This window comes from Bradyrhizobium sp. LB8.2, assembly GCF_040548035.1.
Lineage (GTDB): Bacteria > Pseudomonadota > Alphaproteobacteria > Rhizobiales > Xanthobacteraceae > Bradyrhizobium.
The window spans coordinates 166,556-221,358 of the sequence record NZ_JBEPQV010000009.1; the positions used below are offsets into that span (position 1 = coordinate 166,556).

Genomic DNA, 54,803 nt, shown 5'->3' on the forward strand with positions numbered 1-54,803 from the left:
GCACATCCCTTTCCGAGCGGTTAAGCTCCACAGAAATCCACAAACCACACCGCCTTCATACAAAGAGCTTTTGTGCCGACCTCGAACAATTATTTCCATCTGCACCTCGTCTCCGACTCCACCGGTGAGACGCTGATCACGGTCGCACGCGCCGTTGCCGCCCAGTACGCCAACGTTACCCCGGTCGAGCATGTCTATCCGCTGGTGCGCAGCCAGAAACAGCTCGATCGTGTGCTCGACGAGATCGAGGAAGCGCCGGGAATCGTGCTGTTCACGCTGCTTGAGAAGGACCTGGTTTCCAGGCTCGAGGACAAGTGCAAGGGGATCAATGTTCCGAGCCTGTCGATCATCGGCCCGGTGATGCAATTGTTCGAGGCGTATCTCGGAGCTGCCACGACCGGCCGGGTCGGCGCCCAGCACGTGCTCAATGCCGAATACTTCAAGCGCATCGACGCGCTGAACTACACCATGATCCATGATGACGGTCAGCATGTCGAAGGGCTCGACGACGCGGACGTGGTGCTTGTCGGTGTCTCCCGCACCTCCAAGACTCCGACGTCGATCTACCTTGCCAATCGCGGCATCCGCACTGCCAACGTGCCGCTGGTTCCGGGCATTCCGGTTCCCTTGCAATTGGAAACGTTAACGCGACCGCTGGTCGTGAGCTTGCATGCGACGCCGGAACGCTTGATTCAAGTGCGCCAGAACCGCCTGCTCTCGATGGGCGCCGATTCCAGCAGTGACACCTATATCGACAGGCAGTCAGTCGCGGAGGAGGTCGCATTCGCCCGCAAGCTGAGCGCCAAGCACGATTGGCCGCTCCTCGACGTCACGCGGCGCTCGATCGAGGAAACCGCCGCGGCGATCATGAAGCTCTATAGCGACCGCCAGCGTAACCGGCCTTCTGAATAGTCTTGGGAATAATTTTGCGATGGGTCTGTGGCTCGGCAAATCTTCGTTGATCCTGGCCTCGCAGAGCAGCGCGCGAAAGATGCTGCTGGCCAATGCCGGGCTCGAGTTCAAGGCGATCACGGCTGATATCGACGAGCGCGGTATCCAGGCTGCCTCGGGGCTTTCGAGTCCGGGCGAGATCGCCCTGCTGCTGGCGCGCGAAAAGGCCACGGCAGTCTCGGCCAATCATGCAGGAAGCACCGTCATCGGTGCGGATCAAACGCTGGCCCTTGGCGATCGCCTGTTCAACAAGCCTGCGGGCCGCTCCCAGGCGCTGGCGCAATTGCGCGATCTCTCCGGCAAGTGCCATGAGTTGAATTCCGCCGTGGCGATAGCACGCGATGGCGAGATCATCTTCGAGGACGTCTCGGTCGCCCGCCTGTCCATGCGGCAAATGACCGAGGCTGAGCTTTCGGCCTATCTCGACGTCGCCGGCGATGCAGTCGCCACCAGCGTCGGCGGCTACCAGCTCGAAAGCCTGGGTATCCATTTGTTCGAGCGTATCGAGGGCGACCACTTCACCATTCTCGGCCTGCCGCTGCTGCCGCTGCTTGCGTTCCTGCGGCGCGAGCGGCTAGTTGCGGTGTGAATGGCAGATATGGCTGGGCACTGATGCGAATCCTGGGACTGACCGGCTCGATCGGGATGGGCAAATCCACCACCGCGAAATTATTCGAGGAGGCCGGCGTCCCTGTCTACGATGCCGATGCGGCCGTGCATCAGCTCTATGAGGGCGAAGCTGCGCCCGCGATCGAGGCCGCCTTCCCCGGCACCACCGCGAACGGCAAGGTCGATCGGCCGAAACTGTCGGCGCGTGTGGTGCACGATCCCGCCGCCATCAAGCAGCTCGAGAAGATCGTCCATCCGATGCTCGGCGCTTCCCGAAACAAATTCTTCGCCGACGCCGCTGACGCGCCGGTCGTGGTGCTGGACATTCCGCTGCTGTTCGAGACGGGCGGCGAGACGCGGGTCGATGCCGTGGTCGTCGTGACGACGTCTCCGGAACTCCAGCGCGAGCGGGTACTGGCGCGCGGCACGATGGACGAGGCCAAGCTCGACGCCATTATCGCCAAGCAGACGCCCGACGCGGAAAAGCGCAAGCGTGCCGATTTCGTGGTGGATACCTCACACGGACTCGAACCGGTGCGCGCCCAAATCGCGCACATCCTCGCCGAGGTCGTTAAGATGCCGCAGCGGCGAGCCTGATTCGCCGCCTTACACGGCTTGCTGAATCATGCGCGAAATCGTTCTCGACACCGAAACCACCGGCCTCGATCCGCTGCGTGGAGATCGCCTGGTCGAAATCGGCTGCGTCGAGATGTTCAATCGCATGCCGACGGGGCAGAGTTTCCACGTCTACATCAATCCCGAAAGGGACATGCCGGCGGAAGCCTTTGCCGTGCACGGGCTGTCGGCCGAGTTTCTGGCGACGAAGCAGCTGTTTCACGAGGTCGTCGACGAGTTTCTGGAGTTCATCGGCGACGCGCCGCTGGTGATCCACAACGCCTCGTTCGACATCAGTTTCATCAACGCCGAGTTGGACCGGATCAAGCGCGCGGCGATCCCGCGTGAGCGGCTGGTCGATACGCTGCTGCTGGCGCGGCGCAAGCATCCCGGCGTGTCGAACCGGCTCGACGATCTCTGCTCGCGCTATGCGATCGACAATTCACGCCGAACCAAGCACGGCGCGTTGCTCGACGCCGAGTTGCTTGCGGAAGTTTATGTCGATCTGGTCGGGGCGCGGCAATCGCAGCTGCTTCTGGCTTCGGAAGCCGAGGAGATGCGCGTCAATGGTGCTGCCGATGCGCCGCGGCGGCAGCGGCCGGTGCCGCTCACGCCGCGGATTTCAGACGCCGAGCGCGAGGCCCACCGGGCCTTCATCGCGACCCTCGGCGACAAGGCGATCTGGAACGAGTTCTTGCCCGCTCCAGCCGCCGCTTCGGCCGGTTAGGCCTGACCGGCCGGCGGAGCGGCCATTTGCCGCTCCATGTTCTGACGATAGAGACCGACGAAGTCGACCGGATCCAGCATCAGGGGCGGGAACCCGCCGTCGCGCACGGCGGTCGCGATGATCTCACGGGCGAACGGGAACAGCAGGCGCGGGCATTCGATCATGACCAGCGGATGCAGATTGTCCTTCGGCACATTGGAGATCCGGAACACGCCGGCATAGGCGAGCTCGAACGAAAACATGATCTTGCCGGCGGTCTCGGCCTTGCCCTCGACCGACAGGGTCACCTCGAACTCCTGTTCGCTGAGGTTGTTGGCGCTGACATTGATCTGGATGTTGATCTGGGGCGGCTGGCTCTGCTGCTGGAGAGAGCTGGGCGCGTTCGGATTTTCGAACGAGAGATCCTTGGTATATTGCGCCAGCACGTTGAGCTGGGGAGCCTGGGCCGCCTCGGGAGGGGTGCCGTTACCGTTGGTCATAAGAGTGTCTCCTTACCCGATTGGGCTGAATTTCGCGGCGGTTGGCTAACATAGGGCTACCTCGTTCCACAAGGACGAACGGTCCCGGATGGGGAATTCAGGCCGCGCCCACAGCGGTGTCGTTCACCCCCGCCGATCCAGCCAAGTCGCGCCTTAAACGATTGAAGATGCGCGATTTCCGGGCAGGATCGGGTTTCCCCTTAAGCATAAAACGCGCTACACTCGGTGCTGTGCCAAAAGGCGCCATTGGCCGGGCCAGGTTTCGTGCCTACATCCCACGGACCTGACGCGCGGACCTAAAATGGTGACGTAGACTTGCCGTTTCCGTGTGGAACGGTCTACTGGCCGGATCGATTTTCCCGGCAACGACCCCTTCGGGACGGCTCCTTATCTACAGAAGACTAGAAAGCGAATACGACGTGGACATCTACACCATCATCTTCCTGGCGCTGGCGGTCTTCATCTTTCTGAGGCTGCGCAGTGTGCTGGGGCAGCGCACCGGCAACGAACGGCCGCCGTTCGACCGTAACGCGCTCCAGGGTGCCCAGGACAAGAACGTCGTGACCATGCCGGGCAAGGTCATCGACCAGGCCCCGTTGGCGCCGACGGCCGAGCCGGCCCCGCCTTCCGACCGCTGGAAGGGCCTGACCGAGCCCGGCACCGTGCTGGCGCAGGGCCTGGACGGCATCGTCGAAAAGGATTCCACCTTCGATCCACGCCATTTCATCTCCGGCGCCCGCGGCGCCTATGAGATGATCGTGCTGGCCTTTGCCAATGGCGACCGCCGCGCGCTACGCGACCTGTTGTCGTCGGAGGTCTATGACAGCTTCGATGCCGCCATCAAGGAGCGCGAGAAGAACGAGCAGAAGACCGAGACGCGCTTCGTCTCGATCGACAAGGCCGAGCTCGTCGGCGCCGAGCTGCGCGACCGTACCGCCCAGCTCACGATCCGCTTCGTCTCGCAGATGATCTCGGCGACCCGGGACAAGGCCGGCAACATCGTCGACGGCAGCGCCGATACCGTCGCCGACATCACCGACATCTGGACTTTCGCCCGCGACATCACCTCTCGCGATCCGAACTGGAAGCTGGTTGGCACCGGAAGCGCGAATTAAGGCTTTCCTGAAGACCAGCGCGACGGCGCTTTGCGCAGCTGTCGTCGCGCTATCGTCGTTTTCGCTCGGCGCCGAGGCGGCGCGGCGCCACTATCGCAGCCATCACCATCATCTCCCGGAATTGCCCGCCGCGCCGCCGCGGGCCTTGCCGTATCCGCAGCTTCCCCTGCCATTCGAAATCCCTGGCGCCCAATATCTGCCGCTGGCCTGGGCCGACGTAAAAGGCTGGAGCGACGACGCTCATCTCGCCGCCTATAAGACGTTTCGCGCGAGCTGCCGCCCGATCAGCGCGCAGACCGGCGCTCCCGAGCCGAAGGCTTTGGGGGCTTCGCTGAGCGAACCCTGCCGGGCAGCGAAATCTCTTGAGCTTGCTGACGACGCGAAAGCCAAAACCTTCTTCGAGGAGAATTTCGCGCCGCTGCGCATCTCCCGCCTCGGGGAGCCCGATGGTTTCGTCACCGGCTATTACGAGCCGGTGCTGGAGGGATCGCGCACGCAGACCGATGTCTACAACATCCCGGTCTATCGCCGACCCTCGAACCTGTTCGTGCGCGGCTACAAGCAGGATTCGGTCAGCCTGCCCAACAAGGGCCCGGTGTATCGCAAGATCGGCCGCCGCAAGCTCGTGCCCTATTATGACCGCAGCGAGATCGAGGACGGCAAGATCGCCGGCCGCGGACTCGAGATTGCCTGGCTGAAGGACCCGACCGATCTGCTGTTCGCCCAGATCCAGGGCTCGGCGCGGATCAAGTTCGACGACGGCGGCACGGTCCGGCTCAACTACGACGCCTATAACGGCTATCCCTATACGGCGGTCGGTCGCATCCTGATCGAGCGCGGCATCATTCCGAAGGAAGAGATGTCGATGCAGAAGATCAGGGAGTGGATGGCGCAGACCCCTGACGGCGCCAGGGAACTGCGGCGCCAGAACCGTTCCTACATCTTCTTCCGCGAGGTCAATCTGTCCGACAAGGACGAGGCGGTCGGCGCGCAAGGTATTCCGCTGACGGCCGGCCGCTCGATCGCGGTCGACAAATCGCTGCACGTCTACGGTACCCCGTTCTTCATCGAGGGTGAGCTGCCGATCGATTCCGAACGCGCGAAGACGCCGTTCCATCGCTTGATGATCGCGCAGGACACCGGCTCGGCCATCATCGGACCCGCGCGGGCCGATCTCTATTTCGGCGCAGGCCAGGAGGCCGGCCGGGTCTCCGGGCGGCTGCGCCATGCCATGCATTTCGTGATGCTGGTGCCGAAGAGCCTCAATCCCACAGTGCGCGGCGCGCGGCTGCCGGTGCCGGACCCACGGCCCTCGGAGAAGATCGCAAAGCTGTTTCCGCAAACCGAGCCTGCGAAGGATTCCGCTAAGGATCCGAGCAAGGATCCGACCAAGGATCCGACCAAGACGGCGGCTCCGGCCGCAGCCGTGACACAAGGCAAAGGTGAGACGGTCGCCGTCGCCAACCCGGTCCCGCTGCCGGCACCGCGCCCGCTGATAGAGCCTGTTCGCGAGCCGCGGCGGCCGGTGAAAAATCATCCCCATCGGCAGCAATGAAGCGATCGTCCCGTCCGCCCGTGCCGGAGCCTCGTCCCTCGCCGCGCCGTCGCGCGCTGAGCGAGGAAGAACGCGCGCTGTGGGATACGATCGCAAACCAGGTCAAGCCGCTGAGGAAGCATCGCGCGGCGAAGGCGCAAGCTGCGCCGCGCACGGAGCCTTCACCCGCCGCGCCTGCCGCGCGGCCTGCGCCATCGCCGCGTCCGATCGCTGCCGTCCCGGCGCTGCGCGTCGCAAAACCGGCCATTCCGCCGCTGGCGCCGCTTGGGAAGCGTGAGCGAACGAAACTCTCGCGCGGGCGCAGCGAGATCGAGGCCCGCCTCGATCTGCACGGCATGACCCAGCTGCGCGCCCATCGCGCGCTGACCGGATTCCTGCACCGCGCCCACCATGACGGCCTGACCTTCGTGCTCGTCATCACCGGCAAGGGGCGAAGCGGCGGCGAAAGCGGCGTGCTGCGCCGCCAGGTGCCGGAATGGCTGAGCCTGCCGGAATTCCGGGCTTTTGTGGTCGGCTTTGAGGAAGCCGGTATCGGCCATGGCGGCGAGGGCGCGCTCTACGTGCGGATTCGCCGGGCGAGATTTTAGAATGGCCGCACGATCCCGACGCGGGGGATCAGCGTGATGATCAGGCCGAAAATATTGGTCTTTTGATCTTCTGACGGAATCGGCGGCGTCTCGCGTGCGGCGGGCAGCATCTTCACCGCGTGCAGGATCAGGAACATGCAGACCCCCCAGTTCGAGATCCAGCGCGAATAGTCGAACACCATCGCGAACATCACGAGATAGGCGAGGCTGACGCCGGCGAGCGCAGCGACCACGAGACGGCGGTGCGTATCGTTTGCGAGCGCGCCGATCAGGTTCGCAAAATAGCGCCACAGCGGCGTATGCAGCCAGATCAGCAGCGCGAATACGGGCACGCCCAGGATGTTGTGGGGCAGGCGGCCCCAGGTGTCGGAAATCTCCTGCGCCAGCGGCTGGTACCAGATGTAGGCGAATCGCAGCAGCTCGGTCCGCGACTGATCGGCCATCCGGGTTTTCAGATACGCCACGAAATCCGCTTCCGGGATCGGCATCGTTCCCAAAAACTGGGCGGCCAAGAACAGCGTGGAGACGATAAGCAACGCAATCATGCCGAACGCGACGTTGGTGCGATCGCAGCCGTGCGTCAGATAGTGCCTGATCACCACGATGGCGATGATGGTCGGCACATACATCAGGAGATGGATGTGGTGGACCAGCACCAGGATGATCGAGAACAGCGCGGCCAAAGCCACGAACAGCAGTGAGCCCGCCGGCACCAGCAGCAGGATGATCGCCAGCGCGCAGCCATAGATGTCGAAGTGGCCAAGCGTGTGCATGAAGTTCTTGAGGAAGAACGGCGAGCCCGCGATGAAGACGAACAGCGGCAGCGTCTTTGCGGTGAAGCCGAACGTCTTCTGGAACAGTCTTGCATAAAGGGCGAGCGTCACCAGCCACGTCACGCCGCCGAGCGCGAACACCAGCCATACCGGCACCTTGTCCGTGAACAGCGCGACGACCGCCCCGATCAGCGCGCGCTTGACGAAGCCGAAATGGTAATCGACCAGAAGGTGGATGTAGGGGACGTAAGGCGGCAGCTGGATCTTGTGAACGGAGACGCCGACGATGACCGCAGCGTTGATCGCGAGCAGAAGGCGCCAGGGGTTTTGCATGATGCGTGCGGTCACGCGGTAACTGATAGCGCGACCGCCCGAAATTACAAAATGAACCGGCTCAGATCCGCGTTCTTGGCGAGGTCGCCGACGTGCGTCTGTACGAAATCCGCGTCGATCTTGACGGTCTCGCCGCTGCGGTCGGGAGCGGTGAAGGAGATCTCGTCCAGCACCCGCTCCATCACGGTCTGGAGCCGCCGCGCGCCGATGTTTTCGACGGTGGAATTCACCGCCACCGCGACGTCCGCGAGCGCGTCGATGGCGTCGTCGGTGATGTCGAGCGTGACGCCCTCGGTCTGCATCAGCGCGACATATTGCTTGATCAGCGAAGCCTCGGGCTCGGTCAGGATGCGGCGCATGTCGTCGCGGGTCAGTGCCTGCAGCTCGACGCGGATCGGCAGGCGGCCCTGCAGTTCCGGCAGGAGGTCGGACGGTTTTGCGACGTGGAAGGCGCCGGAGGCGATGAACAGGATGTGGTCGGTCTTCACCGCGCCGTGCTTGGTCGAAACGGTCGTGCCCTCGATCAAAGGCAACAGATCGCGCTGCACGCCCTCGCGCGACACGTCGCCGCCGGCGCGACCTTCGCGTGCGCAGATCTTGTCGATCTCGTCGAGAAACACGATGCCGTTGTTCTCGACCGCGCTGATCGCCTCCTGCGTCAACTGATCGCTGTCGAGCAGCTTGTCGGACTCCTCGTTGACGAGGATCTCGTGCGAGCTCCCCACCGTCAGCCGTCGCGTCTTGCTGCGTCCCCCGAGCTTGCCGAAAATGTCGCCGATCGAAACCGCGCCCATTTGGGCGCCGGGCATGCCCGGGATCTCGAACATCGGAAAGCCGCTGCCGCCGCCTTGCGTCTCGATCTCGATTTCCTTGTCGTTGAGCTCGCCCGCCCGCAGCTTTTTGCGGAAAGAGTCCCGCGTTGCCGCGCTGGCATTGGCGCCGACCAGCGCGTCCAGCACGCGCTCCTCGGCGGCAAGTTGCGCGCGTGCCTGCACGTCTTTGCGCTTGCGCTCGCGGACCTGGGCAATCGCGACCTCGACGAGGTCGCGCACGATCTGCTCGACGTCGCGGCCGACATAGCCGACCTCGGTGAATTTCGTCGCCTCGACCTTCAGGAATGGTGCGTTCGCCAGCTTGGCGAGCCGCCGCGCGATCTCGGTCTTGCCGACGCCGGTCGGGCCGATCATCAAGATATTTTTCGGCAGTACCTCTTCGCGCAAGGAGCCTTCCAGTTGCTGCCGCCGCCAGCGGTTACGCAGCGCGATCGAGACGGCTCGCTTGGCATCGGCCTGGCCGACGATGAAACGGTCGAGTTCAGAAACGATTTCACGGGGAGAAAAGTCTGTCATGGGACCTTAGCTAGGGTCAGATGCGGGGCGGGACAAGCCGCTTTTTTGTCGTCAGATGATCGGCGGACCCGATTGCCATTGTTTCACGGCCTCGATCGGATGGATCAGCATCAGGATATTGAGCGTCAGATTGTCGCGAATATGCAGCGCGAGCATGATTTCGAAGGCGAGCCCCAGCAGGACGGTCACTGGGACAGGCAGCAGGCGCGCGGCGAGGAAGCCCAGCATCATGGACAGCGTGTCCGAGATCGAATTGACAATGCTGTCGCCGAAATAGTCCAGCGAGATCGTGCCGGCGCGGTAGCGCTCGATGATGAACGGCGAATTCTCGACGATTTCCCAGGTACCTTCGATCAGCATCGCGATGATCAGCCGGGCGGGCCATGAGAGTTGCGGCGACGGCAGGCGCACGAACAGCAGCCAGGTCAATCCGTAGAACAGGAAGCCGTGCAGGACATGCGAGAAGGCGTACCAGTCGGCGATGTGCTGCGAATTCTCCGAGCTGTTCACCACGCCATGCCATAGCTTGACATAGCCGCAGGTGCAGATCGGCACCCGCCCCATCGCAAACAGGATCGAGGCCTGCAGCGCCAGCAATAGCAGCGCGATGCCGACCCAGTAGGTCGGCGGGATCGCCGTCTTGGCTTTCTCGGAAATCGCGAGCGTCATGAATTGCGCATCATCAGCAACGGAGGATCATCGGAAGTAAGGCATTGCTTCGCTTCGCCGCTTCGCTCGCAATGACGCGGAGCTCAGTTTTGACGTCGAAACCTGGACCCTAGCCGGCCGACAGGGCTTCGATGGTGACGTTGCGGTTGGTGTAGACGCAGATGTCGGCGGCGATGTCGAGGGAACGGCGGACGATGGTCTCGGCGTCCTTGTCGGTGTCGAGCAGGGCTCGGGCCGCCGCCAGCGCGTAATTGCCGCCGGAGCCGATCGCCATCACGCCGGCCTCGGGCTCCAGCACATCGCCGGTGCCGGTCAGGACCAAAGAGACGTCCTTGTCGGCCACGATCATCATGGCCTCCAGCCGCCGCAAATAACGATCGGTACGCCAGTCCTTGGCGAGCTCGACGGCGGCCCGGGTCAATTGCCCCGGATATTGCTCGAGTTTGGCTTCCAGGCGCTCAAAGAGCGTGAAGGCGTCGGCGGTGGCACCGGCAAAGCCGCCGATGACGTCGCCCTTGCCGAGCTTTCGGACCTTTTTGGCATTGGACTTGATCACGGTCTGGCCGATCGAGACCTGGCCGTCGCCACCGACCACCACCGTGCCGCCCTTGCGGACGGTCAAAATCGTGGTGCCGTGCCAGCCCGGCGAGCTGTTTGGGGAGTCCTGCATGAATGAACCTCGTTGTCCGGGCTGATTTAGGCGGTCAGGAGCCGCGGCACAACGGGCCGCTCCGGGCCCGATTTCGCTCACCATAGGCAGAAGTAGCAGCCCGGCCAGCCGTTCCCGCAGTAGCGAAGGTGTCATTTGGCTGTTAAAAGACCGGCGTTTTCGGCTCAAAACCAGAATGGAAACCGATTTTCCATGCGCACCGCGACGATCAAGCGCAAGACCAAGGAAACCGACATCGAGGTATCAGTGAACCTCGATGGCACCGGCGTATCCAATATCGCGACCGGCATCGGCTTTTTCGACCATATGCTCGATCTCCTCGCCCGCCATTCCCGCATCGACCTCACGGTCAAGGCGGTGGGCGATCTGCACATTGATTATCACCATACCACCGAAGACACCGGCATCGCGCTCGGCCAGGCCATCAAGCAGGCGCTCGGCAACATGGCGGGCATCACCCGCTATGCCGGCGTGCATATGCCCATGGACGAGACGCTGTCGCGCGTGGTCATCGACATCTCGGGCCGCCCGGTCCTGGTGTTCAAGGTCGACTTTCCCCGCCACAAGATCGGCGAGTTCGACACCGAGCTGGTGCGCGAGTGGTTCCAGGCCTTCGCCATGAACGCCGGCGTGACTCTCCACGTCGAGACCCTATATGGCGATAACAGCCACCATATCGCCGAATCCTGCTTCAAGGGTCTGGCGCGGGCGCTGCGGACGGCGGTTGCGATCGACCCGAAGACGGTGGGCGAAATCCCGTCCACCAAGGGCTCGCTCGGCGGCTGACATCTCGGGCCGGCGGCACGCGCCGCTTGCGGTATCACTGAAATTAGAGAACGGGGCATCACCATGCCTGTCTACACAGTTCATGCTCCCTCTCCTGCCGGAGCCGATCTGCGCGCGACCGAGAAGTTCGTCTTCGTACGCGACGGCTTCCATTTCTGGGCGATGATTTTCGGCCCGCTCTGGCTGCTGTGGAATCGGCTGTGGCTGGCGCTGATCGGCTGGGTGATCTTCGTCGCCGCGTTCAACGCCGGGCTGTCCAGCCTCGGAATCGGACGCAGCTCGATCTTCTTCGCCGACATCATCGTCGCGCTGCTGATGGGTTTCGAGGCCTCCAGCCTGCGCCGCTGGACGCTGTCGCGCGGTAAATGGCGGCAGCTCGACGTGGTGATTTCCGACGACGAGGACACCGCCGAGCGCCGCTTCTTCGAGCGCTGGAGCCAGAAGCAGCGCGGCATCGTCAACGATCAATGGGCCGTCGATCGCGGTGGCCCGCCGCCGACCCGCAACGTGCCGGGGCAGCAATTCTCAAGCCCGCCGCCGATGCCGGCGGGCGGCATCATTGGTTTGTTTCCGGAACCGGGAGGGTCAAGATGAGTGTCGCCATCATCGATTACGGTTCCGGCAATTTGCATTCCGCCGCCAAGGCGTTCGAGCGCGCTGCGCGCAGCATGGAGAACCCGCAAAAGGTCTTCGTCACAAGCGATCCGGACCAGGCCTACAGCGCCGATCGTCTGGTGCTGCCGGGCGTCGGCGCCTTCGCCGATTGCCGGCGCGGGCTCGATGCGGTCAACGGCATGGTCGAGGCGATCACCGAGGCAGTGCGTGTCAAGGCGCGGCCGATGCTCGGCATCTGCGTCGGCATGCAGCTGTTCGCCACCCGCGGCAAGGAACATGTCATCACGCCAGGGCTGAACTGGGTCGGCGGCGACGTCGAGAAGATCACGCCGCGCGACGAAAGCCTGAAGATCCCGCACATGGGCTGGAACACGCTCGATGTGCTGCGCGAGCATCCGGTGCTGAACAAGCTGCCGCTCGGGCCCAAAGGCCAGCACGCCTATTTCGTGCACTCCTATCACCTCAATGCCGCCAACGAGGCGGACGTGCTCGCGCGCGCCGATTACGGCGGGCCTGTCACCGCGATCGTCGCAAAGGATACGGCCATCGGCACCCAGTTTCACCCCGAGAAGAGCCAGCGCTTTGGTCTGGCCCTGATCTCGAACTTCTTGCGATGGAAACCGTGATTCTCTTCCCCGCGATCGACCTCAAGAACGGCCAATGCGTGCGCCTCGAGCAAGGCGACATGGCGCGTGCGACCATATTCAACCTCAATCCCGCCGCGCAGGCCGAGAGCTTTGTTGCGCAAGGCTTTGAGTATCTCCACGTTGTCGATCTCGACGGTGCGTTTGCCGGCAGGCCGGTGAATGCCGAGGCGGTCGAGGCGATGCTGAAGACGATCAGGATTCCGGTGCAGCTCGGTGGCGGCATTCGCGATCTCGCGACTGTCGAAGCCTGGCTCGAAAAGGGCATCACCCGGGTCATCATCGGCACCGCCGCGGTGCGCGATCCTGAATTGGTGAAGGCTGCCGCAAAAAAATTCCCCGGCCGCGTCGCGGTCGGCCTCGATGCACGTGACGGCAAGGTCGCGGTCGAAGGCTGGGCCGAGACCTCGCAGGTGACGGTTCTCGAGATCGCGCAGCGTTTCGAGGATGCCGGCGTCGCCGCCATCATCTTCACCGACATCGCCCGCGACGGCCTGCTCAAGGGCCTGAATCTCGATGCCACCATTGCGCTCGCGGATGCGATCTCTATCCCCGTGATCGCCTCCGGCGGCCTCGCCTCGATCGAGGACGTCAAGGCGATGCTGACGCCGCGCGCGAAAAAGCTCGCCGGTGCGATTGCCGGCCGCGCGCTTTACGATGGCCGCCTCGAACCGGCAGCCGCCCTCACATTGATCCGCGACGCGCGCGCCGCCTAGGAGCTGACACATGTTCAAGGTGCGCGTGATCCCCTGCCTCGACGTCAAGGACGGCCGCGTCGTCAAGGGCGTCAACTTCGTTGACCTGCGCGATGCCGGCGACCCCGTCGAAGCGGCGATCGCCTATGACGCCGCGGGCGCCGACGAGCTCACTTTTCTCGACATCACCGCGACCCATGAGAACCGCGGCATCATGCTGGACGTGGTCCGGCGCACCGCCGAAGCCTGCTTCATGCCCGTGACCGTCGGCGGCGGCGTGCGTGAGGTCAACGATATCAAGACGCTTCTGCGTGCCGGCGCCGACAAGGTCTCGATCAACAGCGCCGCGGTGTCGCGGCGTGAGTTCGTCAAGGAAGCCGCCGAGAAATTCGGCGGGCAGTGCGTGGTGGTCGCGATCGACGCCAAGCGGGTCAAGCGCGCCGGTGGCGGAGAGCGCTGGGAGATCTTCACCCATGGCGGCCGCAACTCGACCGGCATCGACGCCATCGAATATGCCCAGGAGGTGGTCTCGCTCGGCGCTGGTGAAATCCTGCTCACCTCGATGGACCGCGACGGCACAAGGCAGGGTTTCGACATCCCGCTGACCCGCGCGATTGCCGACAGCATTCCCGTTCCCGTGATCGCCTCGGGCGGTGTCGGCAATCTCGACCACCTCGTCGACGGTATTCGCAACGGCCACGCCACCGCCGTGCTGGCTGCCTCGATCTTCCACTTCGGGGAATTCACCATCCGCGAAGCCAAGGAGCACATGGCCCGGGGCGGGCTGGCCATGCGCCTCGATGCCTGACGACTCCCGTCCATAAAAATGCTACACGATTGGCGGGACCGGCTTGTCCCGTCAGATAACCGGCCAGGGCAATCGGCCAAGGCGCGTTTTCCGGGTATTTTGTATGCCGCGTTTCACGATCCACGATCTGGCCGAGACCATCGACGCCCGCGCGGCAGCGGATGGCGAGGCGTCCTATACCCGCAAGCTCCTCGACAAGGGCGCCGAACATTGCGCCAAGAAGTTCGGTGAGGAAGCAGTCGAAACCGTAATCGCAGCAGTCGAAAACGATCGCGCGCATCTGATCGCCGAAGGCGCCGATCTGCTCTACCATTTCCTTGTGCTGCTCAAGGTCCGCGGCGTAAAGCTGGAAGAGGTCGAAGCCGCATTGGACAAGCGGACTTCGATGTCAGGGTTGGAAGAGAAGGCGTCGCGCAAGGGCGGCAACTAGCCGAGGTGGAAAGATCGCGTCATGGATATTCGCGCACCCGAGCAGCAGTATAATCCGTACCGCGTCTATACGCGCGAGCAATGGGCGCGGCTGCGCGACGACACGCCGATGACCCTGGAGCCGGGCGAGTTCGATCGCCTGCGCTCGCTGCACGATCGACTGGACTTGCAGGAGGTCGAGGACATCTACCTGCCACTGTCGCGCCTGCTGTCGATCTATGTCGATGCCATGCAGCGGCTCTATTACGCGGAGCGCCAGTTCCTCAACATCCGCGACCGCAAGGTGCCCTACATCATCGGCGTCGCCGGCTCGGTCGCGGTTGGAAAATCCACCACGGCCCGCGTGCTTCAGGCGCTGCTGGCGCGCTGGTCGCCGCGTCCCAAGGTCGAGCTGATCACCACCGACGGATTTCTGTATCCCAACGCCGTGCTCGAGCGGCAGGGCATCATGCAGAAGAAGGGTTTTCCGGAGAGCTACGACCTGCCGCTGCTGCTCAGCTTCCTCTCCGACATCAAGGCCGGCCGCCGCCACGTGCGCGCGCCGGTCTATTCGCATTTGACTTACGACATCGTGCCGAACGAGTGGGCCGAGATCGACCAGCCCGACATCCTGATCGTCGAGGGCGTCAACGTGCTGCAAACAGGCAAGCTGCCGCGCGACGGCAAAGCCGTGCCCGTGGTCTCCGACTTCTTCGATTTCTCGGTCTATATCGATGCCGACGAAGCCGCGCTGCGACAGTGGTACATCCGGCGCTTCCTGTCGCTGCGCGACACCGCGTTCACCAATCCGAAATCCTACTTCAACCGCTACGCGCTGTTGTCGGACGAGGAAGCCACCGCCACAGCGATCGCGATCTGGGAGCGTACCAACCTCGCCAATCTCGAGGACAACATCCTGCCGACCCGCCCCCGGGCGACGCTGATCCTGAAGAAGGGCGCCGACCACACGGTGGCGAGCGTGGCGCTCAGGCGGCTGTAGCTTCGTCCTGCAGCGCGATCAATCATGGCGTTGGAAGTCGGAATGAAGCGTCCAAGATACCTCCCGACCGCCGCATTTCTGGCAACGGCTCATCTCTTGTTGGCGTTGAGCACTCTTCTCATCAGTCATTCCCTGGCGATCGGACGCTTCGACTCGGCTGGCAATATCAGCCAAGCCGAAAGTCTGGCCAGGGCACTGACAGACACGCTCTTTTGGCCCGTCTCTCACGTCCAGACCAAGGGATTATCGGCCGCGCTACAGTGGGCAGCAGTTCTTGGAAACAGCATCCTTTGGGGAGCTGTCCTTGCGGTGCCCGTGTGGCGATTGGGACGATCGCTGAGCGGTCAGGGTGCCGGCCTCCAACGACGCGTTTGAGTGGCCTGGGAAACATCGTGGGCCGCGTCTAATCGCAGAATCTCGCGGATAATGCCTCGCCCGGCCACCCACATGGTGCTCCGGCGGTATGTCGCTCTTGCTCCAGCCGTCACTTGCCTGCCTTCGCGGTCCAATCGGCAGGCTTGATGCGCCCCACGAAAGCCGCCGCACCGGTGGTACTTGCCCGGTAGGCGAAGGCTTCGCCTTCCTGCACGTCGCCGGCGTCCTTGCCGAAGGCATCGGCGATGTTGGTCTTGTGCGTAACGAGGAACGTGTTGGTGCCGGCCTGCGGAGCCGCATCGACGAGCTGGCGTACGGCCTGTCCGGCCTTTGCATTTGCACCGGTCGGGTTTGCCATTCCCGATGCGCTGGCGTTGCTGCTGTCCGTCAATGCTTCGACCGGCTTGACCTCGCGGCCGGAGATCAGCTTGCCCGCCTCGATCGCGCGGTTCAGCCGGCTGGTGTAGACATCGCCGATCGGGATCGCGAGTTCCCTGATCGACGTCCCGATCTGGCGCGCCATGTCCCGGCCCTTTTCACTGAGCTGACGCTGGGCGCTCATGTCGTCGAATTTGAAAGGGTAGACATCCTTTTGGCTGTCGTCGGTGGCGGTGTGCCGAAACACCAGCACGTAGCCGCCTTGCTTGAGCGAGGCGATCAAGTCCGGCGTGTCGGCCGCGTTGGCTTGGGTGGAACCACAGAGAAGGGATATGACGGCGAGGCGGCAAAGCACGTTCATGCGCGACATCCTCCGTTGCAAATGCCCCGGAGGATGGTGACGCGCGACGCGGTCGATTTCAATTATCGATTGCCGGCCGATTGCCGGCCGCTCAGGTTCCCATGAAATTCCAGGTCAGATCGCCAGATGCCGCGCCGCCGCCAGCCCGACCAGCGCCTCCTCCAGCTTCTCGCGATCGAGCGGCTTGATCAGAAACCCGTTCATGCCCGCTTCAAAGCAGGCGTAGCGATCTTCCACCAGCGTGTTGGCGGTGAGTGCGAGGATCGGCGTGTGGTGGCCGCCTTTGGCCGCCTCATGCGTACGGATGCGCTTGGTCGTTTCGATGCCGTCGAGCTGCGGCATCTGGATGTCCATCAGCACGAGATCAAAGGGCGTACCGGCCGATGACGCGCCGAGCCAGGATTCCAGCGCGGCCTCGCCATGGACGGCGATGACGACGCGGTGGCCGAGTTTCGTCAGCAGCGAGCGCATCAACAGCGCGTTGATCTCATTGTCCTCGGCGACGAGAATCAACAGGCCTTTCGCCGGTACCGCGCCGGTGGATTGGGCCGGTGGCTCCGGCGCGAGATCGGGCGAGGCGACCTCCGGGGTCAGCGCGAGGCGTGCAGCGAGTGAGGCCGCGCGAAGCGGCTTGACCAGGAAGCCGGTGAAGGCCGGCGAAACTTTCTCGTGGCGCGAGCCCGATGTCAGCAGCACGAGGCGTTGCATCGCATGCCTGCGTGCGGCTTCGCCGAGGCGGTCAGTGATGGCGGCGCCAAGCGCACGATCGATCAGCACCGAATGCCATGAGCGTTCCGGCAGCAGCGCTTCCGCCACCGCCGCGTCCGTCACCATGCAGGTCTGGCCACCCCAGCGCTCCAGCCGCCGCGCGATCAGCGAGGCCTCGATACCGTCGGCGATCAGCAGGATCGACTTGCCGGCAAGATCAGGACTCGGGAACGCCGTCGGTTCTGCGCCGGCGTGTGATGGCGCGAGCGGAATCGCGACCTCGAAGGTCGAGCCCTTGCCCGGCTCGCTCGTGAGCGTGATGCGGCCGCCCATGCGCTTGACGATGCGCTCGCTGATGGCGAGGCCGAGCCCGGTGCCGCCATAGGTGCGCGCGATGCGCTCGTCGGCTTGCTCGAATTCGCGGAAGATGCGCTGTTGCGCTTCCGGTGCGATGCCGACGCCGGTGTCGCGCACCAGGAAGCTGATCTCGTTCGGCCAGATGCCGGGCTCGACGATCAGCGCAACGCCGCCACTCGCAGTGAACTTGATGGCATTGCCGGCAAGGTTGAGCAGAACCTGGCGCAGCCGCGCGGCGTCGCCGACCAGTTCGAGCGGCAGGCGCTCGTCGACATAGGCGGCGATCTCGAGGCTCTTTGCCTGCGCGCGCGGCGCGAGCAGCTCGGTGATGTCCTCGATCAGGGCCGACAGCGCGAAGGGACGCTGCTCGAGATCGAGCTTGCCGGCTTCGATCTTGGAATAGTCGAGCAACTCCTCGATCAGCGCCATCAGCGCTTCGCCGGAGGTTTTCACGGCCTTGGCGTAGGTCGTCTGCTCCGGCGTCAGCGTGGTGTCGAGCAGCAGGCCGCCCATGCCGATGATGCCGTTGAGCGGCGTGCGGATCTCGTGCGAGGCCATGGCGAGGAAGCGCGATTTGGCGCGGTTGGCGGCGTCGGCCTGGTCGCGGGCGTCGGACAGCGCACGCTCCGTCTCGGTGCGATCGGTGACATCGCGTCCGACACTCTGCAATTCGGCGGGCTGGCCGGCGTCGAGGCGGACATAGCCTTCGCGCCAGGCAATCCAGCGCGCGCCGAGCGGGGTTGCGATCTTCTGGTCGTGAATGCGCGTGCCGTTGCTCTCGCGGGCGCTGTCACCCTGCTCCAGCACGTCGAAATCAAAGCGCGTGCCGACCAGCGCGCCGCGCGCCTGCACCGCGAGCGCGCAATAGGCTTCATTGGCGAAGGTGATGCGGCCGCTTCTGTCGCGTAGCACGATCAGATCGCCCTGCTGTTCGAACAGGCTGCGGGCGCGTTCTTCCGCTTCCTTCAGCTCCCAATTGCGGTCGATCAGTGCTTCGTTGTGGGCGGCCAGCGCACGCATCCGCTTGTTGACGAAGCGCAGGCGCATGCTGAGCGTGGCAAGGCCGAGGCAGGAGAGCGCGAACAGGAAGCTGGCGCCGATCGCAAACGCGTTGGGATCGTAGCCGGAATTCTCCGACCGGCTGCCGGAGACAAAGCCATAGGCGCCACCGAAGGTCGCCGAGAAGATCATGAAGGAGCGGATCGCGAAGGCGATTTTGGGGTACTGCCGCCTGAAGCGGCGCATGCGCACCTTGATCCGGAACGTCCGACCCATCGCCACCGACCCGACTGTTTTCTTAAAACCCTGTGCTCGCTGTAAACGACGATGTCCCGCCGACCTTGCGAACAGTTTGAGGATTTGCGGCCGCCTCCAAACAGGGTTGACGAAGCATTAACGGCTCAGAGCGAGGCGGCTCAAAGCGAAGCGGCCTGGAGATGGCGATGGCCGCCGTGGGCGCCTACGATCAGCGCCGCCGCCTCGCGCTGCGAGAACGTCTTCGAGCGTACATAGACGCGGTAATCCGCCGGCCCCTCGGTGGAGAGATAGATCACCTGGCCGCCATCGACGGGCTGCGCCGCAATCGAGATCAGGCGGGTCGAAGGATTGGCCTGGCAGGTCTCCGATTCCGAACCGAGGCCGTCGTCGACGACGGCGAAGTCTGCCGCGTCCGCATCCTCGGTGATCTGAACCCGCACCGTGGCCAGGGCGGGATCATCGGTGAAGGCGACGTGCACGCCGGCGGTCCAGAACAGCGACGTCAGCTCGACCGAGGTTTCGCCCAAGGCGATGCAGGGATGCGAGACCGATCCGATCTCGCTGCGGGCAAACACCGCAGCCGCGAGCAAGGGAACGACCGAGGCCAGGATCTTGAAACGCAACATGACACGCTACTCGCCGGGCCCCGGAAAACTCGTGGCGGGAACTGATGGGCCTTATGGTTTGCAGAGCGTAAAGGAAACTCGTTACCGCCGGGTTGATGCGCGTTCACATCACGCCATCTGACGCACATCCTCCGCGAGTGCGCGGTAGGACAGCGCCTCGGCGAGGTGCAGCCGGCCGATCTTGTCGGCGCCGTCGAGGTCGGCGAGCGTGCGCGCCACCCGCAGCACGCGGTGATAGCCGCGCGCCGACAGCCGCATGGTCTCGGCGGCGTCACGCAGCAGTTTTTGGCCCTGCGCGTCCGGCTTGGCGATCTCCTCCAGCACCGAGGCCGGCGCTTCGGCATTGGTGCGGACCTTCGGCAGCCCCGCATCCGCGTAGCGCGCGAGTTGGATGTCGCGCGCCGCCGCCACGCGCGCGGCGACCTCGGCCGAACCCTCCGCGGGCGGCGGCAGGATCAGATCGGCCGCGGTCACTGCGGGAACCTCGATGCGCAGGTCGATCCGGTCCATCAGCGGCCCCGAGATGCGGGTCTGATAGTCGCCCGTGCAGCGATCGATGCGGCCGCGCTTGCAGGCATAGCCGGGCTCGAACGCATTGCCGCAGCGGCAGGGATTCATCGCCGCGATCAGCATGAAGCGCGCAGGGTAGGTGACGCGGTGATTGGCGCGGGACACCGAGACCTCGCCGTTCTCCAGCGGCTGCCGCAGCGAATCCAGCACGCGCGGATCGAATTCGGGCAGCTCGTCCAGGAACAGCACGCCCTGGTGCGCGAGCGAGATCTCGCCGGGCCTTGCGCGCATGCCGCCACCGGTGAGCGCGGCCATGCTGGCGGAATGATGCGGCGAGCGGAACGGCCGCCGCGCCGTCAGCGCACCGCCCTCGATCTCGCCGGCGACGGAGGCGATCATCGAGACCTCCAGCAGTTCGCCGGGGGAGAGCGGTGGCAGGATCGAGGGCAGGCGCGCCGCGAGCATCGATTTGCCGGCGCCGGGGGCGCCGATCATGAGCAGATGATGCCCGCCGGCGGCCGCGATCTCCAGCGCCCGCTTGGCGCTCTCCTGGCCCTTGATGTCGCGCAGGTCGAGCAGCGAGGCGGCGGCTTCGTGCACCTTCGGCACCGGCCGCGACAGCACCTGCGTCCCTTTGAAGTGGTTGGCGATCTGAATGAGTGAACTTGCGGCGATGATCTGGATGTCCGGGCTCGCCCACGCCGCTTCGGAGCCGCAAGCCGCCGGACAGATCAGTCCCTCCTCGCGCACATTGGCGCCGATCGCGGCGGGAAGAACACCGGCCACCGGCGCGATCGATCCGTCGAGGCCGAGTTCGCCCAGAACGGTGAATCCGGTCAGCGCATCAGGGGGAATCGCGCCGATCGCCCCCATCAGCCCGAGCGCGATCGGCAGGTCGTAATGGCTGCCTTCCTTGGGCAGATCGGCGGGCGCGAGATTGACAGTGATCCGCCGCGCCGGCAGCGCCAGGCCCGAGGCGATCAGCGCCGAGCGGACCCGCTCGCGCGCCTCCGACACCGCCTTGTCCGGAAGACCTACGATCGCGAAGGCCGGCAGACCCGGCGCGACCTGCACCTGCACGTCGACCGCGCGGGCCTCGATCCCCTCAAAGGCGACGGTAGAAACCCGCTGAACCATGCCCGAACCAGCCTGCCCTCTTGCACAATTAGGGGTAGCAGAGCGGGGCGGGTCTTGCAAGAACAATACGGGAACGTGTTGAGGAGAGCTCGAAGGCCCTAACCAATTGTAAACACGATCAGGACACTACGCCTCGAATGCGCGCGGCTCTCCTCAGCACATTCCAACGAATGTCCGCTACTCCTAAGGCTGCGGGATGGGCCGTGGTCTAACGGGTGAACAATTCAAATGCTTGCAAATCGCCGGAGAAGCGAACGTCGGGGCTGCACTCGGCTCGCCAAGATTCACTTTGGCTCGGGCTCGCTGCCGAGGGATTGCACGATCACGGATATTTCGGATGGCGGCGTGAAAGTGGTGGCCGAGTTTCTTGAGGTGCCGCCGCAATTCACCATCATCTTCGCGCCCGACTATTCCCGCCAGTGCCGCCTGCGCTGGCGCATCGGCTGCGAGTTCGGCGCTGAATTCACGGACTAGGCGAGCATGATCCGGAAAAGTGTGAAGCGGTTTTCCGAAAAGATCATGCTCAAACAATAGACAGAAGCGCGCTTCCTTAACGGGACTTTAGCGTTAATCGGTAAGCATCTCTGATCAGTCGCCGAGTGATCAGAGTATGTCCAAGCGTTTGTCCGTTGCCTCTCCTCCGGCGAGATTTCTGTTTTCCGCGCTTCTGATCCTGGCCCTCGGCGGCTGTCAGACCACAGGCATCGAGGACATCACCGGCGCCCTCGGCGGAAAGTCGGAAACGGCCGGCAGGCTCGACGCCAAGCCGGACGTGAAGCCGGACATGGACGCGCTGCGTGAGCGCTATCGCGCCAAGCCTGGCGATCCCAACGTCGCACTCGAATACGGCAAGGCGCTGCGCCAGACCGGCCAGCGCGCGCAGGCGCTTGCGGTGCTGGAGCAGGCCGTGCTCGCGCATTCCACCAACAAGGCGGTGCTCGCCGGCTATGGCCGCGCGCTCGCCGACAGCGGCAATTTCCAGCAGGCGTTCGACGTCCTCGGTCGCGCGCATTCGCCTGAAGATCCAGACTGGCGCATCCTGTCGGCGCAGGGCGCCGCGCTCGATCAGCTCGGCCGCAGCGAGGAGGCGCAGCAATATTACGCCACCGCCTTGAAGATCGTGCCCGAAGAGCCGTCGGTGCTGTCCAATCTCGGACTGTCCTACATGCTCCAGAACAACCTTCCGCGGGCCGAGGAAACGCTGCGCCGCGCGAATTCGCGCAACCCCGCCGATTCCCGCGTGCGCGCCAACCTCGCGCTGGTGGTGGGGCTGGAAGGAAAGCAGGCCGAAGCCGAAACCATCGTGAAGGCCGATCTGCCGCCGGATCAGGCGGCGGAAAAGGTCACGGCGCTGCGGCAGTTGCTGGCGAAGAAGCAGCAGCGGGCGGACAAGTAACCCGCCGACTGCCTGGTCTTGCCGCGTTGCTTGACGCGAACCGGTATCCACTTCGCGCGAAAGCGCGCTTGCGCTTACGACGCCTTGCGATGCGGGGCCGACCCGCGCCCCGACCTGCCCTTCAGCTTCTTCAGGAGCGGTCCGAGCAGCGAGCGCTTCGGCTTCTTCACCTCGCCGCGCCCGGCGAGGCGGTTCGCCATGTTCTGGAACAGCTCGGTGGTGCGGTGGCTTTTGGAGACCTCCGCAATCATCTGGCCGTTGTTGGCCGCGGTGGAGAACAGCTTCGAATCGAACGGGATCACCGCGATCGGCTGGCTCTCCATGGTCTTGGCGAATGCCTTGACCTCGATCTCCGCCCGCTTGGGCATGCCGACCTGGTTGATGCAATAGAGCGGCGGCCGGTCGTTCGGCCGCGCCGCCTTCAACACGTTCAGCATGTTCTTGGTGTTGCGCAGGTTCGCAAGATCTGGCTCGGCCACGATCACGATGTCGTCCGCGTTGACCAGCGCGCGCCGCGTCCAGCCCGACCATTGATGGGGAACGTCGAGCACGATGCACGGCGTGGTCATGCGCAGCGTGTCGAACACCGCGTCGAAGGCCTCCGCGCCGAAATCGTAGACGCGATCGAGCGTCACCGGCGCGGCGAGCAGGCTGAGCCGCTCGGTGCATTTGGCGAGCAGGCGCTCCATCAGCGCCGTGTCCGGCCGGTCCTGCGACAGCACCGCATTGGCGATGCCCTGCATCGGGTCCTGGTTGTAGTCGAGACCCGCGGTGCCGAAGGCAAGGTCGAGATCGATCACGACGGAGTCGAGCGCGAGATCGCGGGCGATGGTCCAGGCCACATTGTGCGCGACGGTGGAGGCGCCGACGCCACCCTTGGCGCCGACCACCGCGATGACGCGGCCGGTGATGATGGTTTCGGACGCCGAGAACAGGCTGCAGATCGAGCGGACGACGTCGAGCGTTTCGACCGGTCCCACCACATAGTCGTTGACGCCGCGGCGGACCAACTCGCGATAGGGCGCGGTGTCGTTGGGATTGCCGATCACGACCACACGGGTGCCGGGATCGCAGACGCCGGCGAGGTCGTCGAGCCCTTCGAGGATGTCACGCGTGCCGTCGGATTCGATCACGATGACGTTCGGCGTCGGCATCGTTTCATAGACTTCGATGGCCGCGGCGAGGCCACCGTCCTTGGCGGTGAGATGTGCCTTGGCAAGACGGCGATCCTGCCCGGCCGCGGTCATCGCGGCGAGCGTCTGCGCGGTCTCGCAAAAGGCCTGCACGGAGATGCGAGGAACCGGCGCAATGTGTTCCTCGGGATGCTGCGGATCGTCCGCTTCTTCGTCGTGGACGCTTGTCATCTGCCTGTGTCGCTGAGTTTGGCCTTGTCGGCCTCTGGATTGGCGGTCGCGATCGGCGTGCCCTTGCGATAGCGCTCGAAGGCGATGTCGCGCCGTGCGGTATAGACCGGCGTCTCGGACCGCGGCTGCTCGAGGTCGGCCGGATTGTCGATCATCGCCGCGAGATTGCGCTGGGTGGCGCAGCCCAGATTGAAGTAGGGCCGGTTCTCGTTGTAGCCGGGATCGAGAATGTTGGGGCCGACGTCTTCGGGCCACAGCCCGCAGGGGCCGGCGACCGCGGCGATCCGCGAATAGCTCAGGCGGATGGTGGGCAGCAGTCCGGGATCCTCGGGCCGATAAGGATGCTGGACGATCGCACGGGAGGGTACGCCGCCGGATGCGAGCACGGAGCGGATTTCGTGATAGGTCGCCGCCGCCGCGCGCGAATTCGCGGCGTCGACGGGGACGTCGACGACAACCGAGCCCGTGCCTTCGCGGCCCCAGTCACGGGCAACGCCAGCGACGTCCGAGCGCTGTGCGGCCGAGAGGCCGCCGCGAGCCTTGCCGACGAAGATCACGATCGACTTCTTGGCTTCCTGCACCGCGATCGGGTGACGCTGGCGATAGTCGGTCGGCACCGTCTGGGTGACGGTCTCGCCGGTGGTGTTGCAGGCGCCCAGCATGACGGAGAGTCCCGTCAGTGCCAGCGCGACGCTCAACTTGCGACGTCGATCGGCCATGGTTTTCGTCATCGCTTCATCCCCTCTTGCCCTCTTGCCCGTCCCTCGCCTCGTTCCCCAAGCCGTCCGTTCGTCATCAGTCGATGATGAAACCGAAATCGTCGGGCGTGCCCGCGATCGGATCGACGCGGCGCGCGATGCCATAGAGACGGTTCATGCGGCCGAGCAGCGCCGTCTGGGCGTCAGACGCCGGCGCGAAGCCATCGTCGGGCCGCGACAATTCCTTCTGGGCCACCGCGCGCACCACATAGGGCGTCACGATCACCATCAGCTCGGTCTCGTTGTTGACGAAGTCCTGGCTGCGGAACAGCGCGCCGAGGATCGGCACCTGGTCGACGCCGGGCAGGCCGTTGATCGCCTGTTTGGTCTGCTGCTGGATCAGGCCGGCCATCGCCATCGAGCCGCCCGAGGGAATTTCCAGCGTTGTTTCGGCGCGGCGGGTCTGGATCGAGGGGATGGTGATCGAGTTGGTCGAGGACGAGGATAGCGCCTGGGTGACCGTGATGGCGCTCTGGCTCGACAGCTCGGACACCTCAGTCATCACGCGCAGGCTGATTCGGCCCTCGCTGAGCACGACCGGAGTGAAGTTCAGGGAGATGCCGAACTTCTTGTAGGTGATCTGGGTGGTACAGACGTGGGTGACCGGATCGCAGGCATAGCCTGACGGAATTGGGAATTCGCCGCCGGCGATGAAGGTGGCGGATTCGCCGGAGATCGCGGTCAGGCTCGGCTCGGCGAGCGTGCGCATGACACCGGCGCTTTCCATCGCGCGCATCGTGGCGCTGACGGTCGCGACGCCCTTGGTGAGGCCGGCAACGCCTAATCCGTTGTTGCTGACGATCGGTCCGCCGCTGACCGAGAACGGGTTGGAATTGTTGAAGTTCACGACCGCGGTGCCGGCGTTCAGGCTGGCGCTGAGATCGACGCCCAACTGCTTGACGATATCGCGGCGCACTTCGCCGACGACGACCTTGAGCATCACCTGGTCGCGGCCGCGCACGACGATGTTGTTGACGACCTTCTCGGAGTTGCCGACCAGCTTCGCGGCGACGTCGCCGGCCTGCTGGGCCTCGACCGGGCTCGACACCGAGCCGGTCAGCATCACGCTGTCGCCGACGCCTTCGATCTGCACGCCCGGCAGCGATTGACGCAGCGCCGCACGCATGCCGTTGAGGTCGCGCTTCACCGCGATGTCATAGGCGGCGACCTGCTGGCCGTCGGCGCCGAAGAACACGACGTTGGTCTGGCCGACCTGTGCGCCGATGATATAGGCGCGTTGGGCCGAGCGGATCACCGCATTGGCGATCTTGGGGTCGGCCACCAGCACGTCCTTGACCTCGCGCGGCAGGTCGATGACGGCGGATTTGCCGACGCCGAGCGACAGGAAGCGCGTCCTCGCCGGCGCGATCGTCGCGACCGACGCCACATCGAGATCCGGTGCCTGCATCGGCGCCTGGTCGCCGACCGGCGCATCTGCGGCGCTGACGATATCGGGGGCTGCGAAGAGCCCCAGGATCAGCATCGTCCCCGTCCAGAACGAGCGCGCGCGATTCCCCCGAATGCGCATGCCGGTCCGATCATCCCCGTAGTTCATCATGTCCCCATCACTTCTGTGACGTCAGTTGCCGCGCCTGCACGCCGTAGCGAATCACGTTGATCCCGCCGGGACGCTTGATCGCCTGGTCCTCGGGCGTGCCGTCGACCGAGTTGGCATCGACGATGCTGCGGAGCGCGAGCGACAGCGTGCCGCTCTGACGCGCGGCCGATAGCGTGGCGACCTGGTCGGGCCTGAGCTCGAGCGTGACGGTCTTGCCGACGACGGCGTTCTGGCCGTCCTTTTCCTTCGGCGCCTGGTCGATCGCGAGCACGCGGATATTGGTCAGGATGACCTCGGACAGGACGAGGTCGTTACCGCCGGTCGGGCCGTTGCTGTTGTTCGCGCCGTCGGGATTCTTCAGGCGGCGGGTCAGCACGACGTCGACGCGGTCATTCGGCAGGATGAAGCCGCCGGCGCCGGTCTCGGCTGAGAGTTCGGTGGAGACGGCGCGCATGCCCGACGGCAGGATCGCGGCCATGAAGCCGGAGCCTTCGGCCTTGACCAGCTTCTGCTCGCGGATCGGCTCGCCTTGCATCAACGGCACGCGCGCGATCGAACCTGCGATCTGGGTCTGCGCCTCGGGCCTGTTGTCGCGCCGGATGAAGGCGCTGCTCGCGGTCGCCGCCGGCCAGACCTGCCATTGCAGGTCATCGGGCTTCACGGCCTGGCCGAGTTGGATGTCGTTCTTGGCGACCAGCACCTCGACCGTCGGCAGCTTCTCGGCGACGGGGAGAGCGGGCGCGGGCCTGTTCTCATAGCCGCTCGCCAGATACGCAGCGACGCCGCCGGCGCCCAGCGCGATGACGAGAACGACAATGCGTGCGGTGTTCATACGCCTCTACTCTTACGCGGGGCACTCGAACCGCACCTGGCGGGTTCCCCGACGTCGATGAGTAGGCAGTAAAAGTATAAGGGGTGTTGCGAGGCCGAATGTGAGCGCGGGCGGCGCTGCGGTCTTTCGGCAGATGGTGAACGTCGCGTTAGCCGGTCGGCCACCGGCTCCGTAGTTTCACGCAGCGGCCCACGCGTTAGAATGATGCGCGCCGCGTCATGGTGAATGGGTGGTTAGTGGTGTGCGCGCGGAGCAGCGTGCGCGGTGCGTAGCCCGGATTTTTCTTCACTCCGGGCTACGCACCGGTGCCTACTTCGCCCGCTTCTGCTCGATGACGTCCCAGAGTTTTGCCGCAACGTCAGGGCCGCCGAGATTTGCAATCGCGCGAATGCCGGTTGGCGATGTCACGTTGATCTCGGTGAGGTTGCCGTTGATGACGTCGATGCCGACGAACAACAGCCCGCGCTCGCGCAGCGCCGGCCCGACGGTGGCGCAGATCTCGCGCTCGCGCGGTGTGAGCTCGGTCTCCTGCGCTGCGCCTCCGCGCACCATGTTCGAGCGGAGGTCGTCTGCGGCCGGGACGCGGTTCACCGCGCCGGCGAACTCGCCGTTGATCAGGATGATGCGCTTGTCGCCGTGCTTCACCTCGGGGATGAACTGCTGGATCACCCAGGGCTCCCTGAAGGTCACCGAGAACATGTCGAACAGCGACCCGAAATTCATGTCCTGGGGCATCACGCGGAATACCGCCGCGCCGCCGTGGCCGTGCAGCGGCTTCATGACGACGGCGCCGTTCTTGTCGCGAAAGGCGTTGATCTCGTCCAGGTCGCGCGAGATCAGCGTCGGCGGCATCAGCTGCGGAAAGTTCATCACGAGCAGCTTTTCCGGCGCATTGCGCACCGAGGCGGGATCGTTGACGACGAGTGTCTTCGGATGGATGCGTTCGAGAAGGTGGGTCGAGGTGATGTAGGCGAGGTCGAACGGCGGGTCCTGGCGCAGCAGCACCACGTCGAAGCCGTTGAGCGCCTCGCGCCGGGGCTCGCCCAGGGTGAAGTGATTGCCGGGCTCGTCGCGTACGGTGAGCAGCTGGACGGGGGCGACGATCTCCTCGCCGACCATCGAGAGCTTGTCGGGCGTGTAATAGGACAGGCCGTGGCCGCGCTTCTGCGCCTCCAGCAGCAGCGCAAAGGTGGAATCGCCCTTGATGTTGATGCGGGCGATGGGATCCATCTGGACGGCGACGTTCAGTTTCATGGTCTGCCTTTCAGGTCGAGGCGTCGAATGCCGCCAACACATGGCGTGGAAGTGACCGCGGCGCAATCAGCATGGCATCGAATCGCATTTCAAATTCCGCATGCTCGGGATGCGCGACGAGCCAGCCTTGCGCGGCATTGATGATGCGCTGCTGCTGGCGCGGCGTCACGGCGAAGGCGGCGTCGTCCAGCGTCGCGCGCGCCTTGACCTCGACGAAGGCGATCAAATCGCGGCGGCGCGCCACGATGTCGATCTCGCCATGCGGTGTGCGGTAGCGTTTGGCGAGGATGCGGTAGCCCTTGGCCATGAGATAGGCTGCGGCGCGGCTTTCCGCGGAGATGCCGGTGCGGAACGCGGCGACGCGCTCGGGCGAGGCGACCTTCGGTTCCGCCGGGACCTCATTCTTCGCCATCGCCGCCCCGCAGGTCTTTGGCAAGCGCGAGCGCGCGGGCATAAACCTCTCGGCGCGGCCGGCCCGAGAGCGCGACCGCGTGCGCCACCGCATCCTTGACGCTGTGCGCGGCAAGCTGCTCGCGCAAGACGTCGTCGAGCGCATCCGATGTCAGCATCTCGGCATCCGGCGCAGGCGGAGCGATCACCAGCACGAATTCGCCACGCGTCTCCAGCGTGTCGGCGTCGCGCGCCAGCTCATGCAGCGTCGCGCGCGAAATCTCCTCGTGCAGTTTCGTCAGCTCGCGGCAGATCGCGGCTTCGCGGGTCCCCATGATCTCGGCGAGCTCCGCGAGCGTGTCCTGCACGCGGTTGCCGGAGTCGAACATCACCAGCGTCGCATCGATGCGCGCGAGTTCGGCCAGGCGCGATCGTCGCGCGGCCGATTTCGACGGCAAGAACCCCTCGAAGAAGAAGCGGTCGGTCGGCAGCGCGGCGACCGACAGCGCCGCCAGCACCGAGGACGGGCCGGGCAGCGCGTAGACCGCGTGGCCGGCGGCGCAGACCTCGCGCACCAGCTTGAAGCCGGGATCCGAGATCAGCGGCGTGCCGGCGTCCGACACCAGCGCGATGGAGCCGCCCTGCCCCAGCGCCTCCAGGATTTTTGGACGGGCCGCTTCGGCGTTGTGCTCGTGATATTGCTTGAGCTGCGCCGCAATGGCGTAGCGCTCGGTCAGACGCCGCGTGATGCGGGTGTCCTCGCAGGCGATGACATCGACCCCGGCGAGGGTCTGCAGCGCCCGCAGCGTGATGTCGCCGAGATTGCCGATGGGGGTCGCGACCAAATGCAGGCCCGGCGCGGCCTTCGGCGCCGCAAGACGATGGGCGTCGATGGAGAAACCGCGCGAGGCGGGATCCGCAGTCTCAGGTGTATTTATCGGGGATGGCTTTGCGCGCATAATGAATCGAACTTAGGCATGATCCCCGGGGCTGGGAACCGGTCCTTGGAAAAAGATCGCTTGGGTGAGGGGCGAGGAAGGACGGGAATGTGATCCATCCGGCATCACATTCCAGAGGGAATGGAGCGTCAGCGCCATATTCACGGCGGAAACGCCGCCTTGATGCTGGGTGGCGGCGGTGGACAGCCAGCCAGGACTTTAAGGTTGAGCCGCGTTAAGCGGTCATTATCCTTTTGTTTGAGTTAACTATTTGCCGACAATATGCCTGAATTCACGGCTTGTGTCGTGGAAACAATGTCGTGACCGGCTGGCGACGGTCGGTCAGAAGAGAAGCTGCTATGACGGGCCCGCGTGATCCCAGATCTTCCTTTTCGGAGGAGTCTCCCGTTCGGGGGCCCCTGATATCAGGGGCGACCCGGCGGAGCGCGCTGGGCCTGTTGCTCGGCACGCCGCTGCTGTCGGCCTGCGCCGGCGTCCAGCAGAGCCTGAGCCAGTTCAGCAGTTCCTCCCCGCCTCCTGCCCAGCCGGCAGGCCCGCCGCAACAGGCAACGACCGCCGGCAACGGCGGGGTGAAGGTCGCCGTGATCCTGCCGCTCTCGGCGGCCGGCAATGCGGGTCTTGCCGCGCAGTCGATGCGCAACGCCGCCGAGATGGCGCTGGCCGAGTTCCAGAATCCCAACATCCAGCTCCTGATCAAGGACGACAATGGCAGCCCGCAGGGCGCGCAGGCGAGCGCCCAGCAGGCGGTCGACGAGGGCGCCGAGATCATCCTGGGTCCGCTGTTCGCGCAGTCGGTGCCTGCGGTGGCCCAGATCGCGCGCACGCGCGGCATCTCGGTGATCGCGTTCTCGACCGACTCCAGCATCGCCGGCCGCGGCGTTTATCTGCTGAGTTTCCTGCCGGAATCCGACGTCAACCGCATCGTCGAATATTCTGCCGGCATCGGAAAGCGCGCCGTCGCCGTACTCGTGCCAGACAATGCCTATGGCAATGTGGTCGAGGCCGCGGTGAAGGCGGCAGTGCCGCGCCGCGGCGGGCGCATCGTCGCGTTCGAGAAATACGGCGCCGATCGCGCGACGCCGGCCCGGACCGTGGCGCAGCAACTCGGCAGCGCCGATGCGTTGTTCATCGCCGATGACGGCGACGCCGTCGTCGCAGTCGCCGATGCGATGACCGCGGCGGGTGCAAATCTGCGCAATATCCAGCTGCTCGGCACCGGCCTGTGGGACGGTCCGCGCGTCTATGCCAGCCCAAGCTTGCAAGGCGGCCTCTACGCCGCGCCGGACCCGGCCGGCTTCCGCGCCTTCTCCGGCCGCTATCGCACCAAATACGGCGCCGAGCCGGTGCGTACCGCAACGCTCGCCTATGACGCGGTCGCCCTCGTCGCCGCGCTGGCGCGCACGCAAGGCACGACGCGCTTCTCGTCCGACGTGCTCACCAATCCCTCCGGCTTTGCCGGCATCGACGGCCTGTTCCGCTTCCGCGCCGATGGGACGAACGAGCGCGGGCTTGCAGTGATGAAGGTGACGACCGGCGGCGGCGTGGCCGTCGCGGGCTCGCCGAAGAGTTTTGGGGCGTAGCTGGTTCCTCGACGTCCTCCTGGCGAAAGCCAGGACGACGATGGAGAGAGCTTACGCCGCCAGATCCGCAACCACCGCGTCCAGCACCGGGAATCCGCTGCTGGTGACGCGCAGACGCCCCGTTGCATCCACCGTGATCGCGCCTTCTTCGCGCAGCAGCGTAATGCGCTTGGGATCGAGCGAGCGGCCGGAGAGAGCCCTGTAGCGCTCGGGGTCGATGCCTTCTGCGAGGCGCAATCCCATCAGCAGGAATTCGTCGGAGCGCTCTTCGCTGTTGAGGAGATCGTCGGTGACAATGCCGTGGCCGTTGGTCTCGACCCGCATCAGCCAGGCTTCGGGGCGCTTCTCGGTGGCGGTGGCGTGCCTGATACCGTCGATGTCGAGCCGGCCATGGGCGCCGGGGCCGACGCCGGCATATTCCTCGCCGCGCCAGTAGACCAGATTGTGCCGGCACTCGGCGCCCGGCCGCGCATGATTTGAGATCTCGTAGGCGGGCAGGCCGAGCTTGTCGCAGGTCTCCTGCGTGACGTCGTAAAGCGCGCGTGCGATCGCTTCATCCGGCGTCTTCAGCTTGCCGGCCTGATGCAGGCCGAAGAACGGCGTGCCTTCTTCGATCGTCAATTGATAGAGCGACAGGTGCTCGGCCGCTTCATCGATTGCGAGACGCAGTTCATCGACCCACATCGCCGGCGTCTGGTCGGGACGGGCGTAGATCAGGTCGAACGAATAACGATCGAACGAGCGGCGCGCGATGGCGACGGCATCGAGTGCCTCGCGCGCGCTGTGCATGCGGCCCAGTGCTTTCAGTGAGGCATCGTCGAGCGCCTGCACGCCGAGCGAGACACGGTTGACGCCGGCGGCACGATAACCGGCAAAGCGCGTGGCTTCGACGCTGGTCGGGTTTGCCTCCAGCGTGACTTCGACGTCTTTCGCCACAGCCCAGTGCTTGCCGATGGCGTCGAGCACAGCGCCGACGGTCGCAGGCTGCATCAGGGATGGCGTGCCGCCGCCGAGAAAGATCGAGGTGACCTCGCGACCGGGCGAACGTTGCGCGGTCGTTTCGATCTCACGCGCGAATGCTGCCGCAAAACGCGCTTCGTCGATCGCAACGTGGCGGACATGGCTGTTGAAGTCGCAATAGGGGCACTTCGACAGGCAGAACGGCCAGTGCACGTAGACGCCGAAGGCTTCCTTAGCGCGGTTCAAGGCAGATCTCCGCCAGTTTCACGAAGGCGCGGGCACGATGCGACAGACCGAGACCGAGCGGCGGCAGGCCGTGCTTCTCGATGCTCTCCATCTCGCCGAAAGTGCGGCTGTGGCCGTCGGGCAAAAACATCGGGTCGTAGCCGAAGCCGGCGGTGCCGCGCGGCGGCCACACCAGCGTGCCGTCGACGCGCGCCTCGACCTCTTCGAGATGATCGTCGGGCCATGCGACGCAGAGCGCGGAAACGAAGTGCGCCTTGCGCTTGTCGGGCGTGGTCGCGCAGCGCTCCTGCAACAGCCGTTCGATCTGCGCCATCGCCGCGGCAAAATCCTTGCTCGGACCGGCCCAGCGCGCTGAGTAGATGCCCGGCGCGCCATCGAGCGCGTCGACCACGATGCCGGAATCATCGGCGAAAGACGGGAGCTTCGTCGCTTGGGCTGCCGCGATCGCCTTGATCGCGGCATTGCTGCGGAAATCGTTGCCGGTTTCTTCCGGCTCAGGGAGGCCGAGCTCGCCGGCCGACACCGCCTCGATGCCGTAAGGCGCGAGCAGCTCCTTCATCTCGGCGAGCTTGCCGGGATTGTGGGTCGCGATGACGAGCTTTCCGGTGATTCGGCGATGCATCGGCTTATTGACTACGCTACCGCCAGTTTCTGCAAGTCCACGAGACGCGCGACGCCCTTGCGCGCCAGCGCCATCAGCGCCAGCAACTCGGCTTCCGTGAACGGCTCGCGTTCCGCAGTGCCCTGGACTTCGATGATGCGGCCATCGCCCGTCATGACGAAATTGGCGTCGGTGTCGGCTTCCGAATCCTCGGCATAGTCGAGGTCGAGCACGGGCGTGCCTTTGTAGATGCCGCAGGAGATCGCGGCGACGTTGTCGCGCAACACGTTGGCCTTGACCATGTTGCGTGCCTTCATCCAGTTGACGCAATCGGCGAGCGCGACCCAGGCACCGGTGATCGAGGCGGTGCGGGTGCCGCCATCGGCCTGGAGCACGTCGCAATCGACCGTGATCTGGCGCTCACCCATCGCTTCGAGATTGATGATGGTGCGAAGCGAACGGCCGATCAGGCGCTGAATTTCGACGGTGCGGCCGCTCTGCTTTCCAGCCGAGGCCTCGCGGCGGGTGCGTTCCGAGGTCGCGCGCGGCAGCATGCCGTATTCGGCGGTGACCCAGCCGCGGCCCTGGCCCTTCAGCCATGGCGGCAGGCGGTCTTCCAGTGTGGCGGTGACCAGCACGTGGGTGTCGCCGAATTTCACCAGGCAGGAGCCTTCCGCATATTTGACCACGCCGCGCTCCAGCGTCACGGGGCGCAATTCGTCGGGCGCACGGCGGCTTGGCCGCATGGGAAATCCTCCAAAACTCTCGGAAAAGGGCTGTTCGCGGTGCTTGTAGGTGGGGTGAGGGTGGGCGGCAAGGGGGAAGATCGAGACCTTATTCACCCCCGATTTTCGATCCGCGAACGCCACGCTTGTCAGAAGCGCCCGGGATAGACAAATTACGTGCATCCGAGAGGAGTTACCGTCTGTGGCCCATCACGATCCGATCCATCTGATCGCGCCGCGCGCGGGTCTCGCCCAGCTCAACGAGCGTTCCCGCGACATCTTTCGTCAAATTGTCGAAAGCTATCTCGCGACCGGGGAGCCCGTCGGCTCGCGCAATATTTCGCGCCTGATCGCCATGCCGCTGTCGCCGGCCTCGGTCCGCAACGTCATGGCCGATCTGGAACAGCTCGGCCTGATCTATGCCCCGCATACCTCCGCCGGCCGGCTGCCGACGGAACTCGGCCTGCGCTTCTTCGTCGATGCCCTGATGCAGGTCGGCGACCTCACCGAGGCCGAGCGGCAGGCGATCCAGAGCCAGCTCACCTCCGTTGGGCAGGCGCAATCAGTCGAGGCCGCGCTGGAGGAGGCGCTGACGCGGCTCTCCGGCCTCACGCGCGCCGCCGCGGTGGTGCTGACGCCAAAATCCAATGCGCGGCTCAAACACATCGAATTCGTCCGCCTGGAACCGGAGAAGGCGCTGGTGATCCTGGTCGGCGAGGATGGCCAGGTTGAAAACCGCGTGCTGGTGCTGCCGCTCGGGGTTCCCTCCTCGGCACTCACCGAGGCCGGCAATTTCCTCAACGCGCGAATCCGCGGCCGGACCTTGGCCGAGGCGCGGCTCGAGCTCGAGACCGCACTCGGAGAGGCCCGCGCCGAGCTCGATCAGCTCACGCAAAAGGTGATTTCCGCCGGTATCGCCAGCTGGTCCGGTGGCGAGAGCGAGGACCGCCAGCTCATCGTCCGCGGCCACGCCAATTTGCTCGAAGATTTGCATGCGCTTGAGGATCTGGAGCGCGTTCGCCTGCTGTTCGACGATCTCGAAACCAAGCGCGGCGTGATCGACCTGCTCGGCCGGGCCGAGACCGCGGAAGGCGTGCGGATCTTCATCGGCAGTGAGAACAAGCTGTTCTCGCTGTCGGGCTCTTCCACCATCATCTCGCCCTATCGGGATGCTGCCGGCCATATTGTCGGCGTTCTGGGCGTAATCGGGCCGACACGGCTGAATTATGCCCGTGTGATCCCGACCGTGGACTACGCCGCCCGCATCGTCAGCCGCCTCCTGGGGGGCTGACCGGCGCCTGGGCCGATCACGGGCGCTTGATTTTCGCCGCCCGAAGCACGATATCCGGGCGAGAAAATCCCTGAGACGTTTGAGAAGAGAGCCGATGACCGATCGAGACCGGCAACCCGAAGACGCGGCCGCTGCGACGCCCGAGCCCGTGGTGTCAAAACCCTACATCATGCCGGACGATCCCGAGCCCGGCTCGGTCGAGCTTTTGCAGAAGGAAGCCGCCGAGGCGCGCGACCGCATGCTGCGGACGCTGGCCGAGATGGAAAATTTGCGCAAGCGCACCGCCAAGGAGGTCGCTGACTCCAAGCTCTACGGCGTCACCGGCTTTGCCCGTGACGTGCTCGATATCGCCGACAACCTCCAGCGCGCGCTCGATGCCGTTCCGGCCGATGCCCGTGCGGCGGCCGATCCCGGCCTGGCTTCGCTGATCGAGGGCGTCGAGCTGACCGAGCGCTCGCTGCTCAACGCGCTGGAAAAACACGGCGTGAAGAAGTTCGACCCCTCTGGGCAGAAGTTCGACCCGAACTTCCAGCAGGCGATGTTTGAGGTTCCCGACGCGTCGGTGCCCGCGGGCACCGTCGTGCAGGTGATGCAGGCCGGCTATACCATCGGCGAGCGCGTGCTGCGCCCCGCTTTGGTCGGTGTCGCCAAGGGCGGCGCGAAGGCCGCGCCCGCCGCCAACAGCAACGAGCCGGTTTAGCTCTCAATCCTCATGGTTAAGGAGACGCGCGCGGAGAAGCGCGCTCCTCGGGATGAGGGTCTTGCAGCTCCTAGCGTCGCCTACGCGCTCGCCGCGATATCCGCAGACTGAATACGCTTCACGCCGGCCTTGGCCATGTCGGCCCAGGCTTTTGCCAGCGAACCCTGATTGTCGATGCCGCGGCAGGCGTCTTCCACCACATAGACCTCGAAGCCCGCCTTGCGGGCGTCGAGCGCGGTCCAGGCGACGCAGAAATCCGTCGCCAGCCCCGCGACGAAGAGGCGCTTGATCTTGCGCGCTTTCAGATAGCCGGCAAGGCCGGTCGAGGTCTTGCCGTCGGCTTCGAGGAAGGCCGAATAGCTGTCGACGTCCTTGTGAAAACCCTTGCGGATGATGAGTTCGGCGTGCGGGATCGCAAGGTCCTTCGATAGCGCGGCGCCATCGGTGCCCTGCACGCAATGGTCCGGCCACAGCACCTGCTTGCCGTAGGGAAGATCGACAGTCTCGAACGGCTTCTTGCCGGAGTGTGCCGACGCAAACGAAACATGGCCTTGCGTGTGCCAGTCCTGTGTCATCACCACGTTCGAAAACGCTTTGGCCATCTTGTTGATGACCGGCACCACCTGCTCGCCTTCCTTTACGGCGAGGCTGCCGCCGGGCAGGAAGCAGTTCTGCACGTCGATCACGAGCAGCGCGGATGCATCGTCCGGCTTGATCGATGCCGCTGCTAAGAGCGCGCTTGGCACGAGGGTCGCGAGCGCCGTCGTTGCAAGCGCCGTCAAGATGTGTCGCCGATCCATCATGGTCCGCCTCCCTCCAGATTGAACGGAGGAGAGCCTAGTTCCGCTCGTGTACGAACAGAAGCCCGAAAATGCAGCCGGATGTGGTCAGCGCATGGGCCTTTCAGCCCTTCGGCTGGATGCCGTCGCGTACCGCGCGGAAGCGGGTGAAGGCGGCCGGCCACTGGTCGCGCGGGGCGCTGGCGATGATGCGCAGCGAAGCGCCACCGCTGCTGAAGCGGATCCACTGCACCACGGTCACCGCCGTCTTGTCCTTGCCGCTGATACCGTCGATCCGGGTCTCGAAACCCTGCTGGCCGTTGATGCGAAGCGGCTCGGACATGGTGACGCGCGACTCGCGCACGCCAGGAATCTGCAGCGCCGCCTCCTGGGCGAAGCGGGCGCGGTCGTCGGCCTGCTGCGGGGTGGCGCCGATCACGCCGAGGATCATGAACGGCTTCGATTCATAGCCTGTGCTCTCGTCGCCGTCGGCCAGGATGATGCTCGAGCCCGGCGCCAGCGTGCGGACGTCCTTGAATTCGGCGAGATCGGTGATCTTGAACGGCATCAGCGCGAGCTGCTCGTCGGCCGAGACCTGCTTGCGGGTGGCGACGCTCGCAAACATCTGCCGCACCGCCTCGTCGGTGTAGATCTTGATCGCATTCTCCGGAATCTGCACCGCGACATAGCCGGAGAAGCCGGCGCCCGGCACGATCATCGAATAGCGCCTCACGGGGGTTTCGCCGGCCTTGCCGCTCTCGGTGGTGAAATAGGCCAGGCCCGCAGGCGTCTCGATCTTGTCCTGCTTGACGCCGTTGGTTCCGGCCGGATTGGAATTGAAGGCGCTCACGACCTCGCCATAAGCCGCCGGCGGCAGCTCGGTGATCAGCACCTTGACGTTGCCGTCCTCGCTCTGGAAGCCCGGAAACGTCTTTGCCGTGCTGAGGCCGACCAACGGCACCATGCCGAGGCGCAAGCCAGGCGGGAAAACGGCGTCGGCAGCCAGAGCCGGAAGTGCGGAGGCGACGAGGAGGGCGAGCGCAGCGAGGGGGCGGGTCAGCTTCATGGGCACTCTGATTGGTTCACATTGAGGCCGTTCGATGGTCGGCCACCGGGCCGCTTTGTCGCGCGGCGCAGCCTCGATGGCGGCTCTCCGGCGCCCGCCTTTTAGCGGGTTTGCCTCGCCGGTAACAGGGCGCGCGGATCATGGTGGCGGGGGCTGGCTGATATCTGAACCTGTTAATAATTCCTCACCCGCAAGGGCGGTTCAGCCCGGATATGATGCTCCAAAACCCGATGTTTTCACGGCCGAAACTTGCGTTCTCTCCTTGCGGGCCCCTCCCCCCCTCCTATATGAGCGTCAACCATCGCAATATCGCGAATGTTTGATCTTAGGGGGTTTCGGTTCGGGTGCCTTCTGGGCCCAGCCAGCCTGCCGCAAAAACAAGGATATCAGGACCATGGGAAAGGTCATCGGGATCGACCTCGGTACCACGAATTCGTGCGTCGCCGTAATGGATGGCAAGAACGCCAAAGTCATCGAGAATTCCGAAGGCATGCGCACGACGCCTTCGATCGTCGCCGTGACCGACGACGGTGAGCGCCTCGTCGGCCAGCCTGCCAAGCGCCAGGCCGTCACCAATCCCGAGCGCACCTTCTTCGCAGTGAAGCGCCTGATCGGCCGCCGCTACGACGACCCGATGGTCGAGAAGGACAAGAAGCTCGTTCCGTACAAGATCGTGAAGGCTTCCAACGGCGACGCCTGGGTCGAGGCCGACGGCCAGACCTACTCGCCCTCGCAGGTCTCCGCCTTCATCTTGCAGAAGATGAAGGAGACCGCGGAAGCTCATCTCGGCCAGAAGGTCGACCAGGCCGTCATCACCGTTCCCGCCTACTTCAACGACGCCCAGCGCCAGGCGACCAAGGACGCCGGCAAGATCGCGGGCCTTGAAGTGCTGCGCATCATCAACGAGCCGACCGCGGCTGCGCTCGCTTATGGTCTGGACAAGACCAAGGCCGGTACGATCGCCGTGTACGACCTCGGCGGCGGCACATTCGACGTCTCGATTCTCGAAATCGGCGACGGCGTGTTCGAGGTGAAGTCGACCAACGGCGACACCTTCCTCGGCGGCGAAGATTTCGACATGCGCCTGGTCGGCTATCTCGCTGACGAGTTCCAGAAGGAGCAGGGCATCAACCTGCGCAACGACAAGCTCGCGTTGCAGCGCCTGAAGGAAGCCGCTGAAAAGGCCAAGATCGAGCTGTCGTCGACGACGCAGACCGAGATCAACCTGCCCTTCATCACCGCGGACCAGACCGGCCCGAAGCATCTGACGATGAGGCTCACCCGCGCCAAGTTCGAAGCGCTGGTTGACGACCTCGTCCAGAAGACCGTCGAGCCCTGCCGCAAGGCGCTGAAGGATGCCGGCCTCACCGCCGCCGAGATCGGCGAAGTGGTGCTGGTCGGTGGCATGTCGCGCATGCCGAAGGTCCAGGAAGTCGTGAAGCAGCTGTTCGGCAAGGAGCCGCACAAGGGCGTCAACCCGGATGAAGTCGTGGCGATCGGCGCCGCGATCCAGGCCGGCGTGCTTCAGGGCGACGTCAAGGACGTGCTGCTGCTCGACGTGACCCCGCTGTCGCTGGGCATCGAGACGCTGGGCGGCGTGTTCACCCGCATCATCGACCGCAACACCACGATCCCGACCAAGAAGAGCCAGGTGTTCTCGACCGCCGAGGACAGCCAGAACGCGGTTACGATCCGCGTCTTCCAGGGCGAGCGTGAAATGGCGGCCGACAACAAGATGCTCGGCCAGTTCGACCTGATGGGCATTCCGCCGGCCCCGCGCGGCATGCCGCAGATCGAAGTGACCTTCGACATCGACGCCAACGGCATCGTCAACGTGTCGGCCAAGGACAAGGCGACTTCCAAGGAGCAGCAGATTCGCATCCAGGCTTCCGGTGGTCTGTCGGAAGCCGACATCGAGAAGATGGTCAAGGACGCCGAGGCCAATGCCGAGGCCGACAAGAAGCGCCGCGAGGCGGTCATGGCCAAGAACGATGCGGACGGACTGGTGCATTCGACCGAGAAGGCGCTGGCCGAGCACGGTTCGAAGATCGCAGAGACCGAGCGCCGCTCCATCGAGGATGCCGTCAGCGACCTCAAGGAAGCGCTGAAGGGCGACGATGCCGAAGCGATCAAGGCCAAGACCCAAACGCTGGCCCAGGCTTCGATGAAGCTCGGCGAGGCCATTTACACGCAGCAGGCCGAGGCCGACGCCAAGAAGGATGCGGCCAAGGACGACGTCGTCGACGCGGAATTCACCGAAGTCGACGACGACAAGAACAACAAGAAGTCCGCCTGAACCCCGCGAGGGTGATGATGCGGACGACTTGGACCCCACACGCGCCAACGGCCTCCTCCCTCGCGGGGGAGGCCAGCGTGCCGTGCCGGGCGGGCCAAGACTCTGTTAAAATCGGCCCCGTCACGATCGATCAATTCCCAGCCGCTATGCTGAATGCCGCCATGCTGCCCTCTGCCGTAAGGCGGAGGAGCGCTTATATCGTCGCGTGGCGACGTCGTTTCGCTCCGATTTGAATTGCGATTGGATAGACCGAGCTCATCATGTCCACGTCCACCAAGCGCTGCTACTACGAAACCCTCGAAGTCGAACGCGGTGCCGACGATTCCGTCCTGAAATCGTCGTTCCGTAAGCTGGCGATGAAGTTTCACCCCGACCGCAATCCCGGGGACAACACCAGCGAAGTCAAGTTCAAGGAAATCAACGAGGCCTACGAGGTCCTGAAAGATAAGGACAAGCGCGCAGCCTATGACCGTTACGGTCATGCCGCCTTCGAGCAGGGCGGCGGCGGCGCCGGTTTCGGCGCGGGCTTCGCCTCCTCCTTCTCCGACATTTTCGAAGATTTGTTCGGCATGGCCGGACAGCGCGGCGGTGGCCGCGGCGGCCGCGAGCGCGGCGCCGACCTGCGCTACAACATGGAAATCACGCTCGAGGAAGCTTTTGGCGGCAAGACCGCGCAGATCGAGATCCCGGTCTCGGTCACCTGCGAGGCCTGTTCGGGCATCGGCGCCAAGGCCGGCACCAAGCCGAAGACCTGCTCGACCTGCGGCGGTGCCGGACGCGTACGGCAGTCGCAGGGCTTCTTCACGCTGGAGCGGACCTGTCCGGGGTGCCAGGGCCGCGGCCAGATGATCGAGGACGCCTGCCCGTCCTGCTCGGGTCAGGGGCGCGTTACCCGCGAGCGGAATCTGTCGGTCAACATTCCACCGGGCGTCGAGGACGGCACCAGGATCAGGCTCGCCGGCGAGGGCGAGGCCGGGGTCCGCGGCGGCCCGCCCGGCGACCTCTACATCTTCCTGTCGCTGTCCCAGCACCAGTTCTTCCAGCGCGACGGCGCCGATCTGCATTGTCGTGTGCCGATCTCGATGGTGACGGCCGCGCTTGGCGGCGAATTCGAGGTGCCGACCATCGAGAAAGGCAAGACCAAGGTGAAGGTCCCCGCCGGCACCCAGTCCAGCCGCCGATTCCGCATTGCATCAAAAGGCATGCCGGTGCTGCGCTCGCGCCAGATGGGCGACATGTATGTTCAGGTCGTGGTCGAGACTCCGCAAAATCTCACCAAGAAGCAGCAGGAATTGCTGGCCGAATTCGAAAAGCTTTCCTCCGGCAACACCCAGCCGGAATCCGAGGGCTTCTTCACCAAGGTCAAGGACTTCTTCGGTAATCGGGCGAATTGACCCGGCTTGACCGTACCGCCTTCGGCCTATACCTCTTTGTGACCATTTTCTGACACGCCGCGGTCACGCGGTCCCGTCCGGTCCCGACATGCCATTGCCATCGTCCGCGCGTGCGTTGAAGAAGCCCCGTCTCGATGACGAGGTGCGTTTTCTCCGGTCATGGATTGAAAAGCCCCTTCACATGGGCGCGGTGATGCCGTCGGGCAAGCTGCTGGCCCGGACCATGGCCCATTACGTCGACGTCAATTCGGACGCGCCGGTGGTCGAGCTCGGACCCGGCACCGGTGCCATCACCTCGGCCTTGGTCGAGCGCGGCGTCGATCAAAAGCGTCTCGTTCTGGTCGAATACAATCCCGGCTTCTGCGCCCTGCTGCGCGACCGCTATCCGCAGGCCAAGGTGGTGCAGGGCGACGCCTATCGCCTGCGTGACACGCTCTGGAACGTCTTGAGTGCGCCGGCCTCCGCGGTGGTGTCTGGCCTGCCGCTGGTCACAAAACCGATGCTGACGCGGCTGCGGCTTATCCGCGATGCCTTCACGGCGCTGGCGCCCGGTGCACCCTTCGTGCAGTTCACCTATGCGGTGGTGCCGCCGATTCCGAAATCGCTGCCCGGCGTGTCCACAGAGGCCTCGGAGCGGATCTGGATGAACCTTCCGCCGGCCCGCGTCTGGGTGTATCGCAAGGGCTAATTCCGCCGGCATTCCTCTTTGCGTGGCGGGCTCGTTTCGCCGAACGCATGGAAGCGGATGTCCGCACCCAAAATCCTGATCATTCCCGGCTCGCTACGCACCGGCTCGCACAATGCGAAGCTGGCGGCGGTCGCCGCCTATGAATTCGTCCAGGCCGGTGTCGAGATCACGCGCATCTCGCTCGCCGATTTTCCGTTGCCGATCTATGACGGCGATCTTCAGGCCAAGTCCGGTTTGCCCAGGCACGCGATCAATCTCAAGCGCATGATCGGCGCGCATCATGGCGTGCTGATCGTCTCGCCCGAATACAATGCCTCGGTGCCGCCGCTGCTGAAGAACGCGATCGACTGGGTCAGCCGCGTGCATGAATTGCACGAGGCGCGCGGCGACGTGTTCCGGAATCGCGCCTTCGCGCTCGCCGGTGCCTCGCAGAGCCGGCTCGGTGCCGCCCGCGCGCTGCAGGCGTTGCGGCTGATCCTGACCTCCTGCCACGCCAATGTGATCGCCAACCAGCTCACGCTCGCCTTTGCCGATCAGGCCTATGACGATATGGACAGGCTGAAGCACGAGGGCGATATCGCCGCGTTGAAGGAGCTGGTGCGGCAGTTGATCGATTTTTCCCAACGCATGATGTGAGGTGACATGACGCCAGCCGAGATCGCCCCGAAAGACCGCCTGATCGTCGCGCTTGATCTGCCCAGCGTTGATGCCGCGGAAGCGATGGTCAACCGGCTCGGCGACAGCGTCACCTTCTACAAGATCGGTTATCGGCTCGCTTATGCCGGCGGCTTGCCGCTGGTCGGCAAGCTCGCCGACAAGGGCAAGAAGGTCTTTCTCGATCTCAAGCTGCACGACATCGGCAACACCGTGACGCAAGGCGTCGAAAGCATCACCAGGCTGGGTGCGACCTTCCTCACCGTGCACGCTTATCCGCAGACCATGAAGGGCGCCGTCGAAGGCCGCGGCAGCTCCGACCTGAAGATCCTCGCCGTCACGGTGCTGACCTCCTACAACGAGGACGATCTGCATGCGGCAGGCTTCCGGCTCGGCGTCTCGGAGTTGGTCGAAGCGCGTGCGCATCAGGCGCAGGTGCTCGGCGTCGACGGGCTGGTGTCGTCGCCCGAGGAAGTTGGTAGCCTGCGCAAGATCGTCGGCCACCAGATGAGGCTCGTCACCCCCGGCATCCGTCCGGCGGGCGCGGCGACCGGCGACCAGAAGCGCATCATGACGCCGGGACGCGCGATAGCGGCCGGAGCGGACTATCTCGTCGTCGGACGGCCGGTGGTGGAAGCCACCGATCCCAAGGCGGTTGCAGAAACCATCCAGGACGAGATCGCGCAGGCGCTCGGAGCATGATCCGAAAAAGTGTGCAGCGGTTTCCGATCAGATCATGCTCAAATAGAGACCATCAACAAGGGAGAAGAACAATGGCAAAGGGTTACTGGATCGGACGCGTCGATGTGAGCAATGACGAGGGCTACAAGCCCTACGCCGTCGCCAACGGTCCGATCTTCAAGAAATGGGGTGGCCGCTTCGCCGTTCGCGGCGGCAAGTTCACCACCGTCGAAGGCGCCAGCCGCACCCGCAACGTCGTGATTGAATTCCCGGACTACGAGACCGCGATCGCCTGTTACAACTCGCCGGAATACCAGGCCAACATCAAGGTGCGCCAGCCGCACTCCATAGCCGATCTCATCATCATCGAGGGCCATGACGGCCCGCAGCCGTCAGACGGATGAGCGCGATCCCGTCTCGCCCTCCCTTCCGGGAAGGGCTATCGCATATGGCGTCCTGGCGCGGTCTGCGTGCGCGCTTCGTCCTTCGAGACGACCGCTTTGCGGTCTCCTCAGGATGAGGCTAAGCAGCACCCGCCCCCGTGGAATTTGTTGCCACGTATTCCGACCTCATCCTGAGGGCCCGCCGTAGGCGGGCGTCTCGAAGGATGGCCGCAAGCAACTTGCCCTCCAGGGGAAGATAGGGGCGCGCCTGCGCCCGTGATCTCCCCTCGGTTGCCGGAACTGCATCCCGCCGCTACAACGACCGTGAGAGGATCACACCATGTCCGACATGCGCTTGATTGTTGCTGGAGCCGGCGGCCGGATGGGCCGGGCACTGACGCGGGCGATTGCCGAGAGCAAAGGCGCGGTGCTGGCCGGAGCGCTGGAGGCGCCGGGCTCGGAGCTGCTCGGCAAGGATGCCGGCGTGCTCGCCGGTCTGCCGGCCAACGGCATAAAAATCTCCGCCGATCTCTGGGCGATGTCGAAGGATGCCGACGGCATTCTGGATTTCACCGTCCCGGCTGCGACCATCGCCAATGTCGCCATTGCCGCCGAGCGCGGCCTCGTCCACGTCGTCGGCACGACGGGTCTTTCCGGCTCCGACAACGCCGTGATCCAGAGCGTCACCAACCGCGCCGTCGTGGTGCAGTCCGGCAATATGAGCCTGGGCGTCAATCTGCTCGCCGCCGTGGTCAAGCGCGTCGCCAAGGCGCTCGACGAGAACTTCGATATCGAGATCGTCGAAACCCACCACCGCATGAAGATCGATGCGCCCTCGGGCACGGCGCTGATGCTGGGCCAGGCCGCTGCAGCCGGCCGCGGCGTCGCGCTCGACGAGCATGCAGACCGGGGCCGCGACGGCATCACCGGTGCACGCCGGCCCGGCGACATCGGTTTTGCGTCGTTGCGCGGCGGCACCGCGGCCGGCGATCACAGCGTGAGCTTCCTCGGCCCGTTCGAACGTCTGACGCTGTCGCATCACGCCGAGGATCGCATGCTGTTTGCCCACGGCGCGCTGAAGGCGGCGCTCTGGGCGCACGGCAAGAAGCCGGGGCACTACTCCATGGCCGACGTGCTCGGCCTGTCTGACATCTGAACGAACGAGAGCATGATCCGGAAAAGTGCGGAGCGGTTTTTCCGATAAGATCATGCTCAAAACAATAACCGGAACGGAAAGCAGTCAATGAGCGAACGTCTTCTCGTGCTGGTGCGGCACGGCCAGAGCGAATGGAATCTGAAGAACCTGTTCACGGGCTGGAAGGATCCCGACCTCACCGAGCTCGGCGCGAAGGAGGCAACCGAAGCCGGCCGCAAGCTGAAAGCGCAGGGCCTTGTGTTCGATGTCGCCTACACCTCGGTGTTGACGCGCGCACAGCACACGCTCGATCTCATTCTCGGCGAGCTCGACCAGAAGGGCCTGCCGACGGCGAAGGACCTCGCGCTGAACGAGCGCGACTATGGCGATCTCTCCGGCCTCAACAAGGACGACGCGCGCAAGAAATGGGGCGAGGACCAGGTGCTGATCTGGCGCCGCTCCTACGACGTGCCGCCGCCCGGTGGCGAAAGCCTGAAGGACACCCTCGCGCGGGCGCTGCCTTATTACGTGCAGGAGATTCTGCCGGGCGTGCTCAACGGCAAGCGCACTTTGGTTGCCGCTCACGGCAATTCGCTGCGCGCGCTCATCATGGTGCTGGAAAAGCTCTCGCCCGAAGGCATTTTGAAGCGCGAGCTCGCGACGGGTGTGCCGATCATCTATCGGCTCAATGCAGATTCGACCGTGGCGTCGAAGCTGGATCTGGCGGGCTGAGCCAGATTGCGTGAGGTGGGGCGAGGTCGGCGCCGCACAATCGGTGTCGTCCTGGCGAAAGCCAGGACCCATAACCACCGGCCGTCATAGTTTGCAAAGATTCGTGGTTAGCATTTCGCGCTACAACACCTCCCTGGGGTAATGGGTCCTGGCTTTCGCCAGGACGACGATGTGGAGGCAGTTTGCAAATGATCTACTGCATCCCCAACTGCCCGGCTTCCCAGCCCAGCATCGCCTGCTTGCGGGTGATGCCCCAGTGGTAGCCGGTGAGCGTGCCGCTCTTGCCGAGTGCGCGGTGGCAGGGCACGACGAAGGAAACGGGGTTCTTGCCGACCGCAGCACCAACGGCGCGTGAGGCCTTCGGGCTGTTGATGTTGCAGGCGATGTCCGAATAAGACACCGCGCGGCCCATCGGGATTTTCAGCAGCGTCTCCCACACCCGTACCTCGAAATCGGTGCCGATCATCACCACGCGCAGCGGTTGATCCGGCCGCCACAGCTTTGTGTCGAAGATGCGCTGCGCCAGCGGCGCGGTGCCTTCGTGATCCTCGACATAGGTCGCGTTCCGCCAGCGCCGGGTCATATCGGCGAGCGCGACCTTCTCTTCGCCGTGATCGGCGAAGGCGAGGCCGGAGAGGCCGCGGTCGGTCGCGATCACGATCGCGGTGCCGAACGGCGAGTGATGGAAACCGTAGCGCAAGATGAGCCCCGCGCCGCCGTTCTTCCATTCGCCCGGCGACATCGCCTCATGGGTGACGAAGAGATCGTGCAGCCGGCCCGGACCCGACAGGCCCGAATCGAGCGCCGCGTCGAGGATGCTCGCGGAATCGCGCAGCAGGCCCTTGGCGTGATCGAGGGTGAGCGCCTGCATAAAAGCCTTCGGCGTGATCGAGGCCCAGCGGCGGAACAAATGGTGCAGCTCGTCCGGCGTGACGCCGGCCGCATCCGCCATCGCCTCGATGGTCGGCTGTGCGCGCCAGTTTTCGGAGATGAAGGCGATCGCCCGGCGCACGGAATCATAGTCGCGCATCGCGGCGTTCTGGGAACCCGGCCCGGCCAGGCGTTGGTCATGTATCGCGAGTGTCATCATGACCACAAATGTAGGAGAGCGCGGGGTGCGAAACCACCCGATTTCCGATCCGCAAATCAGGTGACCGGATTGTAGGTCGGGCCGCGCTTGGCGGCATTTAATGCTTCAACCAAGCCTTTGTAAAAACTTGCCTTTTCGTTCGGTCCCAGAAAGCGGGCGATCTGGATCTGGTGGCCTCGCGAGATCAGATAGAGATGCTCGATGCCAAAATCCTCGTCGATTTCCACGTCGAGCCGGACCCAGAGCGGATTGAAGGTCCACTCGAGGACCTGGCCGCGTTGGCTGACACGCCGCACGCGCAATTCAGATGGCGTGACCACGATCTCCTCGCTGACCCGCGCCGCGCGGAAATTGGCCTTGAAGGCCCACCAGATCACCAGCACGTCCAGGCCGAAGAAGCCAAACACCGGCCACGCGCCCATCATCAGGAAGACGAGGCCGGTGACGAAGCTGACAGCGCTCAGAAACAGCATCACGGCAAGGAAGCCGGTGCGGTTCAGCGAGCGGTGCGGCGTCAGCCGCGCGGAAAAGATCTGAGGCTCGGCCTCGCTTTCAGATCGTTCGGGCTCAATTTCGTTGCCTGTGCTCATCGTCCCTCAGTATATCCCGATCATGGCGAAAATCACCCGCAAGCCGGTCCCGCGCAAAGCGCCCGTGCCGAAGAAAAAGGCGAAAGCGGTCGTCGCGAAGCCAAAGGCCCCCGCAAAAGAGTCGCTCAAGGCGACAAAACCCTGGACGCCGGCTGAGGTCCACGAGGTTTTCAGCCGTTTCCGCAAAGCCAACCCGGAGCCGAAAGGCGAGCTCGAGCACGTCAATCCGTTCACGCTGCTGGTCGCAGTGGTGCTGTCGGCGCAGGCAACCGATGCCGGCGTCAACAAGGCAACGCGTGCATTGTTCGAGATCGCCGACACGCCGCAGAAGATGCTCGATCTCGGCGAAGAACGCCTGCGCGAGTACATCAAGACCATCGGTCTCTACCGCACCAAGGCCAGGAACGTCATCGCGCTGTCGGCAAAGGTGCTCAGCGAGTTCGGCGGCGAGGTGCCGTGCACGCGGGCCGAGATCGAGTCGCTGCCGGGAGCCGGGCGGAAAACTGCCAACGTCGTGCTCAACATGGCCTTCGGCGAGCACACCATGGCGGTCGATACGCATGTCTTCCGCGTCGGTAATCGGACGGAACTTGCGCCCGGCAAGACGCCGCTGGAGGTTGAGCTTGGTCTCGAAAAGGTGATCCCGGCCGAATTCATGCTCCACGCCCATCATTGGCTGATCCTGCACGGCCGCTATACTTGCCTCGCGCGCAAGCCGCGCTGCGAGGTGTGCCTGATCAACGATCTCTGCCGATGGCCGGAAAAGACGGTCTGAGCGAGGAATTACGCGGTCATAAGGCGGTTTGGGGTGAAGTCGTGAGTCAGCAAGGCCAGATCGCGTCATCGCCTGCCGCGGCACCGACCCCACCACCCAAGCCCACGCAGCCACCGGCGAGCTCGCTGTGGAGCCGGCTCGCGATCCCGCTGTTCGCGGTGATCATCGCACTCGGCTTCGCCAAAATGCTGTTGCGCAAATGCGGGATGAAGGTCGCGTGAATGCGATGATGGTTGGTTCGTTCGATCGCGCGACGGGGTTGGTCACCTCTCCCGCTTGCGGGAGAGGTCGGCACGAAGTGCCGGGTGAGGGTTCTCTCCTCTGGGGAATTGTCCCATTGCGGAGACACCCTCTCCCCGACCCTCTCCCGCAAGCGGGAGAGGGAGCGTCCCGTCACCGCATCTGCCGCGCCGGCTCGATCAGCTCGGGCCGCGGGCCTGACAGCCGCTTGTGCATGTGGACCATGAAGGCCATGCCGAAGATCGGCGTCGCCAGATTGACGATCGGGATCGAGACGAAGGCCGCGATGAACAGGCCTGCGGTAAAGATGGTGGCGGCGTTGTCGCGCCGCATCGCCTTGGCTTCCTCCGGCGAGCGGAAGCGCATCGCGGCGAGCTCGAAATATTCGCGACCGAGCAGCCAGGCGGCGGCGAGGAAGAAGACCAGGAAACCGGCGCCGGCGAAAAGCACCAGCGGCAACGCGATCAAATAGACAAGGATCGTCAGCAGTGCGGTCTTGACGCCCTCGTAGATCGCCTGGCTGAATGGCAGCGCCGAACCCGGTCGCTCGGCCGGATAGTGCTCTCGCTCGACGATGTCGGCGACGTCGTCGACGAACAGGCTCGCCACCAGCGAGGTGATCGCGGGCATCAGGAATAGGCCGCCGAACACAACGCCGAGCCCGGCAGCGATCGAGACGATCCAGGACAGTACCTCGAGCGATGAGTGCCAGCCCGGACCGAGCAGGCCTTCCAGCCAGACCTCGCCATAGGTCGCAAACCAGCTCAGCAGCCGCTGCAAGCCGATCGCGAGCACGATGATCAGCACCAGCGCGACGCCGATCGACCGCCACAGGATCGAGCGCATCGCCGGCGACATCATTTGCGACAGCGCCTTTACGGCGGCATCCAGCATGGGAGTACCTCTCGCGAAACCACCCGCGAGAGGTAGACACAGGAGGCTCGTTCGGCAAGGGAGGCCGACTGACTCTGACCGCGTCATAGGCACCCTCGCCCCTCATCCCGAGGAGCTTGCGTAGCAAGCGTCTCGAAGGATAGAGGCCCGAAGCTAGCGGCGGGGCCTTCATGGTTCGAGACGCGCTTCGCGCTCCTCACCATGAGGGGCTTCTACGACGTAATCCGACTGCAGCGGCTTAAGGCTCCGCCGCGATACTGGCCCAGCAGGTGATCCCGCTACAGACCGCGCTCCATCGACCAAAACCCTTGTAGATCTGGGCGGCGACCTGCTCCTGCTGCTTCAAGGTGCCTCGGCCTTGATCTGCGGGTCGGAGACGTCGCCGATCCCCTGGAGATGGAAGTGGTCGTCCGAGGTGTCGAAGCCGAAGAAGTCGTCACGGCGGACCTGCTGGAAAAGTGCTCCTGCGCGAAGGGCTGTTTCTTGAACTTCGACAGGCAGCCGAAACGCACGATCGGTGAGACGACGACGTCGCCGACCTCGAATTCCTTGCCGATGCCGCCGGCCGTGCCTGTCGTGATGACGAGCGTCGGCTGCACTTTGGTGATGATCTGGCGCCAGACGCCGATGTTCGTTCGCTGTCTTCTTCACCGCGGCATCCGCCACGCGTTTGACCGTGAAGGGCTCGCGCGGCGGCGGCGTCGTAATCGGATCGAAACCAAGATTTCGCTCGACCCATTTACGGTCAGCCAGCATCGCATTGTCTCCGCCAATTGATTTTTGACAAACGTCTTCTGTTGCCGGCCCGGTGACCCGGTGCCTGCAATCTTAAATCGTACTCCTTAGCGTCAACGGGTCGTGACCGCTGACCGATTCAGCGCCGATGTAAGGCTGTCGAGGTTCTGCCCTGACAAACAAGAGGTCTTTTGAAAAAATATTGCTCAATACCTGAACCAATCCGACCTTGAGATTACACCTATAGTTGAGGTGCGACAATCCGCCTTCCATCACAAACGGAGGAAGTCATGGCAAGCCTGACCAAGCGTGTCGCGTTGGAGAACAGCGCACGGAAGTTGCCGAAGGGCGCCAAGCACGTCGGTGCGGCCGATCCCAAGCAGGAAATCGAGGTCAGCGTCCGCCTGCGTGCCAAGCGCTCGGACGACGAGCAGGTGATGGCGTTGGGTGCGCAACCGCCGCGCGAGCGAAAATATCTCTCGCGTGCCGAGTTCGGTGCAGAGATGGGAGCCGACCCCACCGATGTCGCCAAGATCGACGATTTCGCGCACCATCACGATCTAAACGTCAAGAGCGTGCATCTGGCGTCTCGTACGGTAAAGCTGACCGGCACGGTGAAGGCGATGAGCGCGGCCTTCGGCGTCAAGCTCAACAAAGTGAAGCACGACGGCGCGACCTATCGCATGCGCAAGGGCAACGTGCAGATCCCGGCCGAGCTTGAGGGGATCGTGGTCGGCGTGCACGGGCTCGACAACCGGCCGGTGGCGCAGCCGCATTTCCGGCGCAAGTTGCCGAACAAGGGCGCGAGCGCGAGGGCGGCACAGGGCGGCAGTTTCTCGGTGGAGCAGATCGCCCAGCTCTACAATTTCCCCGGCGGCGAGACCGGCGCCGACCAGTGCATCGCCATCATCGAGCTCAACGACATCGATCAGAAGGGTCATCCCACGGGGGCCGGCTACAAGTCCTCCGACCTGCGCGCCTTCTTCAAGAAGGCGGGCATCCCGATGCCGAAGATCGCGCCCGTGAGCGTCGACGGCGGCGCCAACAAGCCCGGCCATTCCGAGGCCGACGGCGAGGTCGTGCTCGACATCGAGGTCGCCGGCGCGATCGCGCCGGGCGCCAAGATCGTGGTCTATTTCGCCCCCAACACCACCAACGGCTTCATCGATGCGGTGAAGGCCGCTGTTCATGACACTGCGCGAAAGCCCTCGGTGATCTCGATCAGCTGGGGCGGACCGGAAGACCAGGAGGGCTCGCAGCAATTCGTCGACGGCCTCAACGAGGCGATCCGCGATGCCGCGGCGATGGGCGTCACCGTCTGCGTCGCCTCCGGCGACAACGGCTCGGCCGACATGGGCCAGGATTGGGACGGCAAGCCCCACGCAGACTTCCCGGCCTCGAGTCCCTTCGCGCTCGCCTGCGGCGGCACCAATCTCAAGGCACCGAACGGCCACATCAACGAGGTGGTCTGGAATGGCGGGCCGCGGGGCGGCGCGGGCGGTGGCGGCGTCAGCGTCATGTTCGCGCAGCCGAAATACCAGGCCCACGCGCACGTGCCGAAATCGCCGGTGCATCGGAGCGGACGCGGCGTCCCTGACGTCGCCGGCGATGCCGACCCCGCGACCGGCTATCAGATCTTCCTCAACGGCGTCGGCACCACGATCGGCGGCACCAGCGCGGTGGCGCCGCTGATGGCCGGATTGATCGCCCGCATCAACGAGGCGACGATGAAGAAATTCGGCAAGACCGTCGGCTTTATCAACCCGCTGATTTACGCCTCGCACGCGCAAGGCGTGTTCCGCGACATCACGGCCGGCAACAACGACATCACCGGCGACCTGCACGGCATGTACAAGGCCGGCCCCGGCTGGGATCCCTGTTGCGGTCTCGGCGTCCCCGACGGTGAGGCGTTGCAGAATTTGCTGGCGGTGTGATGATTTTCTCCTTCTCCCCGTTGTTGCGGGGAGAGGGTCTCTCTTCCGTCATTGCGAGCGCAGCGAAGCAATCCAGAATCGCTCCGCAGAGGCAGCCTGGATTGCTTCGCTACGCTCGCAATGACGAACTACACCACATCGAGCGGCTTGCCGCGCACGTTCGGGCCGAACAGCGTCATGGCGACCACCACGATCAGCATCGCCGTGGTGATCAGGCCGAACACGCCGGTGACGCCGGCTTCCTTCAGCATGTAGGCGACGATAAAGCCTGAGAACGTCGTGCTCAGCCGGCTCATCGAATGGACGAGGCCGGAGGCACGCGCGCGGACCTGGGTCGGGAACACCTCGGTCTGATAGGCGTGGTAGGCGTAGGACATCGTCATGTTGCAAGCTGTCAGCAGCACGCCGCAGATGATCAGCAGCGCAGGCTCGGTCAGCCGGGCGAACGCCATGCCGAAGATGGCGGCGCACGCCCCCGCGATGATCCATCGCCGTTCGAACCTGTCGGCGAAGCTCGAAGCCAGCAGCGGCGCGATCGGATAGGCGAAGGCGACGATGAAAGCATATTGCAGGCTCTTGGTGACGTTGATGCCTTTCTCGACCAGCAGCGTCGGCACCCAATTGGCGAAGCCGTAGAAGCCGAAGGCCTGGCAGAGTTTGAACACCATGAAGAGTGTCCCGGACGCGGCGCGGCATGAAATGACGCGACGCAGAGCCGGGACCCAGTAGCTTGCGCTAGCGGTGAGATGGGCCCCGGCTCAGCAGCGCATCACTCTGTGCTGCGCTGCGTCCGGGGCACGAGAGGATAGCTCCTACTCATGCCGGTGCCCGTGCTTGCGCGCTTTCGCTTGCTTGCCTTCACCCGTCGGGATCATCACCACGCGGCCGTAGCGGACGCCGCGTTCGGCGATGATGTGGTCGGCGAAATGTCTGACCTCGCCGGCATCGCCGCGAAGCGCCGTCATCTCCATGCAATTGTTGTCGTCGAGATGGACATGCAGCGTCGCCAGCGCGAGGTCGTGATGGCCGTGGAATTCCTGCACCAGGCGTTTTGAGAGATCGCGGGCGGCGTGGTCGTAGACATAGACGAGGCCTGCGACGCAGGGGCCGGTCTGTGCGGTGTTTTCGCTGCTTTGTTGCAGGCCGGCGCGGGCGAGATCGCGAATCATCTCGGACCGGTTCTGATAGCCGCGCGCTTCCGCCGCCGCGTCGATCTCCGCCAGCAGATCGTCCTCGATCGTGATCGTAATTCGCTGCATGAAAATGCCCCCTCGCGCCGCTCGATGCCGTTTTACACGGATTTGGCGAGGCTCACAGCTGCGTTGCCCTCAGCCGCAACGCATTTCCAACGACGCTCACCGAGGACAGCGCCATCGCGGCCGCGGCGATGATCGGCGACAGCAACACGCCGAACGCCGGATAGAGGATGCCGGCCGCGATCGGAATGCCCGCGGCATTGTAGATGAAGGCAAAGAACAGGTTTTGCCGGATGTTGCTCATGGTCGCCTGCGACAACTTTCGCGCACGGACGATGCCGGTGAGATCGCCCTTGAGAAGGGTGACGCCGGCGCTCTCCATCGCCACGTCGGTGCCGGTGCCCATGGCAATGCCGACTTCGGCAGCCGCCAACGCCGGCGCGTCGTTGACGCCGTCACCGGCCATCGCGACGCGGTGGCCGGCCTTTTGCAACTTTGTCACCACCGCGCTCTTCTGATCCGGCAGCACCTCGGCCTCGACCTCGGCAATGCCGAGCCGGCGTGCCACCGCTTCCGCCGTTGTGCGATTGTCGCCGGTCAGCATGATGACCTTGATGCCTTCGGCTGCCAATGCCGTCAGCGCCTCTGGGGTGGAAGCCTTGACCGGATCGGCGATCGCGAACAGGCCGGCAAGCCGCCCATCGACGGCCATGTTGATCACGGTTGCGCCGTCGCCGCGCAGCCGTTCGGCCTCGGTATCAAGCGCTTTGGTGTCGATGCCGATCGACGTCAGATATTTGGCATTGCCGAGCACGATGGTCTTGCCGTCGACCTCGCCGGTCGCGCCCTTGCCCGTCGGCGAATCGAATTGCTCGACCTGGCCCAGTGCGAGCTGCTTGTCCTTCGCCGCGCGCATGATCGCGTCGGCCAAGGGATGCTCGCTGGCGCGCTCGACGCTGGCCGCAAGGCGCAGGATGTCATCTTCAGCAAAACCGGCGGCCGCCACGATCGCGACCACCTTCGGCTTGCCCTCGGTCAGCGTGCCGGTCTTGTCGACCACCAATGTGTCGATCTTCTCCATCCGCTCGAGCGCCTCGGCGTTCTTGATCAGCACGCCTGCCTGCGCACCGCGTCCGACGCCGACCATGATCGACATCGGGGTGGCGAGCCCGAGCGCGCAGGGGCAGGCGATGATCAGCACGCTGACGGCGGCAACGAGCCCGAAGGCAAGCCGCGGCTCCGGCCCGAACCAGGCCCAGGCGGCGAAGGCTGCGAGCGCGACGGCGATCACCGTCGGCACGAACCAGCCCGCGACCTGGTCGGCCAGCCGCTGGATCGGCGCGCGCGAGCGCTGCGCGTCGGCAACCATCTGCACGATCTGCGACAGCAGCGTCTCGCGCCCGACCTTGTCGGCGCGCATGATGAAGCTGCCCGACTGGTTGAGCGTACCGGCGATGACTTTTGCGCCGCTCTCCTTGGTGACCGGCATGGATTCGCCCGTCACGAGCGACTCGTCGAGCGAAGAACGGCCCTCGAGGATGGTGCCGTCGACGGGCACCTTCTCGCCGGGACGAACGCGGAGACGATCGCCGGCATGGAGCGTATCGATCTCGAGCTCGTGTTCGCCGCCGTCGGGATCGACGCGGCGCGCGGTCTTCGGGGCGAGCTGCAACAGCGCCTTGATCGCGCCGGACGTCGCGTCGCGGGCGCGCAGCTCCAGCACCTGGCCGAGCAGCACCAGCACGGTGATCACAGCAGCCGCTTCGAAATAGACGGCGACCGCGCCGCCATGGCCGCGGAAGGTCGCGGGGAAGATCTGCGGCGCGATGG

58 protein-coding genes (1 of these 58 cut by a window edge) are annotated in these 54,803 nt (G+C 64.7%); 31 read left to right on the forward strand and 27 right to left on the reverse strand.

Annotation, left to right across the window (positions count from 1 at the left end; all coding sequences use genetic code 11):
- Positions 1-72: 72 nt before the first annotated feature.
- Genes ABIB06_RS14170 through dnaQ form a run of 4 tightly spaced genes read left to right on the forward strand, consistent with a single transcriptional unit; the run spans position 73 to position 2,902 of the window.
- Positions 73-912 carry a pyruvate, water dikinase regulatory protein gene (locus tag ABIB06_RS14170; protein WP_247352572.1) on the forward strand — a complete coding sequence of 280 codons (840 nt, stop codon included), beginning with the start codon at positions 73-75 and terminating at the stop codon, positions 910-912.
- 19 nt (positions 913-931) lie between these two features.
- On the forward strand, positions 932-1,540 hold the full coding sequence (locus ABIB06_RS14175; RefSeq protein WP_247352574.1) for a Maf family protein: 609 nt from the start codon (positions 932-934) through the stop codon (positions 1,538-1,540).
- 23 nt (positions 1,541-1,563) lie between these two features.
- Positions 1,564-2,157 (forward strand): dephospho-CoA kinase, encoded by a 594-nt coding sequence (gene coaE / locus ABIB06_RS14180; protein WP_247352576.1) that lies wholly within the window; start codon positions 1,564-1,566, stop codon positions 2,155-2,157.
- A gap of 28 nt (positions 2,158-2,185) precedes the next feature.
- Positions 2,186-2,902, forward strand: coding sequence for a DNA polymerase III subunit epsilon (dnaQ, locus tag ABIB06_RS14185; RefSeq protein WP_247352578.1), 717 nt, complete (start codon positions 2,186-2,188; stop codon positions 2,900-2,902).
- Here dnaQ and secB read toward each other — a convergent pair.
- Positions 2,899-3,381 carry a protein-export chaperone SecB gene (secB, locus tag ABIB06_RS14190; protein ID WP_247352580.1) on the reverse strand — a complete coding sequence of 161 codons (483 nt, stop codon included), beginning with the start codon at positions 3,379-3,381 and terminating at the stop codon, positions 2,899-2,901. The genes dnaQ and secB overlap by 4 nt on opposite strands.
- Positions 3,382-3,800: 419 nt before the next feature.
- On the opposite strand from secB, the gene ABIB06_RS14195 reads away from it, so the two are divergent.
- The 3 genes from ABIB06_RS14195 to ABIB06_RS14205 are packed head-to-tail and all read left to right on the forward strand — an operon-like array spanning position 3,801 to position 6,638.
- Positions 3,801-4,496, forward strand: coding sequence for a Tim44/TimA family putative adaptor protein (locus ABIB06_RS14195; protein WP_247352582.1), 696 nt, complete (start codon positions 3,801-3,803; stop codon positions 4,494-4,496).
- Positions 4,474-6,051 (forward strand): murein transglycosylase A, encoded by a 1,578-nt coding sequence (gene mltA, locus ABIB06_RS14200; RefSeq protein ID WP_354048476.1) that lies wholly within the window; start codon positions 4,474-4,476, stop codon positions 6,049-6,051. Before ABIB06_RS14195 ends, mltA begins: the two co-directional genes overlap by 23 nt.
- Complete coding sequence (locus ABIB06_RS14205) at positions 6,048-6,638, forward strand: Smr/MutS family protein (RefSeq protein ID WP_247352586.1); 591 nt, start codon at positions 6,048-6,050, stop codon at positions 6,636-6,638. The genes mltA and ABIB06_RS14205 overlap by 4 nt, the downstream gene beginning before the upstream one ends.
- Here ABIB06_RS14205 and ABIB06_RS14210 read toward each other — a convergent pair.
- The 4 genes from ABIB06_RS14210 to hslV all read right to left on the reverse strand — a co-directional run bounded on the left by ABIB06_RS14210 (position 6,635) and on the right by hslV (position 10,432).
- Positions 6,635-7,759 (reverse strand): hypothetical protein, encoded by a 1,125-nt coding sequence (locus ABIB06_RS14210; RefSeq protein WP_247352588.1) that lies wholly within the window; start codon positions 7,757-7,759, stop codon positions 6,635-6,637. The genes ABIB06_RS14205 and ABIB06_RS14210 overlap by 4 nt on opposite strands.
- 29 nt (positions 7,760-7,788) lie before the next feature.
- On the reverse strand, positions 7,789-9,093 hold the full coding sequence (hslU, locus tag ABIB06_RS14215; RefSeq protein ID WP_247352590.1) for an ATP-dependent protease ATPase subunit HslU: 1,305 nt from the start codon (positions 9,091-9,093) through the stop codon (positions 7,789-7,791).
- Positions 9,094-9,144: 51 nt separating this feature from the next.
- A complete protein-coding gene (locus tag ABIB06_RS14220; RefSeq protein WP_247352592.1) occupies positions 9,145-9,762 on the reverse strand; it encodes a DUF2585 domain-containing protein in 618 nt (205 codons plus the stop codon).
- Positions 9,763-9,871: 109 nt separating this feature from the next.
- Complete coding sequence (gene hslV / locus ABIB06_RS14225; RefSeq protein WP_247352594.1) at positions 9,872-10,432, reverse strand: ATP-dependent protease subunit HslV; 561 nt, start codon at positions 10,430-10,432, stop codon at positions 9,872-9,874.
- A 192-nt stretch (positions 10,433-10,624) separates the two neighbouring features.
- Here hslV and hisB point away from each other — a divergent pair, with 192 nt between their 5' ends.
- The 7 genes from hisB to coaA all read left to right on the forward strand — a co-directional run bounded on the left by hisB (position 10,625) and on the right by coaA (position 15,388).
- Positions 10,625-11,218 (forward strand): imidazoleglycerol-phosphate dehydratase HisB, encoded by a 594-nt coding sequence (gene hisB / locus ABIB06_RS14230; protein WP_247352596.1) that lies wholly within the window; start codon positions 10,625-10,627, stop codon positions 11,216-11,218.
- Positions 11,219-11,281: 63 nt separating this feature from the next.
- Positions 11,282-11,812: a DUF2628 domain-containing protein gene (locus ABIB06_RS14235; RefSeq protein ID WP_247352598.1), complete on the forward strand. Its 531-nt coding sequence runs from the start codon at positions 11,282-11,284 to the stop codon at positions 11,810-11,812.
- On the forward strand, positions 11,809-12,459 hold the full coding sequence (gene hisH / locus ABIB06_RS14240; protein WP_247352601.1) for an imidazole glycerol phosphate synthase subunit HisH: 651 nt from the start codon (positions 11,809-11,811) through the stop codon (positions 12,457-12,459). Before ABIB06_RS14235 ends, hisH begins: the two co-directional genes overlap by 4 nt.
- Positions 12,456-13,193, forward strand: a complete 738-nt coding sequence (gene hisA, locus ABIB06_RS14245; RefSeq protein WP_247352895.1) for a 1-(5-phosphoribosyl)-5-[(5-phosphoribosylamino)methylideneamino]imidazole-4-carboxamide isomerase — start codon at positions 12,456-12,458, stop codon at positions 13,191-13,193. The genes hisH and hisA overlap by 4 nt, the downstream gene beginning before the upstream one ends.
- A gap of 10 nt (positions 13,194-13,203) precedes the next feature.
- Positions 13,204-13,980 carry an imidazole glycerol phosphate synthase subunit HisF gene (gene hisF / locus ABIB06_RS14250; RefSeq protein WP_247352603.1) on the forward strand — a complete coding sequence of 259 codons (777 nt, stop codon included), beginning with the start codon at positions 13,204-13,206 and terminating at the stop codon, positions 13,978-13,980.
- A 103-nt stretch (positions 13,981-14,083) separates the two neighbouring features.
- Positions 14,084-14,410: a phosphoribosyl-ATP diphosphatase gene (locus tag ABIB06_RS14255; protein WP_247352605.1), complete on the forward strand. Its 327-nt coding sequence runs from the start codon at positions 14,084-14,086 to the stop codon at positions 14,408-14,410.
- Positions 14,411-14,431: 21 nt separating this feature from the next.
- The gene (gene coaA / locus ABIB06_RS14260) at positions 14,432-15,388 is read left to right on the forward strand and encodes a type I pantothenate kinase (protein WP_247352607.1); all 957 of its coding nucleotides are present in this window, start codon (positions 14,432-14,434) and stop codon (positions 15,386-15,388) included.
- 484 nt (positions 15,389-15,872) lie between these two features.
- Here the strand turns inward: coaA and ABIB06_RS14265 are convergent, their stop codons facing one another.
- From ABIB06_RS14265 to ABIB06_RS14280, 4 genes are all read right to left on the reverse strand, one after another.
- Entirely contained in the window at positions 15,873-16,502 is a 630-nt protein-coding gene (locus tag ABIB06_RS14265; protein ID WP_354048481.1) for a histidine phosphatase family protein, read from the reverse strand.
- 114 nt (positions 16,503-16,616) lie between these two features.
- A complete protein-coding gene (locus tag ABIB06_RS14270) occupies positions 16,617-18,842 on the reverse strand; it encodes an ATP-binding protein (RefSeq protein WP_354048483.1) in 2,226 nt (741 codons plus the stop codon).
- Positions 18,843-18,982: 140 nt separating this feature from the next.
- A complete protein-coding gene (locus ABIB06_RS14275) occupies positions 18,983-19,450 on the reverse strand; it encodes a hypothetical protein (protein ID WP_354048485.1) in 468 nt (155 codons plus the stop codon).
- A gap of 108 nt (positions 19,451-19,558) precedes the next feature.
- Entirely contained in the window at positions 19,559-21,097 is a 1,539-nt protein-coding gene (locus tag ABIB06_RS14280) for a YifB family Mg chelatase-like AAA ATPase (RefSeq protein WP_354048486.1), read from the reverse strand.
- 228 nt (positions 21,098-21,325) lie between these two features.
- On the opposite strand from ABIB06_RS14280, the gene ABIB06_RS14285 reads away from it, so the two are divergent.
- Together ABIB06_RS14285 and ABIB06_RS14290 are read left to right on the forward strand one after the other, a co-directional pair.
- A complete protein-coding gene (locus ABIB06_RS14285; protein ID WP_247352615.1) occupies positions 21,326-21,571 on the forward strand; it encodes a PilZ domain-containing protein in 246 nt (81 codons plus the stop codon).
- A 136-nt stretch (positions 21,572-21,707) separates the two neighbouring features.
- On the forward strand, positions 21,708-22,493 hold the full coding sequence (locus tag ABIB06_RS14290) for a tetratricopeptide repeat protein (RefSeq protein ID WP_354048489.1): 786 nt from the start codon (positions 21,708-21,710) through the stop codon (positions 22,491-22,493).
- Positions 22,494-22,567: 74 nt separating this feature from the next.
- Here ABIB06_RS14290 and ABIB06_RS14295 read toward each other — a convergent pair whose 3' ends face one another.
- From ABIB06_RS14295 to rsmI, 7 genes are all read right to left on the reverse strand, one after another.
- Positions 22,568-23,857: a CpaE/TadZ family protein gene (locus ABIB06_RS14295; protein WP_247352619.1), complete on the reverse strand. Its 1,290-nt coding sequence runs from the start codon at positions 23,855-23,857 to the stop codon at positions 22,568-22,570.
- Positions 23,854-24,588 carry a CpaD family pilus assembly protein gene (locus ABIB06_RS14300; protein ID WP_354048491.1) on the reverse strand — a complete coding sequence of 245 codons (735 nt, stop codon included), beginning with the start codon at positions 24,586-24,588 and terminating at the stop codon, positions 23,854-23,856. Before ABIB06_RS14300 ends, ABIB06_RS14295 begins: the two co-directional genes overlap by 4 nt.
- A gap of 64 nt (positions 24,589-24,652) precedes the next feature.
- On the reverse strand, positions 24,653-26,170 hold the full coding sequence (locus ABIB06_RS14305; RefSeq protein ID WP_354048538.1) for a type II and III secretion system protein family protein: 1,518 nt from the start codon (positions 26,168-26,170) through the stop codon (positions 24,653-24,655).
- A gap of 10 nt (positions 26,171-26,180) precedes the next feature.
- A complete protein-coding gene (cpaB, locus tag ABIB06_RS14310; protein ID WP_354048493.1) occupies positions 26,181-27,005 on the reverse strand; it encodes a Flp pilus assembly protein CpaB in 825 nt (274 codons plus the stop codon).
- A gap of 309 nt (positions 27,006-27,314) precedes the next feature.
- Complete coding sequence (gene gshB / locus ABIB06_RS14315; protein ID WP_354048494.1) at positions 27,315-28,259, reverse strand: glutathione synthase; 945 nt, start codon at positions 28,257-28,259, stop codon at positions 27,315-27,317.
- A gap of 10 nt (positions 28,260-28,269) precedes the next feature.
- Complete coding sequence (locus ABIB06_RS14320; RefSeq protein ID WP_247352626.1) at positions 28,270-28,671, reverse strand: YraN family protein; 402 nt, start codon at positions 28,669-28,671, stop codon at positions 28,270-28,272.
- Positions 28,658-29,608 carry a 16S rRNA (cytidine(1402)-2'-O)-methyltransferase gene (gene rsmI, locus ABIB06_RS14325; protein WP_354048496.1) on the reverse strand — a complete coding sequence of 317 codons (951 nt, stop codon included), beginning with the start codon at positions 29,606-29,608 and terminating at the stop codon, positions 28,658-28,660. The genes ABIB06_RS14320 and rsmI overlap by 14 nt, the downstream gene beginning before the upstream one ends.
- A gap of 338 nt (positions 29,609-29,946) precedes the next feature.
- On the opposite strand from rsmI, the gene ABIB06_RS14330 reads away from it, so the two are divergent.
- Positions 29,947-31,188: a penicillin-binding protein activator gene (locus ABIB06_RS14330; RefSeq protein ID WP_354048498.1), complete on the forward strand. Its 1,242-nt coding sequence runs from the start codon at positions 29,947-29,949 to the stop codon at positions 31,186-31,188.
- A gap of 51 nt (positions 31,189-31,239) precedes the next feature.
- On the opposite strand, the gene hemW is transcribed toward ABIB06_RS14330, so the two are convergent.
- The 3 genes from hemW to rph are packed head-to-tail and all read right to left on the reverse strand — an operon-like array spanning position 31,240 to position 33,741.
- Positions 31,240-32,394 (reverse strand): radical SAM family heme chaperone HemW, encoded by a 1,155-nt coding sequence (gene hemW / locus ABIB06_RS14335; RefSeq protein WP_354048500.1) that lies wholly within the window; start codon positions 32,392-32,394, stop codon positions 31,240-31,242.
- Positions 32,381-33,016 carry an RdgB/HAM1 family non-canonical purine NTP pyrophosphatase gene (gene rdgB / locus ABIB06_RS14340; RefSeq protein ID WP_354048502.1) on the reverse strand — a complete coding sequence of 212 codons (636 nt, stop codon included), beginning with the start codon at positions 33,014-33,016 and terminating at the stop codon, positions 32,381-32,383. The genes hemW and rdgB overlap by 14 nt, the downstream gene beginning before the upstream one ends.
- Before the next feature lie 11 nt (positions 33,017-33,027).
- Positions 33,028-33,741 carry a ribonuclease PH gene (gene rph / locus ABIB06_RS14345; protein ID WP_354048504.1) on the reverse strand — a complete coding sequence of 238 codons (714 nt, stop codon included), beginning with the start codon at positions 33,739-33,741 and terminating at the stop codon, positions 33,028-33,030.
- A 181-nt stretch (positions 33,742-33,922) separates the two neighbouring features.
- On the opposite strand from rph, the gene hrcA reads away from it, so the two are divergent.
- Both hrcA and grpE read left to right on the forward strand, forming a co-directional pair.
- Positions 33,923-35,011: a heat-inducible transcriptional repressor HrcA gene (gene hrcA, locus ABIB06_RS14350; protein WP_247352636.1), complete on the forward strand. Its 1,089-nt coding sequence runs from the start codon at positions 33,923-33,925 to the stop codon at positions 35,009-35,011.
- Positions 35,012-35,105: 94 nt separating this feature from the next.
- Positions 35,106-35,711, forward strand: coding sequence for a nucleotide exchange factor GrpE (gene grpE, locus ABIB06_RS14355; protein ID WP_247352638.1), 606 nt, complete (start codon positions 35,106-35,108; stop codon positions 35,709-35,711).
- An 80-nt stretch (positions 35,712-35,791) separates the two neighbouring features.
- On the opposite strand, the gene pncA is transcribed toward grpE, so the two are convergent.
- Both pncA and ABIB06_RS14365 read right to left on the reverse strand, forming a co-directional pair.
- The gene (pncA, locus tag ABIB06_RS14360; protein WP_354048507.1) at positions 35,792-36,514 is read right to left on the reverse strand and encodes a bifunctional nicotinamidase/pyrazinamidase; all 723 of its coding nucleotides are present in this window, start codon (positions 36,512-36,514) and stop codon (positions 35,792-35,794) included.
- A gap of 100 nt (positions 36,515-36,614) precedes the next feature.
- Positions 36,615-37,556, reverse strand: a complete 942-nt coding sequence (locus ABIB06_RS14365) for a hypothetical protein (RefSeq protein ID WP_354048509.1) — start codon at positions 37,554-37,556, stop codon at positions 36,615-36,617.
- A 394-nt stretch (positions 37,557-37,950) separates the two neighbouring features.
- On the opposite strand from ABIB06_RS14365, the gene dnaK reads away from it, so the two are divergent.
- The 8 genes from dnaK to ABIB06_RS14405 all read left to right on the forward strand — a co-directional run bounded on the left by dnaK (position 37,951) and on the right by ABIB06_RS14405 (position 45,519).
- Positions 37,951-39,852, forward strand: coding sequence for a molecular chaperone DnaK (gene dnaK, locus ABIB06_RS14370; protein WP_247352644.1), 1,902 nt, complete (start codon positions 37,951-37,953; stop codon positions 39,850-39,852).
- Between the two features lie 260 nt (positions 39,853-40,112).
- Complete coding sequence (gene dnaJ / locus ABIB06_RS14375) at positions 40,113-41,246, forward strand: molecular chaperone DnaJ (RefSeq protein ID WP_354048511.1); 1,134 nt, start codon at positions 40,113-40,115, stop codon at positions 41,244-41,246.
- 88 nt (positions 41,247-41,334) lie between these two features.
- The gene (locus tag ABIB06_RS14380) at positions 41,335-41,934 is read left to right on the forward strand and encodes a class I SAM-dependent methyltransferase (RefSeq protein ID WP_354048513.1); all 600 of its coding nucleotides are present in this window, start codon (positions 41,335-41,337) and stop codon (positions 41,932-41,934) included.
- A gap of 57 nt (positions 41,935-41,991) precedes the next feature.
- Positions 41,992-42,570 carry an NADPH-dependent FMN reductase gene (locus ABIB06_RS14385; RefSeq protein ID WP_247352649.1) on the forward strand — a complete coding sequence of 193 codons (579 nt, stop codon included), beginning with the start codon at positions 41,992-41,994 and terminating at the stop codon, positions 42,568-42,570.
- Positions 42,571-42,576: 6 nt separating this feature from the next.
- Positions 42,577-43,290, forward strand: a complete 714-nt coding sequence (gene pyrF, locus ABIB06_RS14390) for an orotidine-5'-phosphate decarboxylase (RefSeq protein WP_354048515.1) — start codon at positions 42,577-42,579, stop codon at positions 43,288-43,290.
- A 71-nt stretch (positions 43,291-43,361) separates the two neighbouring features.
- Positions 43,362-43,673 carry a DUF1330 domain-containing protein gene (locus ABIB06_RS14395; RefSeq protein ID WP_247352652.1) on the forward strand — a complete coding sequence of 104 codons (312 nt, stop codon included), beginning with the start codon at positions 43,362-43,364 and terminating at the stop codon, positions 43,671-43,673.
- A 319-nt stretch (positions 43,674-43,992) separates the two neighbouring features.
- Positions 43,993-44,808: a 4-hydroxy-tetrahydrodipicolinate reductase gene (dapB, locus tag ABIB06_RS14400; RefSeq protein ID WP_354048517.1), complete on the forward strand. Its 816-nt coding sequence runs from the start codon at positions 43,993-43,995 to the stop codon at positions 44,806-44,808.
- Between the two features lie 87 nt (positions 44,809-44,895).
- Entirely contained in the window at positions 44,896-45,519 is a 624-nt protein-coding gene (locus ABIB06_RS14405) for a 2,3-bisphosphoglycerate-dependent phosphoglycerate mutase (RefSeq protein ID WP_354048518.1), read from the forward strand.
- A 193-nt stretch (positions 45,520-45,712) separates the two neighbouring features.
- Here the strand turns inward: ABIB06_RS14405 and ABIB06_RS14410 are convergent, their stop codons facing one another.
- Positions 45,713-46,609, reverse strand: a complete 897-nt coding sequence (locus ABIB06_RS14410; RefSeq protein WP_247352659.1) for a methylated-DNA--[protein]-cysteine S-methyltransferase — start codon at positions 46,607-46,609, stop codon at positions 45,713-45,715.
- Positions 46,610-46,665: 56 nt separating this feature from the next.
- Positions 46,666-47,199, reverse strand: coding sequence for a DUF2244 domain-containing protein (locus tag ABIB06_RS14415; protein ID WP_354048520.1), 534 nt, complete (start codon positions 47,197-47,199; stop codon positions 46,666-46,668).
- 22 nt (positions 47,200-47,221) lie between these two features.
- Between ABIB06_RS14415 and nth the strand changes: the two genes are divergently transcribed.
- Positions 47,222-47,974 (forward strand): endonuclease III, encoded by a 753-nt coding sequence (nth, locus tag ABIB06_RS14420; RefSeq protein ID WP_354048522.1) that lies wholly within the window; start codon positions 47,222-47,224, stop codon positions 47,972-47,974.
- A gap of 41 nt (positions 47,975-48,015) precedes the next feature.
- A complete protein-coding gene (locus ABIB06_RS14425; protein ID WP_354048524.1) occupies positions 48,016-48,195 on the forward strand; it encodes a hypothetical protein in 180 nt (59 codons plus the stop codon).
- A gap of 172 nt (positions 48,196-48,367) precedes the next feature.
- Here ABIB06_RS14425 and ABIB06_RS14430 read toward each other — a convergent pair whose 3' ends face one another.
- Entirely contained in the window at positions 48,368-49,108 is a 741-nt protein-coding gene (locus ABIB06_RS14430) for a sulfate transporter family protein (protein ID WP_247448273.1), read from the reverse strand.
- Between the two features lie 396 nt (positions 49,109-49,504).
- Here ABIB06_RS14430 and ABIB06_RS14435 point away from each other — a divergent pair, with 396 nt between their 5' ends.
- Positions 49,505-49,885, forward strand: coding sequence for a hypothetical protein (locus ABIB06_RS14435; RefSeq protein WP_354048526.1), 381 nt, complete (start codon positions 49,505-49,507; stop codon positions 49,883-49,885).
- A gap of 248 nt (positions 49,886-50,133) precedes the next feature.
- On the forward strand, positions 50,134-51,777 hold the full coding sequence (locus tag ABIB06_RS14440) for a S53 family peptidase (RefSeq protein WP_354048528.1): 1,644 nt from the start codon (positions 50,134-50,136) through the stop codon (positions 51,775-51,777).
- Positions 51,778-51,905: 128 nt separating this feature from the next.
- Here the strand turns inward: ABIB06_RS14440 and ABIB06_RS14445 are convergent, their stop codons facing one another.
- The 3 genes from ABIB06_RS14445 to ABIB06_RS14455 all read right to left on the reverse strand — a co-directional run.
- Complete coding sequence (locus ABIB06_RS14445) at positions 51,906-52,445, reverse strand: MFS transporter (RefSeq protein WP_354068834.1); 540 nt, start codon at positions 52,443-52,445, stop codon at positions 51,906-51,908.
- A gap of 144 nt (positions 52,446-52,589) precedes the next feature.
- Entirely contained in the window at positions 52,590-53,036 is a 447-nt protein-coding gene (gene nikR, locus ABIB06_RS14450; RefSeq protein WP_247352672.1) for a nickel-responsive transcriptional regulator NikR, read from the reverse strand.
- 52 nt (positions 53,037-53,088) lie between these two features.
- Positions 53,089-54,803: the 3' portion of a heavy metal translocating P-type ATPase gene (locus ABIB06_RS14455; protein WP_354048845.1), read on the reverse strand. The gene runs 721 nt beyond the window's last position; 1,715 of the gene's 2,436 nt are visible here — the last part of the coding sequence; the start codon falls outside the window, past its right edge; the stop codon is at positions 53,089-53,091.

Coding starts and splice junctions, on each gene's coding strand:
- ABIB06_RS14175 (WP_247352574.1), top strand. CDS start 932: ATGGGTCTGTGGCTCGGCAAATCTTCGTTGATCCTGGCCTCGCAGAGC.
- coaE (WP_247352576.1), top strand. CDS start 1,564: ATGCGAATCCTGGGACTGACCGGCTCGATCGGGATGGGCAAATCCACC.
- dnaQ (WP_247352578.1), top strand. CDS start 2,186: ATGCGCGAAATCGTTCTCGACACCGAAACCACCGGCCTCGATCCGCTG.
- secB (WP_247352580.1), bottom strand. CDS start 3,381: ATGACCAACGGTAACGGCACCCCTCCCGAGGCGGCCCAGGCTCCCCAG.
- ABIB06_RS14205 (WP_247352586.1), top strand. CDS start 6,048: ATGAAGCGATCGTCCCGTCCGCCCGTGCCGGAGCCTCGTCCCTCGCCG.
- hslU (WP_247352590.1), bottom strand. CDS start 9,093: ATGACAGACTTTTCTCCCCGTGAAATCGTTTCTGAACTCGACCGTTTC.
- ABIB06_RS14220 (WP_247352592.1), bottom strand. CDS start 9,762: ATGACGCTCGCGATTTCCGAGAAAGCCAAGACGGCGATCCCGCCGACC.
- hslV (WP_247352594.1), bottom strand. CDS start 10,432: ATGCAGGACTCCCCAAACAGCTCGCCGGGCTGGCACGGCACCACGATT.
- hisB (WP_247352596.1), top strand. CDS start 10,625: ATGCGCACCGCGACGATCAAGCGCAAGACCAAGGAAACCGACATCGAG.
- ABIB06_RS14235 (WP_247352598.1), top strand. CDS start 11,282: ATGCCTGTCTACACAGTTCATGCTCCCTCTCCTGCCGGAGCCGATCTG.
- hisH (WP_247352601.1), top strand. CDS start 11,809: ATGAGTGTCGCCATCATCGATTACGGTTCCGGCAATTTGCATTCCGCC.
- hisF (WP_247352603.1), top strand. CDS start 13,204: ATGTTCAAGGTGCGCGTGATCCCCTGCCTCGACGTCAAGGACGGCCGC.
- ABIB06_RS14255 (WP_247352605.1), top strand. CDS start 14,084: ATGCCGCGTTTCACGATCCACGATCTGGCCGAGACCATCGACGCCCGC.
- coaA (WP_247352607.1), top strand. CDS start 14,432: ATGGATATTCGCGCACCCGAGCAGCAGTATAATCCGTACCGCGTCTAT.
- ABIB06_RS14265 (WP_354048481.1), bottom strand. CDS start 16,502: ATGAACGTGCTTTGCCGCCTCGCCGTCATATCCCTTCTCTGTGGTTCC.
- ABIB06_RS14270 (WP_354048483.1), bottom strand. CDS start 18,842: ATGGGTCGGACGTTCCGGATCAAGGTGCGCATGCGCCGCTTCAGGCGG.
- ABIB06_RS14275 (WP_354048485.1), bottom strand. CDS start 19,450: ATGTTGCGTTTCAAGATCCTGGCCTCGGTCGTTCCCTTGCTCGCGGCT.
- ABIB06_RS14280 (WP_354048486.1), bottom strand. CDS start 21,097: ATGGTTCAGCGGGTTTCTACCGTCGCCTTTGAGGGGATCGAGGCCCGC.
- ABIB06_RS14285 (WP_247352615.1), top strand. CDS start 21,326: ATGCTTGCAAATCGCCGGAGAAGCGAACGTCGGGGCTGCACTCGGCTC.
- ABIB06_RS14290 (WP_354048489.1), top strand. CDS start 21,708: ATGTCCAAGCGTTTGTCCGTTGCCTCTCCTCCGGCGAGATTTCTGTTT.
- ABIB06_RS14295 (WP_247352619.1), bottom strand. CDS start 23,857: ATGACAAGCGTCCACGACGAAGAAGCGGACGATCCGCAGCATCCCGAG.
- ABIB06_RS14300 (WP_354048491.1), bottom strand. CDS start 24,588: ATGACGAAAACCATGGCCGATCGACGTCGCAAGTTGAGCGTCGCGCTG.
- ABIB06_RS14305 (WP_354048538.1), bottom strand. CDS start 26,170: ATGAACTACGGGGATGATCGGACCGGCATGCGCATTCGGGGGAATCGC.
- cpaB (WP_354048493.1), bottom strand. CDS start 27,005: ATGAACACCGCACGCATTGTCGTTCTCGTCATCGCGCTGGGCGCCGGC.
- gshB (WP_354048494.1), bottom strand. CDS start 28,259: ATGAAACTGAACGTCGCCGTCCAGATGGATCCCATCGCCCGCATCAAC.
- ABIB06_RS14320 (WP_247352626.1), bottom strand. CDS start 28,671: ATGGCGAAGAATGAGGTCCCGGCGGAACCGAAGGTCGCCTCGCCCGAG.
- rsmI (WP_354048496.1), bottom strand. CDS start 29,608: ATGCGCGCAAAGCCATCCCCGATAAATACACCTGAGACTGCGGATCCC.
- ABIB06_RS14330 (WP_354048498.1), top strand. CDS start 29,947: ATGACGGGCCCGCGTGATCCCAGATCTTCCTTTTCGGAGGAGTCTCCC.
- rdgB (WP_354048502.1), bottom strand. CDS start 33,016: ATGCATCGCCGAATCACCGGAAAGCTCGTCATCGCGACCCACAATCCC.
- rph (WP_354048504.1), bottom strand. CDS start 33,741: ATGCGGCCAAGCCGCCGTGCGCCCGACGAATTGCGCCCCGTGACGCTG.
- grpE (WP_247352638.1), top strand. CDS start 35,106: ATGACCGATCGAGACCGGCAACCCGAAGACGCGGCCGCTGCGACGCCC.
- pncA (WP_354048507.1), bottom strand. CDS start 36,514: ATGATGGATCGGCGACACATCTTGACGGCGCTTGCAACGACGGCGCTC.
- ABIB06_RS14365 (WP_354048509.1), bottom strand. CDS start 37,556: ATGAAGCTGACCCGCCCCCTCGCTGCGCTCGCCCTCCTCGTCGCCTCC.
- dnaK (WP_247352644.1), top strand. CDS start 37,951: ATGGGAAAGGTCATCGGGATCGACCTCGGTACCACGAATTCGTGCGTC.
- dnaJ (WP_354048511.1), top strand. CDS start 40,113: ATGTCCACGTCCACCAAGCGCTGCTACTACGAAACCCTCGAAGTCGAA.
- ABIB06_RS14380 (WP_354048513.1), top strand. CDS start 41,335: ATGCCATTGCCATCGTCCGCGCGTGCGTTGAAGAAGCCCCGTCTCGAT.
- ABIB06_RS14385 (WP_247352649.1), top strand. CDS start 41,992: ATGTCCGCACCCAAAATCCTGATCATTCCCGGCTCGCTACGCACCGGC.
- pyrF (WP_354048515.1), top strand. CDS start 42,577: ATGACGCCAGCCGAGATCGCCCCGAAAGACCGCCTGATCGTCGCGCTT.
- ABIB06_RS14395 (WP_247352652.1), top strand. CDS start 43,362: ATGGCAAAGGGTTACTGGATCGGACGCGTCGATGTGAGCAATGACGAG.
- dapB (WP_354048517.1), top strand. CDS start 43,993: ATGTCCGACATGCGCTTGATTGTTGCTGGAGCCGGCGGCCGGATGGGC.
- ABIB06_RS14405 (WP_354048518.1), top strand. CDS start 44,896: ATGAGCGAACGTCTTCTCGTGCTGGTGCGGCACGGCCAGAGCGAATGG.
- ABIB06_RS14410 (WP_247352659.1), bottom strand. CDS start 46,609: ATGATGACACTCGCGATACATGACCAACGCCTGGCCGGGCCGGGTTCC.
- ABIB06_RS14415 (WP_354048520.1), bottom strand. CDS start 47,199: ATGAGCACAGGCAACGAAATTGAGCCCGAACGATCTGAAAGCGAGGCC.
- nth (WP_354048522.1), top strand. CDS start 47,222: ATGGCGAAAATCACCCGCAAGCCGGTCCCGCGCAAAGCGCCCGTGCCG.
- ABIB06_RS14430 (WP_247448273.1), bottom strand. CDS start 49,108: ATGCTGGATGCCGCCGTAAAGGCGCTGTCGCAAATGATGTCGCCGGCG.
- ABIB06_RS14435 (WP_354048526.1), top strand. CDS start 49,505: ATGGAAGTGGTCGTCCGAGGTGTCGAAGCCGAAGAAGTCGTCACGGCG.
- ABIB06_RS14440 (WP_354048528.1), top strand. CDS start 50,134: ATGGCAAGCCTGACCAAGCGTGTCGCGTTGGAGAACAGCGCACGGAAG.
- ABIB06_RS14445 (WP_354068834.1), bottom strand. CDS start 52,445: ATGGTGTTCAAACTCTGCCAGGCCTTCGGCTTCTACGGCTTCGCCAAT.
- nikR (WP_247352672.1), bottom strand. CDS start 53,036: ATGCAGCGAATTACGATCACGATCGAGGACGATCTGCTGGCGGAGATC.